65 protein-coding genes, 3 tRNA genes and 1 pseudogene (2 of these 69 cut by a window edge) are annotated in these 55385 nt (G+C 50.7%); 49 read left to right on the top strand and 20 right to left on the bottom strand.

Annotated features, from left to right (window positions below):
• A protein-coding gene (fusA, locus tag ACEW81_RS10460; protein WP_373532932.1) for an elongation factor G crosses the window boundary here: on the top strand, positions 1-716 show its 3' end. Its footprint begins 1381 nt before the window's first position; 716 of the gene's 2097 nt are visible here — the last part of the coding sequence; the start codon falls outside the window, past its left edge; it ends in the stop codon at positions 714-716.
• A gap of 93 nt (positions 717-809) precedes the next feature.
• Here fusA and ACEW81_RS10465 read toward each other — a convergent pair whose 3' ends face one another.
• Positions 810-1910 carry a hypothetical protein gene (locus ACEW81_RS10465; RefSeq protein ID WP_373532933.1) on the bottom strand — a complete coding sequence of 367 codons (1101 nt, stop codon included), beginning with the start codon at positions 1908-1910 and terminating at the stop codon, positions 810-812.
• Positions 1911-2178: 268 nt separating this feature from the next.
• Here ACEW81_RS10465 and ACEW81_RS10470 point away from each other — a divergent pair, with 268 nt between their 5' ends.
• Both ACEW81_RS10470 and serA read left to right on the top strand, forming a co-directional pair.
• On the top strand, positions 2179-3378 hold the full coding sequence (locus tag ACEW81_RS10470) for a pyridoxal-phosphate-dependent aminotransferase family protein (protein ID WP_373532934.1): 1200 nt from the start codon (positions 2179-2181) through the stop codon (positions 3376-3378).
• Entirely contained in the window at positions 3371-4972 is a 1602-nt protein-coding gene (gene serA, locus ACEW81_RS10475; protein WP_373532935.1) for a phosphoglycerate dehydrogenase, read from the top strand. Before ACEW81_RS10470 ends, serA begins: the two co-directional genes overlap by 8 nt.
• 441 nt (positions 4973-5413) lie before the next feature.
• Here the strand turns inward: serA and ACEW81_RS10480 are convergent, their stop codons facing one another.
• Entirely contained in the window at positions 5414-6619 is a 1206-nt protein-coding gene (locus ACEW81_RS10480) for a TonB family protein (RefSeq protein WP_373532936.1), read from the bottom strand.
• A 172-nt stretch (positions 6620-6791) separates the two neighbouring features.
• Between ACEW81_RS10480 and ACEW81_RS10485 the strand changes: the two genes are divergently transcribed.
• From ACEW81_RS10485 to rplR, 24 genes and pseudogenes are all read left to right on the top strand, one after another.
• Positions 6792-7802 (top strand): asparaginase, encoded by a 1011-nt coding sequence (locus ACEW81_RS10485; RefSeq protein ID WP_373532937.1) that lies wholly within the window; start codon positions 6792-6794, stop codon positions 7800-7802.
• A 67-nt stretch (positions 7803-7869) separates the two neighbouring features.
• The gene (locus ACEW81_RS10490; protein WP_373532938.1) at positions 7870-8367 is read left to right on the top strand and encodes a YkgJ family cysteine cluster protein; all 498 of its coding nucleotides are present in this window, start codon (positions 7870-7872) and stop codon (positions 8365-8367) included.
• Between the two features lie 128 nt (positions 8368-8495).
• Positions 8496-8568: transfer RNA gene (locus ACEW81_RS10495), tRNA-Thr, on the top strand.
• A 23-nt stretch (positions 8569-8591) separates the two neighbouring features.
• Positions 8592-8672, top strand: a tRNA-Tyr gene (locus tag ACEW81_RS10500).
• Positions 8673-8888: 216 nt separating this feature from the next.
• Positions 8889-8960, top strand: a tRNA-Thr gene (locus ACEW81_RS10505).
• 187 nt (positions 8961-9147) lie between these two features.
• Positions 9148-10332, top strand: a complete 1185-nt coding sequence (gene tuf, locus ACEW81_RS10510; RefSeq protein WP_373532939.1) for an elongation factor Tu — start codon at positions 9148-9150, stop codon at positions 10330-10332.
• A 34-nt stretch (positions 10333-10366) separates the two neighbouring features.
• The gene (rpsJ, locus tag ACEW81_RS10515) at positions 10367-10702 is read left to right on the top strand and encodes a 30S ribosomal protein S10 (protein WP_373532940.1); all 336 of its coding nucleotides are present in this window, start codon (positions 10367-10369) and stop codon (positions 10700-10702) included.
• A gap of 116 nt (positions 10703-10818) precedes the next feature.
• The gene (rplC, locus tag ACEW81_RS10520; RefSeq protein WP_373532941.1) at positions 10819-11490 is read left to right on the top strand and encodes a 50S ribosomal protein L3; all 672 of its coding nucleotides are present in this window, start codon (positions 10819-10821) and stop codon (positions 11488-11490) included.
• Between the two features lie 13 nt (positions 11491-11503).
• A complete protein-coding gene (gene rplD, locus ACEW81_RS10525; protein WP_373532942.1) occupies positions 11504-12157 on the top strand; it encodes a 50S ribosomal protein L4 in 654 nt (217 codons plus the stop codon).
• Positions 12150-12455 carry an uL23 family ribosomal protein gene (locus tag ACEW81_RS10530; protein WP_373532943.1) on the top strand — a complete coding sequence of 102 codons (306 nt, stop codon included), beginning with the start codon at positions 12150-12152 and terminating at the stop codon, positions 12453-12455. Before rplD ends, ACEW81_RS10530 begins: the two co-directional genes overlap by 8 nt.
• A gap of 5 nt (positions 12456-12460) precedes the next feature.
• On the top strand, positions 12461-13291 hold the full coding sequence (rplB, locus tag ACEW81_RS10535; protein ID WP_373532944.1) for a 50S ribosomal protein L2: 831 nt from the start codon (positions 12461-12463) through the stop codon (positions 13289-13291).
• Between the two features lie 14 nt (positions 13292-13305).
• On the top strand, positions 13306-13587 hold the full coding sequence (rpsS, locus tag ACEW81_RS10540) for a 30S ribosomal protein S19 (protein WP_373532945.1): 282 nt from the start codon (positions 13306-13308) through the stop codon (positions 13585-13587).
• Positions 13588-13598: 11 nt separating this feature from the next.
• Positions 13599-13958, top strand: coding sequence for a 50S ribosomal protein L22 (rplV, locus tag ACEW81_RS10545; protein WP_373532946.1), 360 nt, complete (start codon positions 13599-13601; stop codon positions 13956-13958).
• 12 nt (positions 13959-13970) lie between these two features.
• A pseudogene (gene rpsC / locus ACEW81_RS10550) lies at positions 13971-14642 on the top strand (30S ribosomal protein S3); the annotation flags it as partial.
• A 198-nt stretch (positions 14643-14840) separates the two neighbouring features.
• Positions 14841-15281: a 50S ribosomal protein L16 gene (gene rplP, locus ACEW81_RS10555; RefSeq protein WP_373532947.1), complete on the top strand. Its 441-nt coding sequence runs from the start codon at positions 14841-14843 to the stop codon at positions 15279-15281.
• The gene (rpmC, locus tag ACEW81_RS10560) at positions 15268-15462 is read left to right on the top strand and encodes a 50S ribosomal protein L29 (protein WP_373532948.1); all 195 of its coding nucleotides are present in this window, start codon (positions 15268-15270) and stop codon (positions 15460-15462) included. Before rplP ends, rpmC begins: the two co-directional genes overlap by 14 nt.
• 25 nt (positions 15463-15487) lie before the next feature.
• A complete protein-coding gene (rpsQ, locus tag ACEW81_RS10565; protein WP_373532949.1) occupies positions 15488-15739 on the top strand; it encodes a 30S ribosomal protein S17 in 252 nt (83 codons plus the stop codon).
• A gap of 6 nt (positions 15740-15745) precedes the next feature.
• The gene (rplN, locus tag ACEW81_RS10570) at positions 15746-16108 is read left to right on the top strand and encodes a 50S ribosomal protein L14 (protein ID WP_373532950.1); all 363 of its coding nucleotides are present in this window, start codon (positions 15746-15748) and stop codon (positions 16106-16108) included.
• 13 nt (positions 16109-16121) lie between these two features.
• Positions 16122-16484: a 50S ribosomal protein L24 gene (rplX, locus tag ACEW81_RS10575; RefSeq protein WP_373532951.1), complete on the top strand. Its 363-nt coding sequence runs from the start codon at positions 16122-16124 to the stop codon at positions 16482-16484.
• A gap of 19 nt (positions 16485-16503) precedes the next feature.
• A complete protein-coding gene (rplE, locus tag ACEW81_RS10580) occupies positions 16504-17079 on the top strand; it encodes a 50S ribosomal protein L5 (RefSeq protein WP_373532952.1) in 576 nt (191 codons plus the stop codon).
• A gap of 35 nt (positions 17080-17114) precedes the next feature.
• Entirely contained in the window at positions 17115-17321 is a 207-nt protein-coding gene (locus ACEW81_RS10585) for a type Z 30S ribosomal protein S14 (RefSeq protein WP_373532953.1), read from the top strand.
• 36 nt (positions 17322-17357) lie between these two features.
• Positions 17358-17753, top strand: coding sequence for a 30S ribosomal protein S8 (rpsH, locus tag ACEW81_RS10590; protein ID WP_373532954.1), 396 nt, complete (start codon positions 17358-17360; stop codon positions 17751-17753).
• A 61-nt stretch (positions 17754-17814) separates the two neighbouring features.
• Positions 17815-18366 (top strand): 50S ribosomal protein L6, encoded by a 552-nt coding sequence (rplF, locus tag ACEW81_RS10595; RefSeq protein ID WP_373532955.1) that lies wholly within the window; start codon positions 17815-17817, stop codon positions 18364-18366.
• Between the two features lie 24 nt (positions 18367-18390).
• Positions 18391-18753, top strand: a complete 363-nt coding sequence (rplR, locus tag ACEW81_RS10600) for a 50S ribosomal protein L18 (protein WP_373532956.1) — start codon at positions 18391-18393, stop codon at positions 18751-18753.
• 138 nt (positions 18754-18891) lie between these two features.
• Here rplR and minE read toward each other — a convergent pair whose 3' ends face one another.
• The 4 genes from minE to ACEW81_RS10620 form a co-directional block, all read right to left on the bottom strand.
• Positions 18892-19206 (bottom strand): cell division topological specificity factor MinE, encoded by a 315-nt coding sequence (gene minE, locus ACEW81_RS10605; RefSeq protein ID WP_373532957.1) that lies wholly within the window; start codon positions 19204-19206, stop codon positions 18892-18894.
• A gap of 44 nt (positions 19207-19250) precedes the next feature.
• On the bottom strand, positions 19251-20072 hold the full coding sequence (gene minD / locus ACEW81_RS10610) for a septum site-determining protein MinD (RefSeq protein WP_373532958.1): 822 nt from the start codon (positions 20070-20072) through the stop codon (positions 19251-19253).
• 61 nt (positions 20073-20133) lie between these two features.
• Positions 20134-21138: a septum site-determining protein MinC gene (locus tag ACEW81_RS10615; protein WP_373532959.1), complete on the bottom strand. Its 1005-nt coding sequence runs from the start codon at positions 21136-21138 to the stop codon at positions 20134-20136.
• A 224-nt stretch (positions 21139-21362) separates the two neighbouring features.
• Positions 21363-22616, bottom strand: a complete 1254-nt coding sequence (locus tag ACEW81_RS10620; protein WP_373532960.1) for a Glu/Leu/Phe/Val family dehydrogenase — start codon at positions 22614-22616, stop codon at positions 21363-21365.
• Positions 22617-22718: 102 nt separating this feature from the next.
• Here ACEW81_RS10620 and ACEW81_RS10625 point away from each other — a divergent pair, with 102 nt between their 5' ends.
• The 4 genes from ACEW81_RS10625 (at position 22719) to ACEW81_RS10640 (ending at position 25511) form a co-directional block, all read left to right on the top strand.
• Entirely contained in the window at positions 22719-22988 is a 270-nt protein-coding gene (locus ACEW81_RS10625; protein ID WP_373532961.1) for an RNA-binding S4 domain-containing protein, read from the top strand.
• Positions 22989-23074: 86 nt separating this feature from the next.
• Positions 23075-24391 carry a phosphopyruvate hydratase gene (eno, locus tag ACEW81_RS10630; RefSeq protein WP_373532962.1) on the top strand — a complete coding sequence of 439 codons (1317 nt, stop codon included), beginning with the start codon at positions 23075-23077 and terminating at the stop codon, positions 24389-24391.
• A 155-nt stretch (positions 24392-24546) separates the two neighbouring features.
• Complete coding sequence (gene hpf, locus ACEW81_RS10635; protein ID WP_373532963.1) at positions 24547-25005, top strand: ribosome hibernation-promoting factor, HPF/YfiA family; 459 nt, start codon at positions 24547-24549, stop codon at positions 25003-25005.
• Between the two features lie 137 nt (positions 25006-25142).
• Positions 25143-25511 (top strand): DUF4870 domain-containing protein, encoded by a 369-nt coding sequence (locus ACEW81_RS10640; RefSeq protein ID WP_373532964.1) that lies wholly within the window; start codon positions 25143-25145, stop codon positions 25509-25511.
• On the opposite strand, the gene ACEW81_RS10645 is transcribed toward ACEW81_RS10640, so the two are convergent.
• Together ACEW81_RS10645 and ACEW81_RS10650 are read right to left on the bottom strand one after the other, a co-directional pair.
• Positions 25508-26938, bottom strand: a complete 1431-nt coding sequence (locus ACEW81_RS10645) for a DUF58 domain-containing protein (RefSeq protein ID WP_373532965.1) — start codon at positions 26936-26938, stop codon at positions 25508-25510. The genes ACEW81_RS10640 and ACEW81_RS10645 overlap by 4 nt on opposite strands.
• Positions 26939-26994: 56 nt before the next feature.
• The gene (locus ACEW81_RS10650) at positions 26995-27753 is read right to left on the bottom strand and encodes a hypothetical protein (protein ID WP_373532966.1); all 759 of its coding nucleotides are present in this window, start codon (positions 27751-27753) and stop codon (positions 26995-26997) included.
• 69 nt (positions 27754-27822) lie between these two features.
• On the opposite strand from ACEW81_RS10650, the gene ychF reads away from it, so the two are divergent.
• From ychF to ACEW81_RS10700, 10 genes are all read left to right on the top strand, one after another.
• Positions 27823-28926 (top strand): redox-regulated ATPase YchF, encoded by a 1104-nt coding sequence (ychF, locus tag ACEW81_RS10655; protein WP_373533019.1) that lies wholly within the window; start codon positions 27823-27825, stop codon positions 28924-28926.
• A gap of 122 nt (positions 28927-29048) precedes the next feature.
• Positions 29049-29528 carry a hypothetical protein gene (locus ACEW81_RS10660; RefSeq protein WP_373532967.1) on the top strand — a complete coding sequence of 160 codons (480 nt, stop codon included), beginning with the start codon at positions 29049-29051 and terminating at the stop codon, positions 29526-29528.
• 48 nt (positions 29529-29576) lie between these two features.
• Entirely contained in the window at positions 29577-30635 is a 1059-nt protein-coding gene (gene tdh, locus ACEW81_RS10665) for an L-threonine 3-dehydrogenase (protein WP_373532968.1), read from the top strand.
• A 66-nt stretch (positions 30636-30701) separates the two neighbouring features.
• A complete protein-coding gene (locus ACEW81_RS10670; protein WP_373532969.1) occupies positions 30702-31907 on the top strand; it encodes a glycine C-acetyltransferase in 1206 nt (401 codons plus the stop codon).
• 104 nt (positions 31908-32011) lie between these two features.
• A complete protein-coding gene (locus ACEW81_RS10675; protein ID WP_373532970.1) occupies positions 32012-34012 on the top strand; it encodes a sensor domain-containing diguanylate cyclase/phosphohydrolase in 2001 nt (666 codons plus the stop codon).
• A gap of 129 nt (positions 34013-34141) precedes the next feature.
• Positions 34142-34369 carry a hypothetical protein gene (locus ACEW81_RS10680; protein WP_373532971.1) on the top strand — a complete coding sequence of 76 codons (228 nt, stop codon included), beginning with the start codon at positions 34142-34144 and terminating at the stop codon, positions 34367-34369.
• Between the two features lie 422 nt (positions 34370-34791).
• On the top strand, positions 34792-34995 hold the full coding sequence (locus ACEW81_RS10685; protein WP_373532972.1) for a hypothetical protein: 204 nt from the start codon (positions 34792-34794) through the stop codon (positions 34993-34995).
• Positions 34996-35081: 86 nt separating this feature from the next.
• Complete coding sequence (locus tag ACEW81_RS10690) at positions 35082-36980, top strand: tetratricopeptide repeat protein (RefSeq protein ID WP_373532973.1); 1899 nt, start codon at positions 35082-35084, stop codon at positions 36978-36980.
• Positions 36981-37038: 58 nt separating this feature from the next.
• Positions 37039-37794 carry a DUF561 domain-containing protein gene (locus ACEW81_RS10695; protein ID WP_373532974.1) on the top strand — a complete coding sequence of 252 codons (756 nt, stop codon included), beginning with the start codon at positions 37039-37041 and terminating at the stop codon, positions 37792-37794.
• Positions 37795-38191: 397 nt separating this feature from the next.
• Entirely contained in the window at positions 38192-38932 is a 741-nt protein-coding gene (locus tag ACEW81_RS10700) for an isoprenyl transferase (RefSeq protein ID WP_373532975.1), read from the top strand.
• Positions 38933-38944: 12 nt separating this feature from the next.
• On the opposite strand, the gene ACEW81_RS10705 is transcribed toward ACEW81_RS10700, so the two are convergent.
• From ACEW81_RS10705 to ACEW81_RS10720, 4 genes are all read right to left on the bottom strand, one after another.
• Complete coding sequence (locus tag ACEW81_RS10705) at positions 38945-40783, bottom strand: cation:proton antiporter (protein WP_373532976.1); 1839 nt, start codon at positions 40781-40783, stop codon at positions 38945-38947.
• A 95-nt stretch (positions 40784-40878) separates the two neighbouring features.
• Positions 40879-41355: a RidA family protein gene (locus tag ACEW81_RS10710; protein ID WP_373532977.1), complete on the bottom strand. Its 477-nt coding sequence runs from the start codon at positions 41353-41355 to the stop codon at positions 40879-40881.
• 44 nt (positions 41356-41399) lie between these two features.
• Positions 41400-41645: a hypothetical protein gene (locus ACEW81_RS10715; protein ID WP_373532978.1), complete on the bottom strand. Its 246-nt coding sequence runs from the start codon at positions 41643-41645 to the stop codon at positions 41400-41402.
• A 150-nt stretch (positions 41646-41795) separates the two neighbouring features.
• Positions 41796-42023 carry a helix-turn-helix transcriptional regulator gene (locus tag ACEW81_RS10720; RefSeq protein ID WP_373532979.1) on the bottom strand — a complete coding sequence of 76 codons (228 nt, stop codon included), beginning with the start codon at positions 42021-42023 and terminating at the stop codon, positions 41796-41798.
• A 239-nt stretch (positions 42024-42262) separates the two neighbouring features.
• On the opposite strand from ACEW81_RS10720, the gene ACEW81_RS10725 reads away from it, so the two are divergent.
• Positions 42263-42679 (top strand): helix-turn-helix domain-containing protein, encoded by a 417-nt coding sequence (locus tag ACEW81_RS10725; protein ID WP_373532980.1) that lies wholly within the window; start codon positions 42263-42265, stop codon positions 42677-42679.
• A gap of 271 nt (positions 42680-42950) precedes the next feature.
• Here the strand turns inward: ACEW81_RS10725 and ACEW81_RS10730 are convergent, their stop codons facing one another.
• Positions 42951-43163 (bottom strand): hypothetical protein, encoded by a 213-nt coding sequence (locus ACEW81_RS10730; RefSeq protein ID WP_373532981.1) that lies wholly within the window; start codon positions 43161-43163, stop codon positions 42951-42953.
• 59 nt (positions 43164-43222) lie between these two features.
• Positions 43223-44038 (bottom strand): TrmB family transcriptional regulator, encoded by an 816-nt coding sequence (locus tag ACEW81_RS10735; protein ID WP_373532982.1) that lies wholly within the window; start codon positions 44036-44038, stop codon positions 43223-43225.
• A gap of 263 nt (positions 44039-44301) precedes the next feature.
• Here ACEW81_RS10735 and rplI point away from each other — a divergent pair, with 263 nt between their 5' ends.
• Positions 44302-44802 carry a 50S ribosomal protein L9 gene (gene rplI / locus ACEW81_RS10740; RefSeq protein ID WP_373532983.1) on the top strand — a complete coding sequence of 167 codons (501 nt, stop codon included), beginning with the start codon at positions 44302-44304 and terminating at the stop codon, positions 44800-44802.
• Between the two features lie 64 nt (positions 44803-44866).
• Here the strand turns inward: rplI and ACEW81_RS10745 are convergent, their stop codons facing one another.
• Positions 44867-45469: a DNA-3-methyladenine glycosylase gene (locus ACEW81_RS10745; protein WP_373532984.1), complete on the bottom strand. Its 603-nt coding sequence runs from the start codon at positions 45467-45469 to the stop codon at positions 44867-44869.
• 98 nt (positions 45470-45567) lie between these two features.
• On the opposite strand from ACEW81_RS10745, the gene murA reads away from it, so the two are divergent.
• The 3 genes from murA (at position 45568) to ACEW81_RS10760 (ending at position 47748) form a co-directional block, all read left to right on the top strand.
• Complete coding sequence (gene murA, locus ACEW81_RS10750; RefSeq protein WP_373532985.1) at positions 45568-46869, top strand: UDP-N-acetylglucosamine 1-carboxyvinyltransferase; 1302 nt, start codon at positions 45568-45570, stop codon at positions 46867-46869.
• A gap of 69 nt (positions 46870-46938) precedes the next feature.
• Positions 46939-47301, top strand: a complete 363-nt coding sequence (locus tag ACEW81_RS10755; RefSeq protein ID WP_373532986.1) for a hypothetical protein — start codon at positions 46939-46941, stop codon at positions 47299-47301.
• Between the two features lie 72 nt (positions 47302-47373).
• Positions 47374-47748, top strand: coding sequence for a DUF309 domain-containing protein (locus ACEW81_RS10760; RefSeq protein ID WP_373532987.1), 375 nt, complete (start codon positions 47374-47376; stop codon positions 47746-47748).
• 120 nt (positions 47749-47868) lie between these two features.
• On the opposite strand, the gene ACEW81_RS10765 is transcribed toward ACEW81_RS10760, so the two are convergent.
• The 3 genes from ACEW81_RS10765 to ACEW81_RS10775 all read right to left on the bottom strand — a co-directional run bounded on the left by ACEW81_RS10765 (position 47869) and on the right by ACEW81_RS10775 (position 50969).
• Positions 47869-48465 carry a superoxide dismutase gene (locus tag ACEW81_RS10765; protein WP_373532988.1) on the bottom strand — a complete coding sequence of 199 codons (597 nt, stop codon included), beginning with the start codon at positions 48463-48465 and terminating at the stop codon, positions 47869-47871.
• A gap of 140 nt (positions 48466-48605) precedes the next feature.
• The gene (gene folD, locus ACEW81_RS10770; RefSeq protein WP_373532989.1) at positions 48606-49478 is read right to left on the bottom strand and encodes a bifunctional methylenetetrahydrofolate dehydrogenase/methenyltetrahydrofolate cyclohydrolase FolD; all 873 of its coding nucleotides are present in this window, start codon (positions 49476-49478) and stop codon (positions 48606-48608) included.
• A 171-nt stretch (positions 49479-49649) separates the two neighbouring features.
• Positions 49650-50969 carry a dicarboxylate/amino acid:cation symporter gene (locus ACEW81_RS10775; RefSeq protein WP_373533020.1) on the bottom strand — a complete coding sequence of 440 codons (1320 nt, stop codon included), beginning with the start codon at positions 50967-50969 and terminating at the stop codon, positions 49650-49652.
• Positions 50970-51333: 364 nt separating this feature from the next.
• Between ACEW81_RS10775 and ACEW81_RS10780 the strand changes: the two genes are divergently transcribed.
• The 3 genes from ACEW81_RS10780 to ACEW81_RS10790 all read left to right on the top strand — a co-directional run bounded on the left by ACEW81_RS10780 (position 51334) and on the right by ACEW81_RS10790 (position 54193).
• Positions 51334-53046 carry a hypothetical protein gene (locus ACEW81_RS10780; protein ID WP_373532990.1) on the top strand — a complete coding sequence of 571 codons (1713 nt, stop codon included), beginning with the start codon at positions 51334-51336 and terminating at the stop codon, positions 53044-53046.
• 122 nt (positions 53047-53168) lie between these two features.
• Positions 53169-53540, top strand: a complete 372-nt coding sequence (queF, locus tag ACEW81_RS10785) for a preQ(1) synthase (protein WP_373533021.1) — start codon at positions 53169-53171, stop codon at positions 53538-53540.
• Entirely contained in the window at positions 53537-54193 is a 657-nt protein-coding gene (locus ACEW81_RS10790; RefSeq protein WP_373532991.1) for a hypothetical protein, read from the top strand. The genes queF and ACEW81_RS10790 overlap by 4 nt, the downstream gene beginning before the upstream one ends.
• A gap of 15 nt (positions 54194-54208) precedes the next feature.
• Here the strand turns inward: ACEW81_RS10790 and ACEW81_RS10795 are convergent, their stop codons facing one another.
• Positions 54209-55093, bottom strand: coding sequence for a dimethylarginine dimethylaminohydrolase family protein (locus tag ACEW81_RS10795; protein WP_373532992.1), 885 nt, complete (start codon positions 55091-55093; stop codon positions 54209-54211).
• Positions 55094-55104: 11 nt separating this feature from the next.
• Positions 55105-55385: the 3' portion of a hypothetical protein gene (locus tag ACEW81_RS10800; protein WP_373532993.1), read on the bottom strand. The gene runs 199 nt beyond the window's last position; only the last 281 of its 480 coding nucleotides appear in the window; its start codon lies off the right edge, out of view; it ends in the stop codon at positions 55105-55107.

A 55385-nucleotide genomic window follows, 5' to 3' on the forward strand; every position in this document is an offset into this window, starting at 1 on the left:
ACCGCTTGTTGCGTGAGTTCAAGGTAGAGGCCAACGTGGGCAAACCACAGGTTGCCTACCGTGAAACCATTACCAAGACCGTGGAAGTGGAAGGCAAATACGTCCGTCAGTCCGGTGGTCGTGGTCAATACGGTCACGTTTGGATCCGTTTGGAACCCCAAGAGCGTGGCACCGGTTTTGTGTTTGAAAACAAGATCGTGGGCGGTACCGTTCCCAGAGAATACGTTGGCCCTGCCTCCAAAGGGATTGAAGAAGCCCTGCAAGGTGGCGTAATCGCTGGTTTCCAGGTTATCGACGTTAAAGCGACCCTGTTTGATGGCAGCTACCACGATGTTGACTCCAACGAGATGGCGTTTAAAATCGCTGGCTCCATGGCGGCCAAAGCAGGCGTTCCCAAAGCGGGCCCGCAACTGCTGGAGCCGGTTATGAAGGTTGACGTTGAAGTACCAGAAGACTTCATGGGCGATGTTATTGGCGACCTTTCCAGCCGTCGTGGCCGGATTGAAGGAATGGAGCCCATTCCTGGCGCCGGTATCCAGAAAATTCGCTCCATGGTTCCGTTGGCTGAAATGTTCGGTTACGCAACCGACATCCGCAGCAAAACCCAGGGCCGTGGTACCTTCGCAATGGAATTTGCCCATTACGAGCCAATGCCAAACAACATTGCCGAGCCGCTGATCGCAAAGTTCAGAGGCCAGGCAACCGCCGCCAATTAATTGGCAAACGGTTAGTTAAAACACTTGAAAGAGCCGGTGGATTCATTCCCCCGGCTCTTTTAGTATGAAAACAGGCTATTAGCCAAGCGCTTCCTAGGCCCTGTATAATTCGGGGATAAAATCTTTCACGGTTCTTACCTGAATTTGCGATTGCTCTACGGTGATAACCAACGTTTGAGCCGAACCCCGCTTCCGGGCCATTCGCCCTAAACTGGTAATGGGTGGCAAACCAGAATCATTACCATAATAAGCCACCGCTTGAATGGATTGGGAAGCCTCGCTTTCAGGGGGAAGCTGACGACGCCCCCCCGAAAACCACTGCCGCCACGATGGTTTAGCAGTCTCAGGCAAACCATTGCAGCGGGCTAAGCCAATCGCTGCGGCTGTCAAGTCTGCGGGTTGCTGCCAACGCGTGGACCAGTCCACCCGTCCAGCTTCAGTGATCAGCCCAGAAGGATGCAGCAACACAGAAGCCCCCGCAGCCAGACCAGAATCTTTGGCCAGTGACTGATTTTGCTGAAAGGCTTGCTGGGCCTTCAAAACCAATGTTTTTACCTGTTTATCAGAAAGCGCTGTTTCTGAGCGAGCAACCACGTTCTGGGCCAGTGGGCTGTAAGAAACGGGCAGCGTTTTTAAGGGGCGGGTGGTCGTCAACACCGGAGGCTCGCGATCTTTGTATAACGGTAGCATCTGCCGAACGGTTCGGGTGCGAATGATGGGATCCGTGGCACCCGCACCCCGCTCCAGACTAATCACCCGTGTATCGGGCGGACAAAGCGGACTCGCCAGCCATTCCTGACAATCGGCGCAAGGAATGGGCTGATCTCCATCCAGATTGGCATTGACCAGATAAATGGTTTGCACCTCAGGCACTTGAAGCGAGCCTGATGGTGAGCCCACCTTGCTTTCAATCCATCGATTGCGGGCAGCACCCAAAGCCAGACGCAAATCGCACAGAGAAACCTGCCGACTGGCCTCCAGATTGGTGCTCATGCCTTCGGTGCCATCTGCAAGTACCACCAAAGCCCCGTAATGCCGCCCCGAATAATTGGGCGTAAGTTTGGCGGCCATTTCGGCGTGGGTTTGCAACTTTCGCAACTGCAACCCATGATTGGCCAGAAGCTTTGAATCAGGTGCAGTCCGAATGAATCGATCGGTTTGCTCCAAACCAGCAGGCGACCCATCAAATCGCAAAGCGGGTAATGGCTTTGTAAAAAAACCGGGTTTTTTATTCAAATAAAGCGAATTTGCTGAAGGTTGAGTTGAAAAGAGACTGAATTGCATCCAATTCATGGTAAATCCCACTTGATAGACCCTGAAATTGTTTGATTTAGAATGAGAGTAGCACAAGTAAGGCAGAGTCCCCAACGCACTCGCCCGATGCACTTAGGATGGATGAGCCGGTGATTGTCATTCCGCTCGAAAAGCTCTGTTGCCGCAACTATTTTTTGGAAGGGAAACCATGAAAAAAGCTGACTTATTAATGATCCCCGGCCCCACGCCGTTGCCGGAACCTGTTCGTGAAGTAATGGGCCGTCCAGCCATTGGTCATCGAAGCGCTGAATTCAAAGAAGTGCTTAAGCGAGTTTTCCCCAAACTGCAATGGATTTTCGGTAGCAAGAATCAGGTGTTTCTCTACACCGCAAGCGGCACCGGGGCCATGGAAGCCTCAATGTCCAACACCCTGAATCCGGGAGACCGGGTATTGGCGCTGGTCAACGGGGTGTTTAGCCACCGATGGGCGGAAATCGCCAAAACATTGGGCTTACAAGTGGAAACGCTGGATGTGCCTCACGGGGAAGCCCACACCCCCGCCATGCTGCAGGAATATTTAGAAGCCCGCAAAGAAACCGATTACAAAGCCGTTCTGCTCAATCACAGTGAAACCTACACCGGGGTGCTCAGCCCCATTCGCCAGCTGGTGAGTGTCATTCGTCAAACGCACCCCCAAACCCTCATTATTCTGGATGCCATCACCAGCCTGGGGGCCACTGAGTTCTCACTGGATGAATGGGATATCGATGTGGCGGTTTCCGGTAGTCAAAAAGGATTTATGCTGCCTCCCGGATTATCCTTTCTGGCTTTAAGCGAACGGGCATGGCAAGCGCACCAACATTGTCAGCAACCGGGCTATTACTTTAACTTTACCCGCTATCAAAAAGCCCAGCTGGAAAACACCACCCCCTATACCCCCGCCACCCCTCAAATTTTGGGATTGGATGTGGCCTTGACCCTGATGCAGGAAGAAGGGCTGGAAGCCATCATCCGGCGCCATCAAACCCTCAGCCGCATGACCCGTGCCGGTGTAAAGGCCATGGGACTGGAACCTTTTGTGCGAGAAGACGCGCTGGCCAGCCCCTCGGTGACCTCCTTTCTGCCTCCGGCAGGTATTTCAGTGGATGCCGTGCGCAGTGGTTTAAAAAAGCGCTTTGGCATTGTGATTGCCGATGGCCAAAAAGAGCTGAAGGGCAAAATCATGCGAATCGGGCATCTGGGCCATGTTTCGGAACGGGAAGTACTGACCACCTTATCCGCACTGGAAGCGGTATTAACAGAGCTGGGCCATGCCGTACCCACAGGGGCTGGCGTGGCAGCGGCCATTGAGGCCAGCCAGAACACTCACACCCAAACGCCTGCCCAGAAAGCGGTGAGCCATGCGTAAGCCTGTTGTTCTAATCACCGACAGCATCAACCCCAAAGCGGCGGAGATTCTGGAAGAATCCTGTGAAGTCATTTTTGAGCCCAAACTGTCCCATCAGGAATTGCTGGATCGCATCGCCGATGTAGATGCCTTGATGATTCGAAGCGCCTCTACCGTATCCGCCGATATTCTGGAAAAGGCAAAGCGTTTACGCATTGTGGGCCGAGCCGGGGTAGGAACCGACAACGTGGATGTGGTTACCGCTACCAAACAAGGCGTGATTGTGATCAACTCCCCGGAAGGCAATACCGTGGCGGCTTCCGAGCATACCATTGGCCTGCTGATGGCCTTGGCCCGCCACATCCCGGAAGGCGACGCCACCTTAAAAAGCGGTCAATGGATTCGTAGCAAGCTGGTGGGCGTTGAAGTGTACGGGAAAACGCTGGGGGTTGTGGGCCTGGGTAAAATTGGCCGCCGGGTGGCCAAGGCCTGCCTGGCAATGGGAATGAAGGTGAACGTGTTTGATCCCTTCCTCTCCAAGGCAATGGCCGAAGAGCTGGGCGTGAACGTGGTTAGCATTGATGACATTATCGAAAAATCGGACTTCATTACCATTCACGCGCCCAAAACCAAGGAAACCCAAAATCTGTTCAACCGGGATACCTTTGCCCGCTGCAAGCCCGGCGTTCGCCTGATTAACTGCGCCCGTGGCGGTATTATTCATGAGGCGGATCTGGCAGATGCCATTCGTTCCGGCATGGTGGCCGGTGCGGCTCTGGATGTGTTTGAACAAGAGCCCCCGGATATGAACGGCCCCTTGTTTCAGTTGGGCGAGCATGCCAACAAACTGGTCCTCACCCCGCATTTGGGGGCCAGCACCGAAGAGGCCCAGGTCAACGTGGCTCTGGATGTGGCCGAGCAAATCAAGGACTTTTTCCAGCATGGGTTTGCCAGAAGCGCGGTGAATATTCCCTTGTTACGGCAAGATTTACTGGACCCCATCAAGCACTTTATGCCCATGGCGGAAGTTTTAGGGAACTTTATTCGACAAAGAGCGCAAAGCCCCGCACAAGCCATTGAAATTATCGCCAAGGGCGACTTGAGCAAACACCGCATCGAACCCTTAACCCTTGCCGTGCTAAAAGGGCTGCTTTCCAACGCCAAAGAAGGCGTGAACTATGTGAATGCCCCTTCCATCGCCGAAGAAAGCGGCATTCAGGTTAAAACTACCACCACCAAAGCCGCTGGCAACTATCGCAATCTTCTGGAAATCAAACTGATCACCGAAGAGAAAACCTACATGGTTGCGGGCACCCTGATTTCCGATGAAATCTTCAGGATTGTGGATATGGACGGTTATCAAATGGCCCTGAAAGCAACGCCCTATGTATTGATTACCCCCCACCACGATCGACCGGGGATGATTGCACAGGTGGCCACCGTGCTAGGAGAAGCAGGCGTGAATATCAGCGCGCTTCAGGTCGCCCGTAGCGGCCCCCAGGCGGGTGGGGAATCCATCATGGTATTCAACCTGGACAATGCCCCTTCCGATAGCCTACTTTCCAAAATTCGCGAGCTGGAAGGGATTTACGGCAGTTCCTATATCAACCTTTAACAAGGTTTTTATATAAAAAATATCCAATCCATCCACAATAGGGCAATTACGGATATGCTTTTGTTTTTATTAATACAGAAACACTCACTCCCATCCCTATTGTGTCTAACAAGACTTATGTCACCTCGATTTTATTGAGGTGACTTCTTTTTTTCTGATGAGACATAAAAAATCCGGCAAAATACCAAGGCAAAATCCCCTCCCCCTTCCCTATCCGAAAAATATCTACCAGCGCTCACCCGGATTTATGAACCATATAACACATACCCGCAATTATCACTCAGATATTGTTTTTATTTAAATATAAACACTCCCACTCCTATCCCTATATAACTTCAAGTGTCCTTAAAACGCTGGCTAATTTAAGCCAGCATTTTTTTTGCCCTGAAATCAGCATGACGCCAGGAGCAGAACCCACCCCACCCTAAAAAAACCTGCTTGTTATCGACGCTGTGCGCTTCCGTGACCGTAAATTTCATAGTCAAAGATGAACTGCACGTCAATATCATTACCCGGATAATTCGGCGGCAACTGTTTAAATGGGGCAGAAGCCCGAACCGCAGCCATCGCAGCCTGATCGGCAGCTGGAGAGCCAGAAGACTGCTGGATTCGCAGACTCAACAAACGGCCATCTCTGGACACTTTAAACAAGGCCACCACCCGTTTGCTTCTATCTTCCACCGGAGGCGCCCAGTTACGCCGAATACGACGTTGCAATTCAGCGATATAAGGCCCGAAATCCGGTTCAGCCATAGCATCCACACCATCACGGCCACCGCCGCCGCCCGGAGAGCCGCTTTGATTATAAGATCCACGACCGCCACCGCCGCTGCTTCCGCCTCGGCTGCCAGCACTGCCGGGATTGCCGCCACCTCTGGAAGGGCTTCCGCCAATAAAACTGGAGCTTGGGCTACCACTGGCACTACCGCCACCGGGCCTGCCAGAAGGACTGGCGCTGGCGGTTTTGGCTACAGGGCCACCACCCGCGCTTGCCGAAGGATTTTTAGGGGCAGGGGTTGGAATAGTAGGCGCAATGGGATTAGAAGGCAAACTGGGTGCAGCACTTGCAATTTTAGTAGGCCGGGGGGCCTTAGGCCTTGGAGGGGCTGGGGCCGGTGTTGGGCTTGGCGCTTGAGCTTGCTTGGGTGCTGGCGTGGGTGCCGGGGATTGAGCCTGCCGGGTAGGACGCGGCTGCGGTCTGGCTTGCGGCCTTGGCTGAGGCGCTGGGTTAGATTTAGGCTGAGGGGCGACATTGGGCCTTGCAGCCGCTTGTTTAGAAGCAGCGCCCGCCGCTTGCTGGGCTACTTGAACCGGTCGATTGGCAATTTTCTTACCCCCGGAACGGGTATTGCGTTCCGCCCGCAGATTGGTTGGCTTGCGAGGGGCTTGCTCAGGCTCATTGTCCACCAGCACAAACTCGACGTCCGGCTGTTTCATTTGAGAAGAGAACAAGGGGATTTTAAACCCGAAAAAACTTAAAATCAGGACCGTTAAAATAACCAGTCCCACCACCGCAATGTGGACTAAAGCAGCCAGCCCAACCCACATAAATAACTTGGACTCATACTGCTTGTTAGAATAAAGCCCCAGCCCGGTGGGCATTGGCGCTTGATTAGCGGATACAGGTTGTGAATATGGCGTTCTCACAGGTGGCACTTGTGTCTATCAACCATTAACAATTGACTTAGCCCCATTCCTAACTATTTCTTGCTAGACGTGTACTATAGAATGGTGTTTCTATTCTAAAATAAATTTTTACAATGCGCTCTGTCGGAAAATAATGATTATGCACGCTCAACCGCTCCAAGACTCTGTTTTAGTGACCGCTCACCGATTTATCGGCGAAAAAAGCACTGACAAACTGCCACTGGGCGAAAGCATCGTTGAAAATCGGCATACAGGCTGGTTCATTATTAGCCACCGACAGCGAGGCATATTGTATTCTACACCGGGAGCGACAGAAATCGCTACTTTTTTTCGTTCCTCAGCCAAACCCTTTCAGGCGTTCCCTATTGTGGAAAAAGGCCTGCATCCCTTGCTCACTGAAGCCGAACTGGCCCTGACCTGCGCCTCCCATACCGGCTCAAACCAGCACATTCAAGGGGTGCAAAACATTTTAAACAAAGCCACCTTATCCAAAAACAGTTTAAAATGTGGCCCTCACCCTCCCACCGATGGCCCCATGTTGGAAACACTGGCCAAATCAGGCGCCCCCCCCAATCCCATGCATAATAATTGTTCGGGAAAACATGCGGGCATGCTTTTTTACTGCAAGCAACAAAACCTCAATGCGGAAACCTACCTGAACTTTGAGCATCCGCTACAGCAAAGCATTTTAAATACCTTGCGCCAATACACAGGCATTCAGGACATTCCTACGGCAGTTGACGGCTGCGGCGCTCCGGTTTTTTATCTGCCGCTTGAAAAAATCGCCGCGCTTTACGCCGTTTTGGTCAGTGATGAAGCGTTCAGGCCCTTAAAATCAGCCATGATCAACCATCCTCAACTGGTTGGCGGGGAAGGCCGGATTGATACCGTTCTGATGCAAGCCAGCCAAGGCAAGCTGCTAGCCAAAGTGGGCGCCGACGGAGTACTTTGCGTGGGCCACACAGAGGCCAAAGAAGGACTGGCCCTAAAAATCGCCGACGGCAGCGAGCTGATTCGCAATTTGACTATTGTAGAAATCCTGCAACGAATCGGTTGGCTGGATTCAACCGCCCTAGAGGACATCCGACTGAAACCTTTTCAAAATCAAAAACGCCTCAACACTCAAGGCAAAGTGGTAGGAGAATATCAATTCCACTTCACCTCAGCAGGCTATAATCTTTAATAAAGAAAAACTAAAAAGAAAAACTTCATATTCAAACGCACTAAACAGAAAAAACAGGTACGGCGGGATGATGGAATGGGAAAAACTGCTGGGCGTTCAATGGCCCAAAAATCAATGCGACCAATCGGGAGAATGCTGCCGGGGCGCAGCGCAAATTAAGCCATGGCAAAATTTAATGGCGCAGGCCGCAAACGGCAACCCCATTTCCCGTGCCTTTTTGAATCAATACCAGCCCTATCCCAATCAGGAAGCCGCTTTAAATACAGCGCCTGATGCGGTACAAGCCTCCACGGAAATTGCGCTAAGCCGGGGCGAAAATCCGGAAAATCTGGTGTTCTACCATTGCATTTACCTTAAAAACCGAAACCAGTGCCAGATTTATGAAGATCGCCCCACCCTGTGCCGAGACTTCCCGGAATCGCCATTTGGAGCCATTCCCAAATGTTGTGGATATACGCAGGCCAAAGAAAATTGCCTGGAAAAAGCGAGCCAGCTGAGGCAGCAACTGGCTGGACTGAAGGCCTTAAAAGCTAAAATGGACAGTGAAATCTCCGCAGAAAGGTAAGCCGCAATTACGACTTAGCCCATCGCATTGGAACCCCTGCAATCAAAACGGATATTGACAGGCATTTTTTAACCCTTATTATGAATGGACTGTCATATCCCCGCTTTGTCCAACCTGGATAAAAATGGGCCGGTGTAGCTCAATTGGCAGAGCAACGGTTTTGTAAACCGTAGGTTGCGGGTTCGAGTCCCATCACCGGCTAATGACAGTATCCCCACGAACCTGGGTAGGTGCCCGAGTGGTTAAAGGGGGCGGGCTGTAAACCCGTTGCGCAAGCTACGTTGGTTCAAATCCAACCCTACCCATACCAAAACCGTCCTCCTCAAAAAGGGCGGTTTTGTTTTATAAAAATGGCCATCATGCCAAGCCCCGCTAAAGGCGACTGTCAGGATCATTGAGAAATTTAAATCACTCCCGCAATTAACCACTAGACAGAATAATTCCCTTTGTGATTTCCTATAGTTCCAAGTTCTCCCCAGTATTCTGATAGCCTCATAAGCAACATCACGATACAGACACATGCCCATGTGGCGCAGGGGTAGCGCATCCCCTTGGTAAGGGGAAGGCCACGAGTTCGAATCTCGTCATGGGCTATTTATTTTTCTTTGTTTGTGGTTAGCTAACTTCGCGTGTCCTTATTCACTGCCATTTGACCCCCTCTCAAAAAAGAATCAGGCGCGTAAAACTCGGAGAGTCCCGCCACAGGGCATTCATCCAGGTAGGTACAGGTTATCCAAACTTGTTTTGAAATAATCAGCACGTAAAGGAGACAACAGAAACATGGCTCGCGAGAAGTTCCAACGGAATAAGCCGCACGTCAACATTGGTACCATTGGTCACGTTGACCACGGTAAAACCACGTTGACTGCAGCCATCACCACAGTTTTGGCGAAAGAAGGCAAAGCCACCGCTAAAAAGTTTGATGAAATTGATGCCGCACCCGAAGAAAAAGCCCGTGGTATTACGATTTCTACCGCACACGTAGAATACGAAACCGATCAGCGCCACTACGCCCACGTAGATTGCCCAGGTCACGCCGACTACGTAAAAAACATGATTACCGGTGCCGCTCAAATGGATGGCGGTATTTTGGTTATCGCAGCAACCGATGGCCCTATGCCACAAACTCGTGAGCACATTCTGTTGGCCCGCCAGGTTGGCGTTCCTCAGCTGGTTGTGTTCCTGAACAAATGCGACATGGTTGACGATCCTGAATTGCTCGACCTGGTTGAAATGGAAGCCCGTGAATTGCTGAGCAAGTACGAATTTGATGGCGATAACATCTCCATTATTCGTGGTTCCGCTTTGAAAGCCCTGGAAGGCGATGAGACTTGGGTTAAATCCATCCAGGAACTGATGACCGCTGTAGACACCACCATCCCCACCCCAGAGCGTCCAGTGGATCAGCCTTTCCTGATGCCCATCGAGGACGTTTTCACCATCACCGGTCGCGGTACAGTTGTAACCGGCCGTATCGAGCGTGGTAAAGTCAACGTAGGCGATGAAGTTGAAATCATCGGCTTGGGCGACACCCGCAAAACCATCGTTACCGGGATCGAAATGTTCCGCAAGTTGCTGGATGAAGGTCTGGCCGGCGATAACGTAGGCGCCCTGTTGCGTGGTATTGATAAAACCGCTGTTGAGCGCGGCATGGTACTGGCGAAACCCGGCTCCATCAAACCTCACACCAAATTCAAGGCAAACGTGTACGTTCTGAGCAAGGATGAAGGCGGCCGCCACACTCCTTTCTTCAGCAACTACCGTCCTCAGTTCTATGTTCGTACCACCGATGTAACCGGAACCATCAAATTGCCAGAAGGCGTTGAAATGGTTATGCCCGGCGACAACATCGTTATGGAAGTAGAATTGATTGCTCCCATCGCTATCGAACAAGGTATGCGCTTCTCCATCCGTGAAGGTGGCCGTACCGTTGGCGCTGGCGTTGTTGACACCATCATCAGCTAGTTAATGAATTGACGAAAGAGTAGGAAGAAGGAACATGGCTACAACGGCAAAAAAGAAAGCCCCCAAGCAAAACCGGGTACGTATTCGTCTCAAATCTTATGACAGCCGACTTATTGACGCATCGGCACAAAAGATCATTGACGTTGCCAAAGGCGCTCAGGGGAAGGTCGTTGGCCCAATTCCACTTCCTACTCATCGTCAAATCTTCTGCGTGTTGCGTTCTCCTCACGTTAATAAAAAATCCAGAGAGCACTTTGAGATTCGTACCCACAAGCGCTTAATCGACATTATTGATCCGGGCCAAGAGTTCGCCAGCCAATTGAGCCGGTTAGATCTCCCAGCCGGGGTTGATATCGAAGTACGCTTGTAATACATTAAATTCTCCTCCTCAGGTTAGACAACTCCTCCATCAGTCCACCAGTGGAAAAAAGACAACTGAATAAGTTGAGACTCATACCACTTACTAATTAAGGAAAGGTAAACAAGGTGAGTTTTCCAAAACACCTCATTGGAAGAAAACGTGGCATGACCCAGGTCTTTATAGAAGACGGGTCCGCTGTCCCCGTAACGGTTGTTGAGCTTTTGCCGTTAACGGTCACCCAGGTTAAAACCAAAACGGATGCTGGTTATTCAGCCATTCAAGTTGGTTTTGTCCCGGCAAAGGGAAAACATTTGACGAAAGCTCAACAACAGCATTTGCTGAAAAATAACTTGCCTTTACTGCGCAAGTTAAAAGAGTTCCGTATGACCGCTGAACAGGTCGAAGGCTTTAAAGTCGGCGACGTGATTTTGCCAGCGAGCGACGGTTCTTTTTTACTTGAAGGCGTAATGGTTCACGTTACCGGCAAGTCGATCGGTAAAGGTTTCCAGGGAAACACCAAACGTTGGAATCACCACCGCGGCCCAATGAGCCACGGTTCCAAATCCCACCGTTTGCCAGGTTCTATTGGCGCCGGTACGACACCAGGTCGTGTTTTCAAAGGTTTAAAAATGGCTGGCAATATGGGTAACGAGCAAGTAACCGTTCGTAACCTAAAAGTCATCCGAGTGATTCCGGAAAAAAATGTGGTTCTGATTAAAGGCGCTGTTCCCGGTGTGGAAGGCGGTCTTTTAACCATTCAGGCCAAACCGGAACGCTGGAACGAGCCGAGAAAGTAAGGAGTAGGACATCATGGCTGAAGATAAAATAACACTTAATAAATTTTCCAAAGACGGAAAAGAAGCTGGCCAGGTGGAAGTCTCCTCCGATGTGTTCGGCATTGAGCCTAATGTGCATGTATTGCACTTGGCAGTTCGTCGGGAACTGGCAAATGGTCGTGCTGGTACAGCTTGCACTAAAACTCGGTCCGAAGTACGTGGCGGCGGCAAAAAGCCCTGGAAACAAAAAGGAACAGGTCGGGCCCGTGCCGGTAGTATTCGTTCTCCGCTGTGGGTTGGCGGTGGTGTAACTTTTGGCCCTAAGCCACGCGATTACTCCTTCAACCTCCCTCGCAAAGTTAGAGTTTTGGCGATGCGCTCTTCTCTTTCTGCGGCACAAGGCAAATTCAAGGTTTTAGAAGACTTTAGTTTTTTAACGGGTCCTAAAACCAAAGAAGTGGCAGACCTGCTTTCTTCTTTTGGTCTGATTGAAAAGAAGGTACTTATTCTGACTGACTACAAGGCTACAGAAAACCAGCATATTTATCTGGCTTCCCGTAACTTGCCAGGCATCAAATTGTGCCTCCCGCACAACCTCAGCGCTAAGGACCTGCTAGATGCAGACGCTGTCATTGCCAGCAACAGTGCGGTCCAGGAAATCAATGAAAGGTATGCATCCTATGTCTAAGACAGCTCAGCGTTCTGAACTTTACAATCTTCTCAAACGTCCGATTGTGACCGAAAAGACAACGAGTCTGGCAGAACTAGGCCAGTATGTCTTTGAAGTTGAACGGGCTGCAAACAAAATTGAACTGACCCAGGCCTTTGAATTGGCTTTCCCAGGTCGGAAGGTACGTGCGGTTCGTTTAATTACGGTGCCGGCTCGCACCAAACGTTACGGTAAAAAAATTGGTCAAACTCAAGAGAAACGCAAGGCTGTTTTCTCCATTGAGGGCGAGCCGATTGAACTCTTTACAGGAGTATAAGCGCAATGGCTGTCAAGCAATATAAACCAACCTCCGCTGGTGTTCGCGGGATGTCTAAGCTGGAAACAGCCGACATCACTACTAATGATCCGCATAAGCCCTTGCTACGCAAGCTTAAAAAACACGCTGGCCGTAACAACTATGGACGTATCACCACTCGGCACCAAGGTGGTGGGAACAAAAAACACTACCGTCTCATTGATTTCCGCAGAGACAAGCGTGATATTCCAGGTGTGGTGAGTACCGTTGAGTACGATCCAAACCGGAACGTTCGTATTTCGTTAGTAACCTATGCAGACGGTGAAAAACGATACATTCTGAAACCCGAAGGTCTAAAAGTTGGCGACAAAATTATGGCTGGGGCCAATTCAGAAATTAAACCAGGAAACGCACTGCCTTTAAGAAATATTCCTTTGGGTTCTGTGGTGCATAACATTGAGATGACACCGGGACATGGCGGGCAAATGGTTCGCTCTGCAGGTGGCTCAGCCCAGCTGGTAGCGAAGGAAGGCGATTTCGCCACATTACGCTTGCCTAGCTCAGAAATGCGTATGGTTCGCATTGATTGCTATGCAACCATTGGCAGTTTAAGCAACGCAGAGTACAAAAACTTAAGCTTGGGCAAAGCGGGCCGCAAGCGCCACTTGGGAATTCGTCCTACTGTCCGTGGTTCTGTAATGAACCCTGTGGATCACCCGCACGGTGGTGGCGAAGGTAGAGCGCCCATTGGACGTCCTACACCTGTGACGCCTTGGGGCAAGCCTACCTTGGGTTACAAAACCCGCAGTCGCCGCAAGGCATCCAATAAATACATCGTCAGACGACGTACGAAATAGGAGTTCTACGCAGTATGCCTCGCTCTTTAAAAAAAGGCCCCTTTGTGGACGACCACCTGGAAGAAAAGGTGGAAGCACTTAATAAAGTGGGTGACAAAAAGGTTATTAAGACCTGGTCCCGTCGCTCCATGATTATCCCTGATATGATTGGCCATACCATTGCTGTCCACAACGGCTCTAAGCATGTGCCAGTTTACGTCACTGAACAAATGATTGGTCACAAACTTGGCGAATTTGCGCCCACCCGCTTCTTTCGCGGCCATGCTGGCAGCGACAAAAAAGCTGGCAAGAGATAGGACAGACGATAATGGCAACAAATCTACAAGAAGCACAGGCAAAACAAAAATACATTATTATGTCCCCTCGCAAATTGCGTCGTGTTGTAGATACAATTCGTGGCAAGCGTGTTCCTGAAGCTTATAACATGTTGCGGTTAATGCCTTATGAGGCAGCGCGAGTGGTGCTTAAAAAATTAATCGAAGCAACCAGCAACGCACAAGTTAAGTTTGGAGTTGAAGACCCTGCGCAATTGGTTATTAGTCGGGCATTTGCAGATGAAGGTCCTTCATACCGACGTTTTAAACCGCGGGCTCAAGGACGTATTTACAAGCGGGAAAAACCAACCTCGCATCTGACCGTCGCCGTGCAAGTTAAAGAAACGAAATAGAAGGAAGATACCGTGGGACAGAAGGTTCACCCCAAAAGCGTCAGACTCGGCATCATCCAGCCTCATGAAGTGACCTGGATTGCTGGCAACAAGAAAATGTATGCCATTAACGTTGCGGAAGACGAAAAAATTCGCAAGTTCGTAAAAAAGAAACTGGAAGCAGCTTCTATCAGTCGTGTAGAAATTGACCGTAAAGCACAGAGACTCATTATTCGCATCATTACTGGACGTCCTGGTATGGTAGTGGGTCGTGGTGGTCAAGGTCTGGATACGCTGCGCAAAGAACTGCAAACATTGACAAGTCGTAAGGACATTCAGATCGATGTTTTGGAAGTGAACCGCATTGAAGCGGATGCGACTTTAGTTGCGCAATCAATTGCCCAGCAACTGGTAAAACGTATCGCTTTTCGGCGCGCAATGAAGCAAGCCATTCAGCGTTCCATGCGTTCAGGCATCAAGGGCATCAAGATTATGATCGCCGGTCGATTAGGTGGGGCTGAGATTGCTCGTACCGAGTGGACCAAAGAAGGTCGTATTCCCCTACATACGTTCCGAGCAGACATTGATTATGGTGTTGCTGAAGCGTTAACGATGTTTGGCATCATCGGCATCAAGGTATGGATTTTCAAAGGTGAAGTCATGCCTGGTGAAAGCGCTGTTTCCAATGTAAAGCAAAAGTCTGCTAGACCTGAAGAAGGCCAAACCAGAGACCAAGGCATCCAAGGCGCTGGTCGTCGTGGTCCAGCCAGTGGTCGTGGCGGTGAAGCGGGTCGTGGTCCTCGCGGCGGCGGTAGTCGTAGTGGTGGTCCCGGTCCCAAAAACGACAGTCAAGGTGCAGCAGCTCCTGCTGACACAACAACCCCATCTGAGGAGTAATTACACATGTTAATGCCAAAGCGAACCAAATATCGCAAACAGATGCGGGGCAATATGAAAGGCACTGAGACTCGAGGCACCAGCTTCGAATTCGGCAGCTTCGCCCTGCAGACGCTGGATCCAGGCTGGCTCACCAGCCGTCAGATTGAAGCTGCACGTCGGGCTATGACGCGTAGTATCAAACGGGGCGGCAAAATCTGGATTCGTATTTTTCCAGACAAGCCTGTTACCAAGAAACCTGCTGAAACTCGGATGGGTTCAGGAAAAGGCAACCAGGAATACTGGGTAGCGGTTGTCAAGCCTGGCAAGCTGCTGTTTGAAATGGATGGCGTCAACCGGGAACTGGCAACCAAAGCGCTTGCTTTAGCCGCCCAAAAACTGCCAGTTCGAACAAAAATCCTGTGCAAAGAAGACATTCTGGGAGGTTCTAATCATGAAAATAACTGAAATGCGTGAACTGAATCAGGACGAACTGAACGCACAGATCGAAGCAGCCCGCAAAGGCTTATTCGAAGCCCGGTTCAAGCACTCTATGAATCAGCTTGAAAGTACAGCAGAACTGCGTCAGTTGCGTCACCGGATTGCTCAATTGCAAACCGTATTGACTCAAAAAGCAAAGCAAGCCTGAACCCAAATAAGGACTAAATGTAGCCATGCCCAAAAAGGAAAAAGTCGGAACAGTTGTCTCCAACAAGATGGAAAAAACCATTGTGGTTTCTGTGGCCGAAAAGCACCCTCACCCCAAGTACGGAAAAATTCAAAACAGAACTGTAAAGTTCAAAGCACACGATGAGAAAAACGAGTGCCATGAAGGTGACTTGGTTCGCATTGTGGAAAGTAGCCCTTACAGCAAAGACAAGACCTGGTGCCTCTCTGCTGTTCTGGAACGGAGCCAGGAGGTATAGGACGTCATGATTCAACAGGAAAGCAGATTACAGGTTGCTGACAACTCTGGTGCATTAGAATTATTGTGTATTCGGGTTTTAGGTGGCAAGCAGTATGCAGGCATCGGTGATGTCATCATTGCGGTTGTTAAAAAAGCCCAGCCCAACGGAACTGTTAAAAAGTCAGACATTGTACGAGCTGTTTTAGTGCGTACAAAGGCACGACGTAAACGCAGTGACGGTTCTACCATTGGTTTTGACGAAAATGCCGCTGTTATTGTAAACAAAGAAGGCAATCCTCGTGGAACTCGTGTTTTTGGACCAGTAGCACGTGAGCTTCGTGATAAAAACTACATGAAAATCGTATCCCTCGCCCCGGAAGTTCTGTAGGAGAAAAGTCACCATGTTAAGAGCTAAATCATCAAAAAAACGCATTGTGCTTCCCCTGCATTACAGTGTAAAAAAGGGTGATACCGTGATGGTTATCGCCGGTAAAGACAAAGGCAAAACCGGAACCATCAAGCGTGTTTTCCGAAACAAGGGTAAAGTTCTGGTAGAAGGTCTCAACATTATTAAGAAGGCCGTTAAGCCAAACCCTATGCTGGGACAGCGCGGTGGCATCGTAGAAATGGAAGCACCACTGTATGTTTCCAAGGTAATGTTGTACGATACCAAGAACAATCAAGCCAGCCGTGCCAAAGTTGAAGTGCTGGATGGCAAACGGGTCCGTATTGCCAAAAAAACCGGCGAACAATTTGACGCATAACTAGTAGGAAAATGAAGCGATGACATTAAAAGAGCGTTATGAACAGGAAATGGTGCCAGCCTTGCAAAAGGATCTGGAGCTGACCAACAAGTATCAGGTTCCCCGGATTCTAAAAGTTGTTGTCAATGTAGGTTTGGGCGATGGCGCTCAAAATGCCAAATTGTTTGACAATGGCGTAGAAGAGCTGCAGATGATCACAGGCCAAAAGCCTTTGATTACCCGTGCCAAACAATCGATTGCCGGTTTTAAAATCCGTGAAGGAATGCCCATCGGTGCCAAAGTGACACTGCGTGGGGATCGGATGTACGATTTTATGGCAAAGCTGACTGGTATTGTGTTGCCTAGAATCCGTGATTTCCGTGGATTGAAGCCCAACGGTTTTGATGGTCTGGGTAACTATAACCTGGGCTTAAAAGATCAGTTGGTTTTTCCAGAGATTAATTATGATAAAGTGCAGCGGATGCGTGGTTTAAACATCACCATTGTAACTTCCGCCCGGACTGATATGGAAGCGCGAGCCCTGTTGGAGCAGTTTGGATTGCCTTTCCAGAAAAAAACCCCCAAAGCAGAAGCCCCCAAAGCCCAAGCATCATAAGGCGCAAGCATTAAAACGGAACAGGAGATTCCATTTTGGCTAAAACATCCATGATTGTTAAAGAGGAAAAGCGCATTGCGAAAGCTGCCAAAGGTAAGTTGCCCAAGGTGAAGCTTCACAACCGTTGCAGCCTGTGTGGGCGTCCTCGCAGTTACTATCGCTTATTTGGTACTTGCAGACTTTGTCTTCGTAAGTTGGCGAGTGAAGGCAAGCTGCCTGGCGTCACCAAATCAAGCTGGTAACAAGCAAATAGAAGTAAGAACAAGGGTAAACTGACCATGTACAATGATCCGATCGCTGATATGCTGACCCGCATTCGGAACGCTTCGAATGTAGGCCATCCAATGGTGGAAGTACCCGCCTCCAAACTGAAATTAGAGCTTGCGAAAGTTCTTCAGAAGGAAGGCTATATCAGAAGTTTTGAAATTCGTGAAGCGGGCAACCATAAAACATTGCGCGTCCTGCTTAAATATGACAGCGAAGGGTATCCGCTGATTCGTAAACTGGTTCGGGTAAGCCGACCTGGTTTGCGTAAATATTACAAGGTAGACAATTTGCCTCGCATTTTGGGTGGTGGTGGTACCGCCATTGTCAGCACGCCACAAGGTTTGCTTTCCGACCGGGAAGCTCGCAGGGCGCGGGTTGGCGGCGAAGTGCTTTGCTACGTTTATTAAGCACTTGGCTCTACTGAAGCAGAAAAATTAAAGCCAAAAAAAATTAAGAAGGTTAAGACCCATGTCACGAATTGGTAAATCCCCCGTCCGTATACCGGACAAGGTCGAAGTCAAAATCGAGACCAGCGCCAAGGGCGCGCAAGTTACTGTTAAAGGTCCATTGGGCAGTTTAACGCGTTTGTTCCGTCCTGAAATCCTCGTTACACAGGAAGGCAACGAAATCATCGTTTCTCGTCGGGATGAGAGCCGTATGGCTCGTAGTCTGCACGGGTTAAGTCGTACCTTGCTCAACAATATGGTTTTGGGTGTCAGCACCGGCTTTTCCAGACGTTTGGAAATCATTGGTGTTGGCTACCGTGCGCAAGTTCAGGGCAAGAAATTGGTTCTTTCCCTTGGCTTTAGCCACCCTGTAGAAATTGAAGCCCCGGAAGGCATTGACTTCAAGGTAGAGGGTAACACCAAACTTGAAGTCAGCGGCCGATGCAAAGAAACGGTTGGCCATTTTTCTGCTTTGATTCGCAGTAAGCGTCCGCCAGAGCCTTACAAGGGCAAGGGTGTGAAGTACGCTGAAGAGCGCATCCGCCGCAAAGCAGGTAAAGCAGGCAAGAAGTAAGCAATAAGCACAGGTATTAGGATTATGCTCAGCAAAATCAATCGTAAGGAAGTTACCCGCAAACGGCATTACCGGCTGCGTCGCAGACTGACAGGCAGCAGCGAGCGTCCGAGACTAGCCGTTTACCGGAGTGGCAAACATATTTACGCCCAACTCATTGATGATCTCAAGGCAATCACCATTGCTTCCGCCAGTTCTTTAGACAAAGAGCTTCGCAGTGAATCTGGTGCTAACATTGAAGCCGCCCGCAAGGTTGGTGAAATGGTTGCCAAGCGTGCTCAGGCTGCTGGTATCACCAGTGTGGTATTTGACCGTGGTGGAAACCTTTATCACGGACGAATTGCCGCTTTGGCTGAAGCTGCTCGTGAAGCGGGTCTTGAATTCTAGATTCAAGATCTACATAACTTTAAAAAAGACTCGATTGTATCGGGTCTTTTTTTTGGACTTACTAGCGAAAACGAACAACAAAAAACCTGAACAAACGTCAGGTTTTTTGTTAGAAATAAGGGGGATATGGCGCTTATTTTAATTAATAACGCCAGCCCGAGTTCTTAAAACTTGAATATTGGCCACCAGGGCAATGGTGTTTGATTCGCTCTCCAGATTCACTTCCAGCGCTTCTTTGTCAATTTCAACGTATTTGGAAATGACATCCACCATATCGTCCCGCATTTGGGCCAGCACTAAGGGAGAAAGTTGGGTCCGATCATGCATGAGAACGAGTCTTAACCGATTTTTGGCATCACCCCGTGCGGAGTGCATATCATAAAGGGAGTCGTGCTCGATTTTCTGCGCTTGAGGGTCTACCCAGTCAACGAATTTTCGTAACCAACCCATCATCCTATCTCCTATCAATTTGTTTTCAAATGCTTGCAAACCTGGCTCTAGGCGCTTTTAGAAAAAAGGCCTTTTAATTTATCAAACCAGGATGTGGGTACGTCCAGATTAAGAAAAGGGACATCCTCGCCAGCAACGCGTCGGGCAATATTTCGATATGCCTGACCGGCCAGGGAGTTTTCCGTGTTCACAATCGGCTCGCCCTTATTGGTGCTTACAATAATTTCCTGATCTTCCGGGATGACGCCCAGCAACTTGATGGACAAAATTTCCAAAACATCATCCACATCCATCATATCGTTATTTTTGATCATGCCAGGGCGAACCCGGTTAATAACCAACTTGTAGTTAATAATTTCTTCTTTGGATTCCAGAAGGCCGATAATACGGTCCGCATCACGCACCGAAGACATTTCGGGGGTGCAGACCACAATGGCCTCAGTAGCGCCAGCTGTGGCGTTCAGGAAGCCTTGTTCAATGCCTGCGGGGCTGTCTACCAGAATGAAATCAAAGTCATCGCCCAAATTACTGGTAACCGAGCGCATTTGCTCTTCGTTCAAGGCGGATTTATCACGGGTTTGAGCGGCAGGAAGCAGGCTCAGGTTTGGCATGCGCTTGTCTTTCACCAAGGCCTGGCTTAATTTGCAGCGATCTTCAACCACATCAACAATGTTATAGACAATGCGATTTTCAAGGCCCATCAACAAGTCCAGATTACGCAGGCCAATGTCGGTATCCACCAACACAACCTTGTACCCCATTCTGGCCAAACCCGCGCCAATGTTAGCGGTGGTGGTGGTTTTACCAACGCCGCCCTTGCCGGAAGTCACTACAACGACCCGTCCTTTTTCTTTTTTTGATTTCGTCATGGGGTACGTTACCTCACCTTTGCTGTTCTCAGTGCTAAATTATAGTAATTATGATGACCTGCTAGCCCTTGGGCAGCATGGTCTTGAAAATTTTAATCTCGGCATCGGCCACCCGAGCCACTTCTGGCGATAGGTCATGGGATTCAACGCCATCCTTGTGGTAATAGATACGATCCGGGCGGCGGGCGATATAATCGGCAATGCGCAATTGCAGGGCCTCAATTTTCATGGCCCGAATTTCAGATTTGTAATTCCCCTGAGCGCCTGCGTGAGCAATACCCCTGAGTTCGCCCCAAACCACGATATCGCCGCCAGCAGTGATTTCACTGCCCGCGTGGACATCACCAATAATGACGATATTTCCGTTAAAGCGCACCGTTTTACCGGAACGCAGGGTTTGGTGCAGATAAAGCGTATTTAAAGCCGTATCGGAATACAGAATTTCTTGCGAAATCAGGGTTTCAGAGACTTCAAAAATACCTTCGGCCAAAGCCACTTGCTCGGTTTCCAGAACCAAATCCAGACGTTCTTCCAGTTGAGATTCCGCCAGTTCCGGCATATCCAGAGACTGTGGCGCTACGGCTTCAAAATCAAAAGTAGACGAGCCAGCCTTGGTAGGGCTGGAAAAATCGGGCAGTACAGCTCCGCTGCTTTGAATTGCGCTTTGAGGAACCGTACTTTGAACGCTGGGGATATCGGGGCGGGTGGCGCCGGGTGCTTTTTTCAAGGGCAAGGATTGCCGAATGGGCGTCCAGCCGGTGGTGAACTTCTCTTTAACAAACAGGCCTTCATCCAGGGCTGCCTGCTGGGTTTGAGGCACCGTGGCATACACAATGCCGATGGCCGCACTGGCCCGATGAATTTGCTGTTTGATTTTAGTTAGCACCCCACGGGTCAGCAGTAAATCGCCGGCATTAATATCAACAATGGCGCCCACTGGCCCCTCATTGATGCGGGCCACGAAATCATCGGCAAATTGGCAAGCCTGGGCGGAATTTCCCGCCTTGGAGAGATCCAGCAGCAAAGCCACTTCGTTACTATGGTTGCTGTCCTGTATTTCTACCACCCAAGGGCCTCGCTTCCATTACCGCACTTAAAGGCGGCATTTGGTCTACTCTCTGACAAAAATCCCGGCAATTTGTTCCTATCGTTGACGGCTGCGCATAACCAAAGCGCCTACGATTCAGATTGAGGATTTGGCAGTATCATAGCAAGGCAGCAAGCAAGCGAGCCACAACTGTTACGCTTTTTGAATGTAAACTCTTATGAAGAGAGCGGGCTGAACTGGATTTAAGGATAAAGACCCCGCAGTAACTTAGCGGAAGCAACGCGACCTACGCCGATCATCATGGCAGCAGTTCGGTTATCCACTTTTTTGGCGGTGGAGGTTTGATAAACCTCCTCAAAGGCACGGCCCATCAAATAAATCAGTTTCTCATTCACTTGCTCTTCACTCCAGAATAGGTGTTGAATGTCTTGCACCCACTCAAAGTAAGAAACCACAACCCCGCCAGCGTTAGCCAGAATGCCCGGAATAATAAACACGCCTTTATCCTGCAAGATTTTATCCGCTTCAGGGGTCACAGGGCCGTTAGCGCCTTCTGCCAGTATTTTGCACTTGATACGGCTGGCGTTATGCTCGGTAATCACGTTGGCCAAAGCGGCAGGCACCAGAATATCGACCTCCAGCTCCAGAATTTCCCTGTTTTCAATGGCGTCCAAATCATCAAAGCCAACCACAGTCCCCCGATCGGCCACATAAGACAGCAAACGGGGTATATCCAGACCTTTGGGGCTATACAAACCACCCTGCACATCTGAAACGGCAACCACCTTTACCCCATGCTGGTGCAGATACTTGGCGGTAATACTGCCCACGTTGCCAAAGCCTTGAATGGCGGCGGTAGGCTCATCGGTACCCAGCTGCAGTTTTTCCAGCGCCAGTTTAACGGTGTGCGCCACTCCTCGGCCCGTGGCCTCTTTACGACCTAGGGAACCACCCACGGAAACGGGCTTACCCGTTACCACGCCCGGAACCGCATAGCCAATAAAGTTACTGTAAGTATCCATAATCCAGGCCATGGTGTTTTCATTGGTATACATATCGGGGGCGGGAATGTCTTTTTCTGGCCCAATCATAGATAAAATTTCGGTGGTGTAACGCCGAGCAAGTCGCTCCATCTCGTTCACGCTCATTTCTTCCGGGAAGCAGCACACCCCGCCCTTGGCACCGCCATAAGGCAGGTTCAACAACGCACACTTCCAGGTCATCCACATGGATAGCGCCGCCACTTCCCCCAGATTGACCTCGTGGTGAAAGCGAATGCCACCCTTGGTAGGCCCCAGGGTTTGATCATGCTGGACCCGATAGCCGCTAAACACCTTGGTTTGGCCGTTATCCAGCTTAATAGGCACCGAAACAATCAGCGCTTTTCGAGGGTAGCGCAGCCGCTCGTGGACACCCGCATCCAGATTCATCAACTGGGCCACATGATCCAATTGTTTTTGGGCGTTCAAAAATGTTTCGTTATAAAATTCCTGCATGGGTCCCTCTCAAACGCGAATATCGTCTCTCGCACAGATCATTCGATGTTTGGAAATTATGAAGCGGATGGGCTCTTTTTGCAATTTTTGGAAATGATATTGATGCGACTTGATAAGTACTTGAAAATCTCCCGGTTGGTGAAACGGCGCACCGTGGCCGCTGAATTATGCCAGGGTGGCCACGTTAAAATTAATGGGCAAAGTGCAAAACCCTCTAGCGAGGTAAAGCCCGATCAAACCCTGCAAATACGATTCGGAAACCGCCTGATGACTGTAAAAGTGCTACAGGTACCCGAAAAAGCGGTACCCGCCCAATTGGCGGATACCTTGTACCAAACCATCGCCGAAACCGCCACAGAGAGCGCCCCATAGGCCGTTACTCCCGCCTGACTGGAATTTCAGCCGCCTTCTGGCTATAATGAGGCATTATCGATTCTGTCTAGCTGGAGAATAACCCAATGGTTTCATTTATTGAGCATGTAGAAGCCCGCGAGATCCTGGATTCCCGTGGCAACCCCACCGTTGAAGTGGAAGTTACCCTGTCTGGCGACGCGGTTGGTTTAGCCGCCGTCCCATCCGGCGCTAGCACTGGCTCTCGGGAAGCCCTGGAGCTTCGTGACGGCGATAAAACCCGTTACAACGGAAAAGGCGTTCTGCAAGCCGTAGAAAACGTCAATGAAATCATTAACCGGGAATTGGTGGACCGTAACGCGCTCCATCAGGCAGAAATCGATCAATTACTGATTGACCTGGACGGCACCCCCAACAACAGCAAGCTGGGCGCCAACGCCATGCTGGGCGTTAGCATGGCCGTGGCCCGTGCCGCCGCCGATACGGTAAAACAACCCTTATACCGCTACTTGGGCGGTGTAAACGCCACCATTTTGCCAGTGCCTATGATGAATATTATCAACGGTGGGGCACATGCCGATAACAACATTGATATTCAGGAATTCATGATTATCCCGGTGGGGGCCTACTCTTTCTCCGAAGCACTGCGTTGGGGCTCCGAGATTTTCCACACCTTGCGCACCGTGTTGGCTGAGCGCAATTTGGCCACCGGCGTAGGCGATGAAGGTGGGTTCGCGCCCAACCTGAAGAGCGCCGCTGAAGCCCTGGATTTAATCATTCACGCCATTGAACGGGCCGGATACAACACCAAAGACCAAGTGAAACTGGCTCTGGATGTGGCGGCTTCTGAATTTTACAAAAACGGCCACTATGAAATGACCGGCGAAGGCAAAAAGCTGAACCGGGAACAGATGGTGGATTATCTGGCTGATTTGGTGGCCAAATACCCCATTATTTCGGTGGAAGACGGAATGGCCGAAGGCGATTGGGACGGCTGGAAACTGCTGACCGAAAAGCTGGGCCATCAAGTACAACTGGTGGGCGATGATTTGTTTGTGACCAACCCGGCCATTCTGAAAGAAGGCATTGAAAAGGGCATCACCAACAGCATTTTAATCAAGCTAAACCAGATTGGCACCCTGAGCGAAACCCTGTCCGCCATTAATATGGCCCATCAGGCGGGTTTCACAACCGTTATCAGCCACCGTTCCGGGGAAACCGAGGATAGCTTTATTGCAGACTTGGCCGTGGCGGTGAACGCCGGACAAATTAAAACCGGCTCTCTGTGCCGCTCCGAGCGGATTGCCAAATACAACCAGTTGCTGCGCATTGAGCAGGAGTTGGGACCCATTGCCAAGTACGCTGGCCCTAACGCCTTTAAATGCCTGCGAGAAGCGGCCAGCCGCCTGGAGTTGGCCAAATAGCCAACTCGGTATCGCACAGCCTAACCACAAACACCAAGCGCTTTCAGGGCTTGGTGTTTGTTTTTTCAGGCGGTTGGCTTTCTCCTCCGATGGGACTACTTGAAAACAGCGGAGCGAGTTATAATGGAAGGGTCGAGAGAGAGGAGCGGATGACTATGAAATTAATCATCAATGGTCGCAATATAGAGCTAACCGACGCTATCAAGGCTTATGTAACCGAGAAGGTTGGGCGACTAGAGCACCACTACGACTTTATTCAGGAAATTCACGTGTTTTTGAGCGTGGAAAAAAACCCCCGCATCAGCGCCAGCCAGTTGGCCGAGGCTACCGTGGTAGTGAACCGGGCTGTACTGCGGGTCGAGGTTTCCTCTGATGACTTATATGGCAGCATTGACAAGCTGGTGGATAAGGTAGAGCGTGTTCTAAGCCGCCACAAAACCAAACTGCTGGGCAGGGCCAAATCGGCCAAAGGTGAATCTATTCGCAAGGCGGGAACCGAAGAAGACGCTGAAACCCTGTTGGGTGTCGATGAAGACGACTTGCTACAAGGCGTTTTCCTGACTTATGAAGATCAGGAAGAAGCGGAAGTGACCACCGAAGGCTACCGAAGCTAGCCCAAGCGCTGGCTTACTCAAACCCGTGTTTAAGGCTATGATGAAGGCACCTACCCCATTGGGACAGGTGCCTTTTTCAAGTGCCATACGGTTTTGTATCAACCACAATCAGGATAGGTAGTAGGAGGAATGTTCCCTTGGTTAACACACTATCAAATGAGCCCAATAGCGACGATAAACTGTGGGCAGGCCTGAGTTACGCCGGATTAATTTGTTGTATGATTCCCACCATCGTTATTTTCCTGCTGAAAAAAGGGGAATCGGATTATATTAAGTTTAATGGCCTGCAAGCCATGGGCTTTTGGCTGGCCCTGGTTATTGTACAGGTTGGCTTGGGCGTTACCACCAGTATTCCGGGCATTGGCATTATCACCGGCTTAATTTGGGTATTACTTGGCATTGCCAGTTTTGGCGTGTGGGTTTACCTGATAATTATGGCATTTACCGGCAAAACATTTAAAATTCCGGTATTGGCCGAATTCATTGAGAGCAACCTGATGCGCTAAAGCCGGTTCTGGCGTTTCAACTCCAGATAACGAGCAATCAGGGTCTCATCCAGCTTCTCGGGCGAGGCATCGATTACAATGGCGTTATTGTGGTTGCTAAGCGCCATCAGGGATTCTCGGCGCAATGCCAGCAAATCCAGAGCCACCCCTTTTTGATAGGCTTCATACGGGCTTTGGGGCATGGCTTCGGCGGTGGCAATGGTTTGACTATCGGCCAGCGTTACCACCATCAGCAAATGGTTTCTGGAAAAGCTGCGCAGGCTGGCCAGCAAACTGCGGGACGCCAAAGGGTCAATCAAATCGGTAAAAATCACCACCAAGGCCCGACGCTTGAGGCCACGGGCGAATTGCAGCATAACGGCCTCGTAATCAGGCTCCACAGGCTGCACTTCGGTTTCTCCCAGCATGTCCAGCAAGCGGTTCAAGTGCCGTCGCCCCGTTTTGAGCGGGACACTGGACAGAATGCGGTTGCTAAAGGTACCCGCCCCTACCGCATCGCCTCGATCAATGGCCACCCCCATGAAAGCCAGAGCGGTGTTCAAGGCCCAATCGTACTTTTGCAGTTGATTGACCCGCACCTCCATTTTTCGACCCGCATCCAGCAGCACCAGAATGGGCTGTTCCACTTCGTGGGTAAAGGTTCTGACCACCGGCAAATCCTGCTTGGCAGTGGCTTGCCAGGCAATTTTCCGAATATCATCGCCCGCAAAGTAATGCCGAAGGCCGCTAAACTGAGTGCCTTCCAGCCCCAAAGCCCGCTTTTGCAACTCTCCTGCGTTTTGAGCCCGAGAAGCCATTAACCGCATCTGGCGCACCCTGCGTAAATCCGGGGTGACTTTAATCTGGTCAGGTCGTCCGCCCTTCACTCCCAGCCAAAGCAATCCCAACTTGCTACGATAGCGACAATGAATTTGCGCCAAACTGTAAACCCCTCGATGGGTGGGAAACAACTCATAGCTTACAGTTTGAAAACTATAAGGCAACACGGAAACAGGCAAAGTCAGCGCCGCCGGGGTGGTTCCGCCATTGAGTAAGCCGGGCGGTAAACTGTCTCGAACCATGCCCTGAATCGATTGCCCGCTGTTGTTGATTACCGTCAAACTGACCTGATTTTTTTGCCCGATGGAAAATTTATCCCCCAAGGAACGGCTTAAACTGATATAACGAGCCGGTACGCTCAGCACAAACCCGTCAATCAATAACAATAGCATCAGCAACGGGGTGTAAAATAGCGCCAGCGTGGCCAAAAAAGGCCACCAAACGCTAAGCCCCAGCAACGGCACAGGCAATAGAATTAACCCCAGCGTATAGGCGGAAGGCTGGGCCTTGGCAAAGCGCCCCAACAAAAGGGCGGTCCCCAACACAAAGGCCAGCTGCACCATGCTGTCCTTCAGCTGATCCAGCAGCGCGACTTCACTTGCTCCCAAAACAATGCCCTTTATCTTGCCGCCATCTTGATCTCAATCCGCAAAAAGCGAAAAAATCAGTCTGGCCGGTGGAAGGAATAACGTCCTCGCACCGGACGAACAAACCGCTTCAGCGGATCAATGTACAAACGCTGTTCATCATCCCGGTACAGTTTAAAATTATCGCCTTCCCGGCCTTTATAAAGCATCCAGGCCGTATAAGCGCCAATCATGGCGTCCAGAACCGAGCTGGGCATAAGGTTGGACGGGACATCTTTAATGCCCAGCTTCTGGCGCATGGCCGCCTGCAACGTGCGGCACCCCTGAGGGCTGCGGTGCCGGAAAGGAACGTTCAGGTCGTAACGCAGCTTGGCATGGGCGGCAAAGAAATTGACCATCAGAATGCCACGCTCATCCACCGCCTGATAAAAGGCTTTGGCCCGTTCGGCAAACCGATCGGAAGGCACCAACTCCTGGGTGGTATCTGGAATGCCCGAGCGCAAGCGCAACGGGTGCATTTTAATTTGCTGTTGTCGCCACTTGCTGGAAATACTGAGGCTTTTGGGAATATCCAGGGCCACAATAATGTTTTCAGGCGAACCCAGATTATCCAGAAACAGGAGCAAGTCCTCGTTTTCACTCAGTTTTTCCATCCGCATAATGTAGCGATCCCGGTCCAGAATGGCCACGCCGGTTTCCAAACTATCAATGGGGGCCATATCAATGCCCACAAATAACCATTTGTTGCCCAGGCTGGCACGTTGGACTGAGCCGGTCAAATCCGGCAGATCCTTGATCGTGATTTCGTGTTTCAGGTAGATTGATGATGCGGACATGGCATTATCATACCTCAGACCCCGCCCGTTCAGCACGCCCCTTGTTACACAAACCACACGGAGAACTCCATTTTGCAAAAGGCCGGTATCGTAGGACTTCCCAACGTCGGTAAATCCACGCTTTTCAACGCCCTTACTTCCTCTTATCAGGCAGAAAGCGCCAATTACCCGTTTTGTACCATTGAACCCAACGTGGGCATCGTGAAGGTACCCGATCCCCGCCTGTGGGTATTGAAAGATCTGGCCAAAACCCAGGTGGTGATTCCCGCCGTGTTTGAATTTGTGGACATTGCCGGACTGGTGCGTGGGGCCAGCAAAGGAGAAGGGCTGGGCAACCAGTTTTTGGCCAACATTCGGGAAGTGGATGCCATTGTACACGTGGTACGCTGCTTTGAGGATACCGATGTGGTTCACGTAGAAGGCAGTGTGGACCCCTTAAGAGATTTGGAAACCATTCACATTGAACTGTGTCTGGCCGATTCCGGCTCCATGGGCAAGCAAATGGAGCGGCTGCGCAAGCAGGTCAAGCACAAGGACAAAGAATCGGAAGAGAAGCTGGCCCTGTTTGAGAAAGTAAAACCCATTATTGACGGGGCCGGGGTGGTTGATCCAAAAGTGCTAAGCGCCGAGGAGCAGGTTTTGCTGAAGCAATCCCAGTTATTGAGCATTAAGCCCGTGATTTACGCCGGAAACGTAGCGGAAAGCGACTTGGCCGATCCGCTCAGCAATCCTCACTTCAAAAAGCTGTTTGATCGGGCCGCTGAAGAAGGGCGCATTGCCGTTCCCATTTCCGCCCAGATTGAAGCGGAACTGACTCAATTGGATGAAGCGGAGAAGTCCGGCTATCTGGAAAGTCTGGGGGTGAAATCCTCCGGCATTGACGCATTGATTCAAGCCGCCTTTAAAACCCTGAGCCTGGAAACCTACTTTACCGCCGGTGAAAAAGAAGTGCGGGCCTGGCCTTATGACAAAGGCATGACCGCTCCCCAGTGCGCGGGCGTGATCCACACCGATTTTGAAAAAGGCTTTATCCGGGCCGAAGTAACCGGCTATGCCGATTATGTCTCCTCCGGCGGAGAAAAAGGGGCCAAGGAAAAAGGCCAGATGCGACTGGAAGGCAAAGATTACCTAATGAAAGACGGTGACGTGGTTCACTTCCGGTTTAACGTATAGTCCAGGCTACCGGCTCAAGAAGTAAATTAACGCTATTAATTTTCTATCTTGAGGAACGTTTAACTGAAATAATAGCTTTCCAAGAGCTACAGTATTTTCACGCCCTTTGAAGGGGAGCAACCATGTCAGCGCAGCCGCCTTCGTATCAAACTTCCTATACCTACCCACAACAACCCAATTATCTTTTGCCGACACCGGCGCAAAATCCGGTTTGGAGTACCTCAAAGCCTGTTTACACTATTTTTAATAAAGACCCGCTTCAAACCATTCCCCTGAAAGAAGCCTTCATTTTAGCACTTCCTATTGGGGCTTTGTTTGGCGTATTTAAAGCTCAATCCGTTTTAACCACTGGCAAAGACCGAATAAGCCATGCGAAAGCACTTTTGCATAGCCCAATTTCAGCATTTGCCGGAATGATTTTTATTTCCGGGTCAATCCTACAATGCGTCACACTCTGGAATTTCTTGATTGAGCGAAAAAAACGCAAAGCACTAGGCCTTCCCACTCCATGGTGGCCAACGCTCTCTGACTTAAAGCAGAGTTCCCAAGCCTCCTGGGCTGGGATCAAAAGTCTCGTTTCCTCCAGTGCGACTTCGCAGTAGGATATTGATACTTTAAGAACAAAAGCCCATTAAACAGTAAGGATCGCCATGTCAGCCCCCACCATTGAAACCCAGACCATGCAAGCCATTCAGAAAGCCACCGCCGACAGTGGTTTTAAAGTCGCTACGGTAGAAAAGCCGGTAGCGGGGCCCAAAGAGGTTTTAATCAAGGTCAGTCTGGCATCCGTGTGCGGCACCGATTTTCACATTACCGAGTGGGACGAATGGAGCGCCAACCGGATTCAAACCCCATTGGTGTACGGCCATGAGTTTTGCGGGGTGATTGAAAGCGTGGGCGATAAGGTTCAGGGCCTAAAGGCGGGCGATTACGTTTCCGCCGAAATGCACCTGCCTTGCGGTCACTGTTTGCAATGCCAGCAAGGCCACAAGCATATTTGCGAAAACGTGAAAATTTTTGGCATCGATTTACCCGGTTGCTTTGCCGAATACATCGCCATTCCCGCCAAGCAGGTGGTCAAACTGCCCGCCTCCATCAAGCCGGAATACGGCGCTTTGCTGGATTCTCTGGGCAATTCGGTGCATGCCGTTTCCAAGGCGGATGTCTCTGGAAAAACAGTACATGTGGTGGGCTGCGGACCATTGGGACTGTTTGCCATTGTGGTAGCCAAAGCCATGGGTGCTTTAAAGGTGTTTGCCTCCGATGTTTCCCCTTTCCGGCTGGAGCTGGCCGAAAAAGCGGGAGCGGATGCCGTATGGGCCGCCGATAAAGTCAAAGTGTCTGATGAGATTAAGAAACTGACCCACCAAAGCGGGGTGGATGTGGTGCTGGAAATGTCCGGCAGCCCCATGGCCATTAACGATTCCCTGACCAGTTTGCGACTGGGCGGCACGGTGGTGCTGATGGGCATTCCCAAAGGCAAAGTAGAGCTGAACATCAGTCAGGATATTATTTTTAAGGAAGCCAAGGTCATTGGGGTAAACGGTCGCCAGATTTTCCAAACCTGGCTTTTAATGCTAGACCTGATGGAAGCGGGCAAGCTGGATTTAGATTTTATTATCACCCACCACTTGCCCATGGCCGAATTCGGGCAAGCCATGGAACTCATTCGCCAAGGCGTCAGCGGCAAAATCTTGCTGAAGCCTTAATATAATAAAAGAAATTTTTAAAAGTTCGCTTCGCGTTTTCGCCCGTTTTACAAAGGACTTGAACCCATGACTGCCACCACCCATCCCGCTTCCAATCGGCTTGATTTCCTGAAAGAGGAGATTCAGCATCTGAAGGATGAGCATTTGTACCAAACGCTGAAGGTGTTTGAGGGCCAGCAGGATGCCGAAATTACCATGGATGGACGGCAGATTCTGAATTTTTCCTCCAACAATTACCTGGGGCTGGCCAATCACCCCAAATTGATTGAGGCCTCTATCAAGGCCACTCAGGAACTGGGCGTAGGGGCGGGCGCTGTGCGCACCATTATTGGCACCATGCGCATTCACGAAGCGCTGGAAGAAAAGCTGGCCCAGTTCAAGCAGTGCGAGGCCACGCTGGTTTTACAATCTGGCTTTACAGCCAATATGGCCGCCATTCCGCCCATTATGGGCGAGGGCGATGTGGTGATCAGCGACCAGTTGAACCATGCCAGCATTATCGATGCCGTTCGGCTGACCCGAGGCACTACCAAGGATATTTTTCCGCACAGCGATATGAATGCGCTGGAAAGCGTGTTGAAAAAACATAAAAACGCCCGTCGCAAGCTGATTGTGACCGATGGCGTGTTTTCCATGGACGGTGATATCGCCAAACTGCCCGACATTGTAAGCTTAGCCGAAAAACACAACGCCATTGTGATGGTGGATGACGCCCACGGCAGCGGTGTTTTGGGCAGCCATGGCCGAGGCACGGTGGATCACTTCGGCCTGCACGGCCAGGTGGATATTGTGGTGGGCACCATGTCCAAAGCATTGGGTTCTATGGGGGGCTATGTGGCCAGCACCCACGCCATGCGAGAGATTATGATTAACAAGGCCCGCCCCCTGCTGTTCAGCACACCGCATCCGCCCGCCGTGGTGGCAGCCTGTATGGCGGCCATTGACCTGATGGCTCAAGATGACGCCCTGATTCAGAAATTGTGGTACAACACCCGGTATTTCAAGGCTGGAATGAAGTCCATTGGCCTGCCCATTGATAGCGAAACCCCGCTTTGCCCGGTGATTGTAGGCACCAGCGAAAAAGCCCAAAAACTGAGCCAGCGATTGTTGGAAGAGGGTATTTACGGCCGGGCCATTGTATTTCCCACCGTGGCTGCCGATAAAGCCCGTGTGCGGGTCATTATCAACGCCTGCCACACCCAGTCCCAACTGGATCGCTGCATTGAAGCCTTTGAAAAAATTGGCAAAGAACTGAACCTGCTGAACGGGTAATTCTCCCGTTTGGTTGCTTCATGCAATCTTTACAATGTGTTAGAATTGCTGAACCAAAAGCGTGTATCACCGCTTCATTCAGGGAGACAGCGGGGAGTTTTAGCGTGGAAAGACCCGAACATAAAAACACCGGCAAGGGCTTGGCCCATCGCTGGAATCAATTTTGTAACCACTTGTCCCAGCGGGTAGATCAATACGCCACTGGCCTGCTGCATGCCGAAAAAATTCAGATGGGCAAGAATCCCCATGCCGCCAAGCTGGCCAAAACCAAGCTAAGCACCCCGGAAGAGGAAGTCCGCAAGCTGGTCAGCACCGCCGCTTCGCTGGAAGACGTGTGGCATTTCTTTTTAAAGCGCCTTAAAAGCAGCAGCAACATTGATTTTCTGTGCTTTTCAGTCAAAGACGAACGGGGCGACTTTATTCAGGCCCGCTTTATCCATACGGGTTCTCCCTCAGGCCCTTCCCCTGCGGTTAGCATGGAAATCCCCCATATTTCCATGGCCGATACCCATAATCATCTGGTACAGGCCTACAACCTGAAAGACACCACTTTTTCCCCCTACCTCAAATCGCTGGGGCCCGATATTCTGGCCTGTATTCCATGGGCGCAGCAGAACGATGGCACCACGGAACCAACCAACCCGTTTAACCTGTTCAGCGTTCCCCTGATTGCCGGGGGAGAGGCCATTGCCATGCTCACCCTGGGCTTTAAGGAAATGGATGCCTTTTCTCAAGCCAAGCTGTCTTATGTCTATACGTTGCGGGATCAAATCGCCCAGTTAATCTGGAACCTGATTTTGCAGGATCGTATGAAAAATCAGGCCCAGGTGGATAATTTAACCGGACTGCTCAGCTACACTTATTTTCAGGGCGTGCTGGAGCGGGAAATGTCTAAAGCCGACAGCAACAACGGCTCGGTGTCGGTCATGATTCTGGATGTGAATAACATTGAGGAAATCAACCAAACGCTGGGCCATCAGGCGGGAGATGACGCCATTTGCCACTTGGCCTCCACCGTGCGCCGCCTCAGCAGAGGGCTGGATACCATTGCCCGTTATGGCGGGGATGAAGTGGTGGTGGTATTGCCGGAAAGTGACCGAAAAGCCGCTGACGAAATCGCCCAGCGCTTTCTGGAAGGATTAAAAGTTCGGCTGCCTGAGCATTTACGCCGTTTATCCATCAGCATTGGCCATGCCACCTACCCGGATGACACCAAAACTCAGGAAAAACTACTGAAACTATCAGAGCAAGCCCTGCATCTCGCCAAGTTTAAAGGCGGAAAAACCGGAGAGTCATCCTGTATCGCCTGTGGAGAAATCGATCAACTCAACGATAAAACCGTGATCGAGGTATTCGCCTCTCAAGTGGCCCGTAAGTACGATAATATCCACGTTCCCAGCGTTTATCAGGAACTGGTGAACCACATTGAAAAGAAAACCTCCACCAGCACCCCCAAAACCGATGACTTAATGCTGGAAACCATCACCTCACTGGCCGGAGCCCTGGAGGCCAAGGATCGCTACACCCGAGGACATTCCCAAGCGGTGGCCAACTATGCCGTGGCGCTGGCCCACGCCCTGAAAATGACACCCGCCGAGGTGGAAGAGATTCGGGCCGCCGCCTTCCTGCACGATATTGGCAAAATCGGCATTCCCGAGGATATTTTGTGCAAAGACGGCCCACTGAACGAAAAAGAGTGGGAAATTATGAAACAACACGCCGTGATTGGCGCGCAACAAATTTTATACCCGGTGGCCTCTTTGCGGCCTATTATTCCGGCGGTTGAATGTCACCATGAAAACTGGGACGGCAGCGGTCACCCCCACGGATACAGAGGGGAAAAGATTCCAGTCGGGGCCAGAATTGTTTCCATTGTGGACGCCTTTCATGCCCTAACCTCTGATCGGCCTTACCGCAAGGCCATGCCGGTGGCCAATGCCAGAAACCTTCTGGAGGCAGGCTCCGGCTCCAAGTGGGATCCGCATTTGCTGAACGCTTTTTTCAATATTTTAACCATTGCCACCCCCAAAACCCCGGAAGAACCGGCCTCGGTCAGCCCCATTATTCCGGTGCGGTTAACGCTGGGAAGCACTGCCGCAAATTGACTTTCCCTTCCCGTTTTCCTTACAATAAGTAGGCTGCCAAAAATTTCGCCGGTATCCTTTTTCCGGTAACTTTTCTCCGATATCCGTGCGAGGCCAGCGACCATCAATAAATAGGGAGCGCTTAACCGCATGACCACCATCACCCAGATTGCTTGTGACCTGAACGAAAAAGTGGAAAACCGCTATGCCCTGGTGCTAGAAATTGCCGAACTTGGCAAGCGCCTGCTAGAAGACAATCGGGACAAAATGGGCCACGACCCTTTTTCCAAAGTGTCCACCTCCTCAGAAAAAGTGATCTACCAAGCCTTGATTATGAAGTCCAGCGAAATTGATATCGGTGACGGCTTAATCGGTTAATCAACAGAATTTTAAAATGCTTTAAAAGACAGCTTCCCCAAGCTGTCTTTTTTACGGCGGGCCCATCCAAAAAGTTTGCCCCTGCCAAAAGGCGACTGTCCACGAACGGCAACCCCTTGAATTTTCCTCGTTCAATCCAGATTAAAGGCTACTCAGATAGAGCAACAATTGCTATAATAAACTTGAAAAATGGGAGTCGAAAATAAACCTGTTGAGGGGTTTTTTCAAAAAGAAAGAAGGATACGATGCCAGTAATCGAACGGCTTAAGTGTGCTTTTATTCAGAAACGATATGGGTCATCCACCGGGGTATAGCCTGCATTTAGTAAAACGACTTCAAACACGGTTATTAAGTAAGAAGAACCACCTGAAAACCACGATCCAATTTGGTCAATCCAGAAACTGAGAGGAGAAACTGTGGCGATGAATCGGCCCTTAAAAAAGTATGTTGAAAAATTTGAAGCCTTAGACGTTGCGGCGGGCATCTATCAATCTCGAACCCTTAAACGGGAGCGCTATAACCAGAATGATTTTTTGGAATACCTGAGCGCTTATGAACTACTGGGAGCCGAGCCCGACTTTCGCCTGGAGCCTGATTCGGAGATGGAATTTAAAACCCTGGAATAATACCCTTTCGTTATTGTTGGTCAAAGAGAGCTTGTGAACAGGCTCTCTTTGTTTTTTGATAGGCATCATTAACCAATCGAGAAACAATGAACAAAAAAATTCGCGGCCTTCTTGACAAAATTGGGCAATACAACCGAGTCGTCAACGAGTACCTGCGGGCCACGGAATCCTCGCCCGATCACGCCATGGCCCACGTTAACTGGGGCATCGATTTGGCCCAAAGCGACAAACTGGAAGAATCTCTGGAAAAGTTCAAGCTGGCCAGCGAAATCGCGCCGCACCGATTTGAGCCTTTCCTGAACTGGGGCGTGGCGCTGGCCAAAATGAACCGGCTGGATGAAGCCATTGAAAAGTTCCAGCTGTGCATTGAAAGAAACGACAAACTGGCCAACCCCTACATGCTTTGGGGGGCAGTGCTGATGTCTCAGGGGAAACCTGAGGAAGCGCGAATACAGTATGAAATGGCCATTTCTCTGGGGCCAGAGAACCCGGAACCTTATATCAACTGGGGCATTGCGCTAGCTCGCATGGGCTTTTACAAAGAGGCCATTCAAAATTTTAAACAGGGACTGGCCATTCATGGCTACCAGCCTCATCTGTATTTTTTATGGGGCGCTATTCTGGCCGAATTACAGGATTATGAAAGCGCCATTGAAAAGTTCAAAATCACCCTGCGCTTTTTGCCCAAGCATGCCGAAGCCTATTACTTCTGGAGTGTGGCCTTAAACCGGCTGGGGCGCTATGAGCAAGCGCTGGAGAAATCCAGAAAAGCCATTGCCTTGGGCTGGGAAAAGCCAGAGGCCTATCTCAATCAGGGGGATATTCTGGCCAACCTGAAGCGGCTGGATGTGGCCATCCACAACTACAAGCAAGCCACCACTCTGGCCCCGGAAATGCCGGAACCCTATTTAAGCTGGGGCATTGCCTTGTGCCAACAGGGCAATATTGAAGAAGGACTGGCCCAGTTTAAACGCTGTCAAGCCTTACAACCAGAGATGCCCAGCCTCTACAGCCACTGGGGACGCTACCTGCTGGAACAGGGACAAGCCTCCCAAGCGCTGGATCACTTGCAAAAAGCGGTGGCTCAGGAACCTGACAATCTGGAAGCGCTCATGAACCTGTCCATGGCCCTCATCAAAACAGGCCAGCAAAACGAAGCCATTGAACTGCTGCAAAGCATTGAAGAAAAAGACAAATGGAATCCTCAGGTGCATTACTTGCTAGGCACCCACTTTATGGGCGCAGAAAACTGGATCAAGGCCAAAACCCATCTGGAAAAAACACTGGCAGAACAACCGGACTTTGAAGACGCTTCGGTGAATTTGGCCCTGGTGCTTTGTGAACTGGGAGAAACCCTGGAAGCGGTGCGTCAAATGCGCCCGGTCATTCGTCGCCTACCTCAATCGGCGTCCATGAACTTTTTCTATGGGCTGATCCTGTACCGCCACGGGGATTGGAAAGATGCCCTGCTCAAGTATCGCAAGGCGCTGGAGATTGATCCGGCCCACCTGAGCGCCAAAGTGGCCATGGGGGAGGTACTGATTCGCCTCAATGACCTGCCAGAAGCGGAACGCACTTTGAGGCAAGCCCTTCAGGAGGCTCCTCACAGTTTGCCCAGCCTGTATTTGATGGGGCTGTGCCAGATGCGGCAGGCCGAAACCGAAACCAGCCACCCGCAGCAGGTGAGCTTGTGGGAACAAGCGCAGCAGCATTTTGAAACCATACTCACCCTAGAGCCTCGCCATTTGGAAGCGGAAATCAATCTCTCTTTGTTGGCCGGTCTGCTGGGGTCGACTGATACCCTGAACACCCGCTTTGAGCTACTGCTTCAGCAGTTTGGAGAAACAGAACAGGCTGCTATTTTGTACTACTGGGCAGAAGCCCTCACCAAAATTGGTCAGCCCGCCTTAGCTCAAGAAAAATTGACGGAGGCCCAAACCCTCAACCCGGATATTAAAGCCCAAATGGAAAGCATGGCCTTGTAGCCTCAACGCTTCGGGTATAATGACATTCATATTACCGTTGTTTGGAGAAATAAAGCCCATGAACGCAAGCCTCAATACCTTGAAAACCGCTTTGAACGAGCGCAAAGCCGTTAAAATCATTGCCGGAATCGCCAATCTGGATTTGGAAAACGTGCTGCAAGTGGTTCGCGCCGCTGAAGCCGCTGGCGCCACCGCCGTGGATGTAGCCGCCCATCCCGACATTGTGAAAGCCGCCAAAGCCGCTACGAAGGCCGCCGTATTCGCATCCAGCGTAGAGCCAGCCGCCTTGGCCCAAGCGGTCGCCGCCGGGGCTGATGTGGCCGAACTGGGCAACTTTGACGCCTTGTACGATCAAGGTCTGTTTTTAAGCGCTGAAGAAGTGCTGGCGTTGGCCACCCAAACCGTTGCGTTAGTGCAAGGTCAGGCGCTGATTTCCATTACCGTACCGGGACACCTGACCCTGGAAAGCCAAGTTCGCCTGGCCGCCCAATTGGAAGCCCTGGGCGTTGACATGATTCAAACCGAAGGCGCAAGCCGGGTACTGGCCGCAGAACCCACCGCAAAATCCTTAACTGCGGCAGAAAAAGAAACCATTACCCTGATGAACACCCGTGCATTGGTGCAAGCCACCCGTTTGCCGGTAATGACCGCCAGCGGCATGACCGAAAACAATGTAAATCAGGCGTTCGCCGCCGGGGCCTCCGCCGTTGGGGTTGGCAGCTTTGTGAACAAAGCCCGCACCGAAGCCGAAATGACCGAGCGCTGCCACGGTGTCATGGCCGCCAGCCGTCACTCGGTAAGCGTAGCCTGCTAATTCATACTATCTATCTCGTAATTTTCAAAGAGACTGCCTCCATATCGTGGGCAGTCTCTTTGGTTTATAGCCAGTTGGGAGCAATCCCCCAACCGGCTATAAAAAATTAAAAAGGTCTATTACACCATTGGTGATTTGATTTGGTATAATAAACCCGCGAAAGTTAAATAAAAACGAACTACTCAATTCTCCAGCTTTACCGATGAACACATCGACTACACATATGTCATCTCCTCTAATCAGGTAAAGCTGTTTTTCTTTAGGGGCAAGCTTCTCCACCCTCCGCTTTTAAAGAAAGACAATTCAGAACACTGACTATTTCAGCGCTTTCGTGACATCGGTTTCTGATGGGAGACTGGATCTTGAACTGTGGCTTGCTTTGCCTACAATAAAGATCATGACTACGACTCATATTTCTCCTGAATTCACCGCCCTGTTACAGTCCTGCGGGCTGAAACATGTGGCCATTATTATGGATGGCAACCGGCGCTGGGCCAAACAAAAACTGCTGCCCGGTTTAGTCGGTCATAAAAAAGGGGTAGACGCCTTACGCACTCTGGTTCGATTCGGATCAGACCATGGCTTACAGGCGCTGACCGTGTTTGCTTTTTCTACCGAAAACTGGCAACGCAGCACCGAGGAAGTGGGCTATTTAATGCGCCTGTTTGTGGAGGCGCTTTCGCTGGAACTGGCCGAATTGCACCGCAATAATGTGCAAATTCGGTTTATCGGGGAGCTTTCAGGTCTTCCTGAAGATTTACGCAAGCTCATTCAGTCGGCGCACACCACCACCGCCACCAATACCGGGTTAAACCTCCAAATTGCCACCAACTACGGGGGCCGTCAGGAAATCACCCAGGCCATGCAAGCGCTGGGAAACGACATTGCCGCAGGCAAGCTCAAGCCCGAGGACATTACCGAAGCCTTAATTCAAAGCAAGCTATACACCCAGGATTTACCGGATTTGGATTTGCTGATCCGCACCGGCGGAGAATCCCGGCTTAGCAACTACTTGCTATGGCAAAGCGCTTACGCTGAATTTTATGTAACCGAAACCCTGTGGCCAGACTTTAGCCCAGCCGCGTTTGAAAAAGCGGTACAAAGCTTTGCCCAGCGGGAACGCCGCTACGGGCAATAAACCAGCGCTTGCTTACGCCAATGCCGTTTCTGAGGGAATGGGGGCAATAAAAATCAGTTTTTGTCCGGCTTTGGGGGTTAGGCTGTTTTTATCGGTGGCAAACTGTAACTCTCCGGCCTCGGTTACCAAGGCCAGCGGTACCACGTTATTTTTATAATTTTTCCGCAAGGCGTCCATATCAAACTCCGGGGTAATGCCCGTGGTTTTAATTTGATATTGAGTTTCCAGCATTTTATCCAAGGCTTCATAGGTGTATTGTTTTCCAAACAGCACCTTGCCCTGTAGATATTCGGGCAACTCGTGCTTGCTGGATAATGCGTTGGAATCTTTATGCTCTGAATACAGTTGATAGACCCCTTCGGGGCCCAGAATTTTTTGAAACCGCAGGGTAGCCAGAGAATTGGTTTCCGCAGAGGGCAGCAAGGCCAGCAACTGGCCAAAATCGGTTAAATCCAGATCCTCCAGGGTTCGCTCCGACAGGATATTGCCCATATACCCCGGCAGCCCCTTTAATTTGGCGGTGGAAATTTTATGGGCGTTTCTGTCCACCAGAATGACCGGAATATCCAAATTGGTGAGCACCTCGGCCAGCTGTTGCGCCCAGGTGTGCGCCCCCAAAATTAAAACCCCCTTGGCTTTGCCAGCCAGCTTCAGGTACCTGGCAATGGGCAAGGCCGTGAGAGAGTGAAAAACAACGGTTCCCATAATGGCCAGAAAAACCACTTGGGCTACGATACGTCCATTTTGAAACCCGGCTTCATCCAGACGCAGCGCAAATACCGAGGAAATAGCGGCGGCCACAATGCCTCGAGGGGCCATAAAAGCCAAAAACAGCTTTTCATTCAGCTTCAACTTGGTGTTCCAGGTGGATAAAAACACGGTGGCGGGCCGAATAATCACAATCAGAACCACCAGAAACACAACGCCTTGCCAGCCCAGCACCAGCAAATCGTTAAACTGCAAACGAGCGGCCAGCAAAATAAACAGGCTGGATAACAAAATCAGCCCCAGATTCTCTTTGAACTCAATAATATGATCCAGACTGAGCCGCTTTTGATTGGCGAAGATAATCCCCATCAAGGTTACCGTCAGCAGGCCGGAATCTTTCTGAAAAAAATTGGACAGTACAAACGTGGCCAACAACACCATTAAGGTAATGGGGCTTTGCAAATAAACCGGAATCCAGTCTCGGCGCAGAATAAAGATAAACAACTGACTAACGATAAACCCAAGCAGGCCGCCCACCACAAAGGTTTTCACAAGGTTTATGGTAACCAGCCAAAAGGTGGCCTGAATGCCCGAGGATTGCAGGGTCAACACCGCCTCAAACACCAGCAGGGCCAGCACACTGCCAATGGGGTCATTCACAATGCCTTCCCATTTCAAAATTTTAGCGGCATCGCCAGAAGGCCGAATAAAGCGCAACATGGGCATAATAACGGTTGGCCCGGTGACGGTTAAAATGGCCGAAATCAGTAAGGACTTGGACAAGCCGATGTCCAAAATAAAACGGCAGGCCAGGGTGGTTAAAGCCCAGGTGACCAGCACCCCAATGCTCATCAGGTTACGGATGGCGGGGCCTGAAGTGGCCAAATCCTTGAACTTCAGGGACAAACTGCCTTCAAACAAAATAATGGCCACCGAAAAAGAGACCATGGGCCGGAGCAAGTCCCCAAACAGGCGATCGGGATCCAAAAAGCCCACCTGACCGGCCAGCATGCCCAAAACCAGCAGCAACAAAATGGATGGCAACCGAAACCGCCAAGCCAACCACTGAGACATAATGCCCAGAACCAGTACACCGGCCAAACCAGTATAAGGAGAGCTTAAAAACAACGCACTCTCTGACACACGCCATCCCTTCACTCACATAATGCCTTTCATTCTAACATAGGGCATACATGAAGGTATTAGGGCTAAGCGTTTGAGCCAATTACCAGAGGTAATTAGGCGATCTCAACCACCAGTTCGACTTCCACAGAAGCATTTCGGGGCAGGCTACTGACGCCCACGGCGGAACGCACATGCTTTCCGGCTTCTCCAAAGTATTCTACCAACAAATCGGAAGCGGCATTCATGACCTGGGGTTGATCGTAGAACGTGGGGGCGCTGCTGACAAAGCCGGTCATTTTTACCACGCGCTTTACCCGCTCCAGGCCGCCTAAAGCGTGACTAATCAAACTCAGGGCGTTCAACACGCAAAGTTTGGCGGCCTCCTGCCCCTCAGGAATTTTGACGTCCCAACCGCCCAAAGCGCCGGTAAAAGCCACCTGTCCGTCCTTCATGGGCAAAACGCCCGAGGTATAAACCAGATTACCCACCTGTGTGGTGGCCACATAACTGCCAATGGGCAAGGGCGGCACAGGCAAAAGCTGGCTCAAAGCGGCGCGATCGATTGCTGGGGTGGCGGTATCCTGGGTCATGGATGGGCATCCTTCACAACTTGCAAGTGATAGCAGGGTCATCGCTAAATTAGAGCCATGCGAGGGTGCAATGGAAAATCCAACGCATGTTTAAAAGGATTATGCTCAGCGTTCCCCTGTAATTGGAGAGTATAGGCCAAAAACGACTGGATGTCCTCCGGCTGAAACGGCATGGACAACCCCATGGTTTGCGTCCACTCGTAAAACGATTCCTCGCTCCAGAGTTCTGGAGAGCGGGGAGAAAGGGTATCAACCCTGACAACGCCATCCGCATTTGGGCAATTCGGCACAGCACCTCCTCATACAACCCGGAGAGCGTTCTATAGAAACATTCATTTATCAACACTCGCCCATAAAACGCTTACACACTATTAAAATAAAAACAAAAGTAGCTCACTTATTGTGGCCCTGAGTGAAAGGGGGAACAAAACGCCTCCGGCTTATTCTTTACAACCCGCACAATTGGCCTGAGCCGGATCATCGGCCAGCAAATCCTCAAAGGTGCATTCCAGCAACCGGCACAGTTTAACCAGGGTGGGAAACCGAGGATAAGAGCGGCCCTGATTCCAGTACATCACCGTTTGATGATCCACGGCCAGCCGATCCGCCACCTTTCGCATGTTCCAGCCTTTGTTTCTATAAGCCACTTCCGAAATCAATAATCGCATCCCGCACATCCCGCAAATCCCTCAAGCTTTCAAAAACGAATATAAACCAATCAGTAGCGCTTCATTTTGGATTAGAATGACAGAAAGCCACGCCAAGGAGACTGACAGAATCTCCTTTGCCAAACCCTTCAATGAAAACAAACCTCTGCCAGTAATCATATCATTTTTGAAAGAAAAACGATCATAAATGAAATTTACGATTTTTCACACGCTTTGCTTTTCAGGAGTTAACGCTGACTATGAAACCCTCTGAAAAAAAATTGGGGTTGGCAATACAACTTTTTTTAATGCGCAACGGTTTGCAAATTGAAGCCTTGGCCCAACAAATGGGCATTACCGGAGATGCGCTTTCCAACCTGATACACGGCAGACGTGGCTTTAAAAACGAGACGCTGGAAAAACTGGCCAATACGCCCGCCTTTCAGTCGGATGGGATATCCCTGCATCAATTAAGGGCGTTTAGAGCGGTGGATGAGTACAGTTTTGAGGAACTCATCCTGGCGTTGGTGGAGTATATTCGGCAAGGCGAAATTGAGCGACTGCCTAAAGATTTTTTTCAGAACCTTCAGGCCAGTATGGAGCGGGACGGGATTCCCCCAAGCCTTGCAAGTAAGCGGCATGCGCTGTTTTCATTAATTCAAGAAGACCCTTCATGAATTCTTGAGTATCCATAATCAACTTTAACTCCTCCATGCTGAGCAAACGGGTTAGCACCGTAAAAAGAACACTCTGTGTGACACCTCGTATCGTAACCCCTTGGAGATGCTCGCTCTGAGACATATCCCATTCGTGTCAGTCACGATCCCAAATCTCACTCTCCAGTTATAGCGGAAACCACTGCTTAACAAAGCAAGCATATCTTCGGTTTTTAAAACAAACCGAAATTTTTAACGCCAAATATTCGTTTTTAAAGGCAAAAAAACTGGCTTAAATGCAAAACTTGAACATGGCCCAAAAAACAGTGATGGAATAAATGGTCATGGCAATGCCTCTCACCGGGCTGCCTTCCGGGATAACCACCAGCAACAGAATGCCCAGCACAAAGAACAGCGTAAACATGGTCATGAGCCGTTCCTGAGAAAATTTCTTACGCTTGGCAACAGGCTTGGGGTCTTCCAGCTTGGGAGATTGCGAGGTCATAGGGGTTAATGATGCTCCGAATTGTGAGGAGGAACCCTATCACTTTATCATCAACCCACTTAAACGCCTATGCCCGCCGAACGCCCTAAAATTTGGCGCCGCAAGCGCAACATATCCTTGCCATACAGTTTTTCCAGCTCAGGCAGCAAGTTGCGCTCAATATCCAGTAGAAAAATATCGTGAACAATCAGTTCCTTAATCACCAGCACAATGCCGGGATTTCGGGTAACCACAGCCTGCGGGGGACGCTCCACCTGAGACACCGTACCCACCAGCCCTTCCAGATCATCCACCGCGATAATTAACCAGCGACCGCCCAGAGATTGCTCAATGCTGCAAGCCAACCCATGCTGATAGACTTCTAACCCCTCCAGGGCGCAATCATCGTAGCCCACCAGCTTTACATCCACCCCACGGGCCTTGGCCGCCAACAAGGCGGTATACAAGGTTGCGGCGTCATCCTTCCAGAACTCCATAAAAATAGAGTGCTTGGCGTGATTAATTAAATCCAGGGCGTGTTTAAAAATAGATTCCTGGCCCCGCATGTTAATAACCGGCTCTACGGTTTCATCGGCGATACTGGGCAACGCCTCCCGCAAATAGCCAATGGACCCCTGAAAGGACTTTTCCCAGCGATCCAGCAATTCATCCGGCTTGACCGGCATATAAGTAACGGGCTTTCCGCCAATCGCCACCACCGCGTTGGTGGACTCCAGAGCCTTCAAGGTATCATAAGCCCGAGCCTGAGGAACCCCTGACTCTTTACTCACCTCATAACCGGTGGCTGGGTGGTGCTTTAACAGCGCCAGATAGACTTTGGCCTCGTAGGTGTTGAACCCCAACTCCTTTAGCTTGTCTATCAAATTGTCAGACACAACTTAAAACCCTCAAGTACCTGCTAAATGGAAGAATCATGTGGACCCCATGGCCCTCAATTGAATTACTACAACGTGTAGCATATAAATCACGTAACCACAATGTCAATATTAGGATATAACGGAAGAAACAATTGATGAACCCCTTGTATCTATCTCGTCACAAAGGGTTTGCATGAAAGATCCATGCGCCTCCTTGCCACCTTTGCTTTTGTGCTATATTGATGAACCCCTAGACTCTGGAAAGGAATTGGAGACATACCATGCAGGTAATTTTAACCAAAGATGTGGATACGCTGGGTAGCAACGGCGATATCATCGAGGTTTCCGACGGTTATTACCGCAACTACCTCGGCCCACGCAACATGGCCGTTATCGCAACCAAAGGATCCCTGGCTGATTTACAGCGTCGCATCGATCGCATTCGTGCCAAAGCTGAGAAAAAGCATCAGGAAGATCAGGCCAAAGCTGAAAAAGTGAACGCGCTGCAAATGCTGACCCTGGAAGCCAACGCTGGCGACAGTGGCAAGCTATACGGCACTATCACCACCAAAGAACTGACCAAGGTTCTGCAGGAAAAAACCGGTTACGAAATCGAGCGTCGCAACGTAAACGTGGATCACCCCATCAACAAAGTGGGCGAATACACCGTTTATGTAAAATTCTCGGCCAAAGTTTCCGCCCAGGTCAAACTGCAAGTGAACGCCATCAAATCCAAGCACGAAGAATTCGTTCTGGAAGATGCTTTCGCTGGCGAAGAGTAAACCGCGGTTTTAAAACACACCAAAAATCAGGCAGCTCATACTGCCTGATTTTTTTGGTTGAAAACTATCCCGGTTCAGTAGCAAGCTTGAACGATTTTTCCCGAACCGATACCCACGGGCTGTCCTTCACATAAAAGCGCCAAGGATAGTCCACCGCTTTGCGAATACCGATGCGGGTGGTCTGCACCACCGCTTCATCGGGGTAAATAGTTCCTGCGGCTAAGCACAAACCACTGTCCCACTGGGTTAAAGCCCTTCCATTGAAAGCGGATTTGGTAATCCTTAAAGCCTTGGTTAAGCGCCCCGGCCCACTGGTTTTCAAACCGGAACCCAACGGCGGCATGACAGCCCGAAACAGAACCGCGCCCGCTGTACCCTGCTTTTCGGTGACAACATTCAAACAGTCATATATGCCGTAAATCAAATACACATAAGCCGTACCCGGATTTCCGTATAGCGCTGCCGCCCGCCCAGTGGTTCGGTTATAGGCATGACAGGCCGGATCTTCCTCCGTATACGCTTCTGTTTCCACAATGGGGCAGGCCAGCCAAGCATTTGAGCTTAATTCATATTTTAACAACTGACAGCCAAGAAGCGCTCGGGCTACGGTCAACGTATCCCGCTCAAAAAAAGCGGCGGGCAGGACCAAGCAATTTGGGGGGGCCATTGGTTTTAATTCATTCAAGGAGGCGGTGCCACCGTTTCTTAATATATGTTATATTAACCACTATATCCCCCTATGAAAACAGCGTGGAGAATTTAGGGTTGACAGAGAAATTAATCATTCATGGCGGCAAAGCCCTCCGCGGTGAAGTAGAAATTTCGGGCGCGAAAAATTCCGTCCTGAAACTGATGGCTGCGACTCTGTTGACTGGAGACAGCATAGAGCTTCGAAATGTTCCTCACCTGAGCGATGTTGGGGTGATGACTCAGGTTTTAAAATATCTGGGCTGCGATGTAGACCAGCAAGATGACGATCGCCTGTACATTCAGGCCAAAAACATTACCAGCTGCGAGGCTCCCTACGATTTGGTTCGCAAAATGCGGGCCAGCTTTGATGTACTGGGCAGCTTGCTGGGCCGGTTCGGCGAAGCCCGTGTGGCGCTGCCGGGTGGATGTTCCATCGGCAAGCGCAGCGTGGATCTGCATGTCAAAGGTTTGATTGCCCTGGGCGCTGAAGTGGAAATTAACCACGGCTATGTGGAAGCCAAAGCCTCCCGGCTGATTGGCGCTGAAATTTTGCTGGACACCCCCAGCGTGGGTGCCACCGAAAACATTATGCTGGCGGCCACCATGGCGGAAGGCGCTACCATTCTGTCCAATGCGGCACAGGAACCTGAAATTGTAGATCTGGCCAACTTTTTGAATGCCATGGGTGCTGATATCAGTGGCGCTGGCACCAATGAACTGGTGATTAACGGCGTTAAACCCGGCTCCTTGCACGGTACCACCTATAGCGTCATGCCCGATCGCATTGAAGCGGCCACCTACCTGATGGCAGGCGTGGGCACCATGGGCGATGTGACAGTGAACAACGTGCTGCCGGTGCATCTCAGCTCTTTAACCCACAAACTGATTGAAATGGGCGCAGAAATTGAAATGCCCAGCCCCAACAGTATTCGCATTCACAGCGAACGCCGCTTACAAGCGCAAAATATCGTTACCCAGCCTTACCCCGGCTTTCCCACCGACTTGCAAGCGCCTTTTATGACCTTGCTGAGTACGGCGGACGGCGTGAGCATTGTGAAAGAAACCATTTACGAAAATCGCTTCAAGCAAGTGGGCGAACTCAAGCGGATGGGCGCAGATATATCCGTAGAGCGAGATGTGGCCGTGATTACCGGTGTACCGCACTTAAGCGGCGCGGAAGTCAATGCCCATGATCTCCGTGCGGGTGCGGCCATGGTGATTGCAGGCGTAATGGCCGAAGGCTCTACTCAGGTTTTCGATCTACACCATCTGGATCGTGGATACGAAGATGTGGTGAGCAAAATGCGGAGCCTGGGTGCGGATATAGAGCGAGTGCCGGATACTTCCGGACGCCCGGTCACTGAAGAGTCCGCTTAAGCTCAACGCCACCAAAGCATTCGCCGGATAGAGCCGAATAGAGAGTGAATCAACGGACGGTATTTGTTTATGAGCGAAACATCCAATCCTTCGGGTAGCCCTCGGCGCTGGTACGATCAGGATCCCTTGCTAGGGGAAGTGCTTGAGCTGCTGAGATCCTATCCCAACGATGTTCGAGAACAGGCCCAGACCTTTTTGGGCAAAATTGAAGAGCAAATTGGCAAAGAAACGCTGGACAAGTTTTACGAGCTGGCCCGACCGGAAAAAACCGGGAATCGCTGGTATGATCACGATCCAGTGGTATCCAAAGCGGTTGAACTGCTTCGGGTGGTGCCACCTGCCATTCAGCGTCAGGCGGCTCATCGCTTTTTGGAATCCATGAAAAAGCAGGGCCTGTCCCCGGAGATGCTGAAAAGCGATTCCACCCCGTAACTCTAGCTGGCATAGTCTTTGGGGCTACACTTGGGGTAAGCTTGGGGGTGAGAACGCAGGAGCTCCATTGCCTTGACCACCCCAGAAGCCACCCTTGAAGCCGCCATTGCGCTGTTTAACCGTCAGCAATTTTTTGAATGCCACGAGGTGCTGGAAGATCTGTGGCGGCCCTTGCCAGCAGGCCCGGAAAAGACCTTTTTGCAAGGGTTATTACAATTGGGGGTGGGGTATTATCACTGGCAGCGGGGCAATCCGGTGGGGGCCAAAAGTAAATTGCAAGCGGGGCTTGAAAAACTGGAAGTCGTGGCCAGCCAGCAGCGCTATCAAGTTCCTATTCCGCTGGAACCACTGATTGCCCAAAGCCAATTGCTTTTGAACAGGCTGCTTGAACAACAAGGCCAAACCTTACCCATTCTTCTCCCGGAACAAATCCCTAAATTAGAATGATTCTAATTTAGGGATTGATCTAATTTAAAGATTGAACTTGTTCATCAAAATCAACCCCCATCAAAAAACATCCTGCCTCTCATTAGAAGCAGGATGTTTTGATTTAAAACGCGGTTGCGCTTACTTCAGGCGGGATTCCACCACAGTCCAGTTAATGTTGCGGAAGAATGCCTCGATGTACTTACCACGCTCGGTGGCTTTGTAATCGCCCACATAAGCGTGTTCCCAAACATCCATTACCAAAACAGGGGTAAATCCAGCGGGATGCCCGTTTTCATGGTCGGTAATCCAGAAGTTTTGCAAGCGGCTAGTCACCGGATCCTGGTACAACACGGCCCAGCCGATGCCACGCATGGCGCCAGTGGCTTTAAAGTCGGTTACCCAGGTTTCCACGCTGCCAAAGTACTCTTTCAAGGCTTCAGCCAGCTTGCCGCTGGTAGGAGCGGGGCCGCCGTTGCCGGTCATGTTCTCAAAATAGTACTCATGCAGGCGAATGCCATCGTATTCAAACGCCAAACGACGACGCATTTCGTTATACTCAGGGGTTCCCACTTTACCGGCTTCACGCAGTTCAGCCAGCTTATCGTTCAGGGTGTTGGTGTTGGTGACATACCCTTTGTACAATGCATAGTGTGTTTCCAACTGCTCGGCGGAAATGCCGTCCAGTTGCAGATTATAGGTTTGAGCCTCATAAGGCTTCACTTGGGTGGCGGGCATATTAAAGCCTCCTCTTTTTTCAGTTGAGATACAAGATAAACGAACCCAGACAATTTGGGTCACTATAGCACAAAGCCAAAGGGATGTCCCTGCGCTGCATCAGGCTTTTGGCGAACCCGCCATGGCCACTGCCCCAGCTGCTAGTGGCGTGATTGCGCTTGCCGGTATAGAAACAAGGTATTGGCCATAAGCGTGGCAATGGTCATTGGCCCCACCCCACCCGGCACCGGGGTAATAAACCCGGCTTTCTGAGCGGCGCTGGCAAAGTCAACATCGCCCACCAGCTTTCCCTCCAGCCGATTAATGCCCACGTCAATCACCGCCGCGCCGGGCTTGATGAAGTCGGCGGTAACGAGATTGGGAACCCCCACGGCGGCCACCAGAATATCGGCCTGACGGCAAACCGCGGGCAAATCGGCGGTTTTGCTATGGCAGTAAGTAACGGTGGCGTTTTCTTGCAATAACAGCAGGCCCATGGGCTTTCCGACAATATTGGAGCGGCCCAGTACAACGGCGTTTTTTCCGGCCAGCGGCACCTGATAGGCATTCAGCAGGGTCATCACCCCGGCGGGGGTGCAAGGCTTGCAGGCCGAAGGATCGCCGCTCATCAACAGGCCCATATTTAAAGGGTGCAGGCCGTCTACATCTTTTTTGGGATCGATGGCGGTAATCACATCCAGGGTGTTGATATGCTTGGGCAGCGGCAATTGTACCAAAATACCATGTACCGAGGCATCCTGATTCAACTGGGCAATCACGGCAAGCAGTTCCGCCTGAGAGGTGGCCTGAGGATAAGTAAGCAACTGGGAAAGCATGCCAATTTTTTGAGCGGTTTTGGCCTTTTTATTGACATAAACCTGACTGGCCGGGTCATCGCCCACCAAAACCACCACCAGCTTGGGAAGCGGAGCGCCCTGAGCGGTTAAAGCACCCAGCTCCACGCTGAGAGAATCCAGCAAATTTTGGGAAGTCAGCTTGCCGTCTAAAATAGTGGCCGTGGCAGATGGGGTCATGCGGGCGCTCCTGCTTGTGTATTGAGGGCTATAAAGAACTTAAAACTGAGCCTATTGTCCCCTGAAGCAACCCCGGAGGCAAGTTAGGCCAAACCGTCAAGCCGTGCTGAAAGCCAAAGGGACGGCTTTGGCACCGTCCCGCTGGTTTTACAGAGTGGAAATTGAATGAAGCTAAACCGGAAGTGGTATGGGCAGAGACTCCCGGCCCTCTTCTTCAAACACTTCATCGTCGGTGCCGAATACTTCCATTTTTTGGTCATCAAAAACGCCTTCCCAGCGAGCCACCACCGCGGAAGCCACGCAGTTGCCAACCAGATTGATGGAGGTGCGGCCCATATCCAGAAAGTGATCGACCCCTAAAATCACGGCCACCCCTTCCATGGGCAGGTTAAAAGCGCTGAGCGTGGCGGCCAGAACCACCAGAGAGGCCTTGGGAACCGCAGCCACCCCTTTGGTGGTTAAAATCAGGGTGAGCAGCATCAAGACCTGTTGCTGCAAGCTCATTTCAATATGGGCCATTTGGGCCACGAACAAGGCGGCCAAAGCCACATACAGGGTGCTACCATCCAGGTTAAAGCTATAACCGGTGGGAATTACAAAACTAACCACGCTTTTCGGCACCCCGAAGCGTTCCATAATTTCCATGGCTTTGGGCAGGGCCGATTCACTGCTAGCGGTTGAAAAAGCCAGCAAGAACGGCTCTTTAATGGCTTTCATCAAGCGCACAAAAGGAATGCGGGCAATGGTGCAAGCAGAACAAAGCACCAACAACACAAATATAGCCAGTGCCAGGTAAAGAGAGCCGACCAGCTTGGCGTAAACCAGCAGAATGCTCAGTCCATTCTCGCCCACCGTGGCGGCAATGGCGGCCATAACGCCCATAGGCGCAAAAGCCATTACCTTGTTAACGAACTCAAACATAATTTCCGATAGAGATTGCAAACCGTTCATCACCGGGCGGGCTTTTTCTCCGGCAGACAGAATGGCCAGCGCAAAGAACACCGAAAAAACCACCAGTTGCAGAATATCGCCTTTGGCCATGGCCTCTACCACGCTGGTAGGAACCATGTTCACCACCGTGTCCCACAGGGTATGATGCTGCACGGCGGCCATGTTGCCGGTAATACTGCCCAGTTGCTCTACCCCTTTGGCGCTCAGGGTTTTCATATCAATGCCATCGCCAGGGCGCAGCAAATTGGCAATCACCATACCGATAATCAAGGCTGGAATGGTAGCCAACTCAAAGTAAATCAGGGTTTTAGCGCCCAAACGCCCTAAATTTTTATGACTGCCAGTGCCTGCAATGCCAATCACCAGAGTGGCAAAGATTAACGGCGCTATCAGCATTTTGATCATGCGTAAAAACACATCGGAAAGCGGCTTGATTTGCACGCCAATTTCTGGCCAGAAATGCCCCAGGGCAATTCCCAAAATCATGCCCGCCAGCACCTGGACAACCAGACTGGGCTTTTTCAGCTGAGGCAAATACATTCCCACTAATTAAGCCCCCTTCCGCTTGATGATGGTGTTTTGCTTGCAAGTAAAAGAAAGCGCCATACTCATCCTTAGATTACATTCAATTCTATAAACACGCCCCCATCAGGAATCGTGCTAACCAACCCGAAAATTGCTCCGGCCTATTTTAAAACGAGCATACCGGAAACAAATCACCAAATCCCCTTTTATCTCAACCATAAAGCTATGTAAAGGGCCTGTTTGCAGGAAACGACTGTCTATTGGAGCCTCTATTCCATTTTGCCAACCATTACGGCTCAAAAACATTGAAGATCTCCTTGGCCTTGCCGAAACCCTTATTAATAACTACACAAATCTTTAAATGAGGAGAAGCCCGCTCGTGAATCTCTGGCCCTTTTCCAAAAAAAACGACACCGATCCCAGCCATCATTTTGGGAACCCCCACTCTGGCAAAATGGAGTTACCCCCCGGGGTTAAGCTGGCAGCGCCTGAAGAATTAGAGGCCCCTGCCTCACAGGCCGCATTGAATCAGCAGGCAGCCCCTGCCCCTTTAGCGCCTGCAACAGAAGCCGCTGCTGAGGCAATGGCCCCGCCAGAACATTCGTTTGAAGATTTAACCCATGTTCCCGCCACAAAAGAAAAAGATCCCAGCGCCGAAAAAACCGAAGTAGCCCACAGCCAAGTCGATTTAAACCATTTTTGCGAGCAAAATCAACTCAAAATGGTGGTTCAAAACCCTTTGCCCGAACTTAAAACTGTTGCTCCCCAAGCGCCCCAAAACGGAGAGACACGAGCAGCGATGCCCAATGCGATGGCGTCAGCATCTCCCGTAATACCAACACCGCAGTCCCTTCAGCGCGAAGCGGATTTGGCCGAATTTTTCTCAGCCAACCACCTGTCAACAGAAGTAGTAGATTCAGCCCCGCCACCCTTGGATTTTTTCTCGGATCTCGGCACTCAGTTCAACCAAACGCCTGCTGAACCGGTCAATAACCCGGCCAGTCAAGCCACAACACCCGAGGTCACCAGACTGGAATCCATATTTCCGGCTCCTGAAACACCCCCCGCCCTTGAAACCGAGGCCAACTTCGACAGTTTCTTTCTAGCGCCCATGGCGCCTGACAACGAGCCACTTCAGCCAACGGATTCCTTTTGGACGGAGTCCGAAATGCTAGCCGTTGAAAGCCTTCAGCCTGCCACCCCAGTGGAAGCGGAAGCGGCGGCAGTAGAATACGCCATTGAGGAAGCTTATCTGGAAGAAGAGACTCAAACCGAATTGCCCCAGCAATTAAATTTGCCAAACGAAGCCCTGGCCCCCAACGGCACCAATAATTTTCTGATGGAAGCAGAACTGCACCCACTGCCAGAAACGGTTTACCTAGGCGATGATCTGATGGGCACTGAGCTGAATGATGAGCCGTTCGATCTGGACAGCATTCTGCTGGGCAATATTCCGGCCCCGCAATTAGCCCCGGCGGCTTTGCCACAGCGTCCATCGCAAAGCATTGTTGAGGAATCAGATCACTATTTTGGCGATGAAGCCGAGGGACTAAAAAATAACGACAATCTGGAATCCTATGAGCTGGGGCATTACGAAGATCCCGATCAAGCTTTAGAAACATTTTCACTGGATGAAACACCCGGCCCTCTAGCCGAAAGCATTGCTTATGACAGCTATTACACCGACTCCGACAGTGATCTGAGCTTCGCAAGCTTGCAACTGGAAGAACTTCCGCTGGCGTTAGTAGAAGATGAAGAAGAGACAGAGGAGAAAGTAGAGGAAAAAGCGGAAGAGAAAAAAGAGGAGCCGGTAGAAGCCATAGAGCCACCGGCTTTTGGACCCGCTCCCCGCTTGCCTGAGCATAAAGTTGAAGCACTCCAGCCAAAGCCTTCCCCAACGCAAGCCCCCCCACCCAAGGCCCCGCCGATGAAAAAGACACCCGCGCTAAGGCCAACTTTCCCCGAAGCTCAAGCCCATCGTTCAGGCAGTTTTGAACAGGAGATTCTGCTGAAGAATAGCCAGTTTGTACATCAGAGCATCGATCATCTGGTCAACTCCTACTTCCGGCACCAGGATCAGGAAGCCTCCTGAGGAAGGCCTGAGAGACTGGCATTTCACGACAGAGTCTCGTATAATGTGCTTGTTGTAGCAGATAGATGGATACCAGCGCCATGACCGCCACCGGCAGTTTAACTGAACTTGAAAAACAAAAAATGTACAGCGAATCTCCTGTAATTGACGTATTTGACAACCCCAACCCCGCCAGAAACTACATGAATTCCATTGAGGTGGCCGAGTTTACCTCCGTTTGTCCTAAAACCGGCCTGCCGGACTTTGGCACCATTAGCATTGATTATGTGGCCGATCAGAAATGTATTGAATTAAAATCGCTGAAATACTACTTTCTCAGCTACCGGAACCGGGGCATTTATTATGAAGCGGTAACCAATCAAATTCTGGATGACCTGATTGCCACTTGTAATCCCCGCTTTATGGAAGTTACCGGTGAATTCAGCGCCCGTGGCGCCATTTCCAGCACCATTGTAGCCACCTACCGCAAAGAGGGTTTTGAATTTCAGCCATGAAAAGTCGTGGGTTGATTCTGTTCAGCATTTTGGCCGGGATGCTTGCTATCCTGCTCTACGCCAGTTTTCAGGAAAAACCCCAGGAGGCAGCCGCCCGGCAGCATTTAAACAATCTGCTCGGGCAGGCAAGTGCCAATGAAATGCTACCGGAACCTCAGGAATCCCTGAAGCTACCGGGCGTGGATCAATCTTTCTTCGGCTTCCCCATGCCCACCACCGATATTACGGTGGAGGAAACCTCCAGCAAGTATGTGCTTCGCATTCCGCTGGCGGCGGCCGAGGATTCCAGTTCCGTCAAGCTAAATGTGACCCCCCATCGCATCGAAGTTTCCGGGCAAACGGGCACGAAAACGGATGGGCAGAGTTTTTCTTCCAGCTTTATGCAGGCATTTAGCACCCATCAGGAAGTGTTACCAGATCAAGTGCATCGCATGACTGAACAAAACGGCGATCAAACAGAGCTGGTGATTACCATTCCCAAAAAAGGCGGTAGCAAAACCAGCGCAGAATCAGGCGACGGGGGTTTTGACCATTTTGACCATCAGGATGAGGCCGACGAACGCCTGATTCAGCCCAATGACAGCCCCGCCATTGAACCCCCACCCGTTCACGATGGGAATCCACTGGATACCTACAGCAACCGGTTTATCTAAAGAAGCTTGTAAGCCCTAGCCAATGCGTAAGGTTAGGCATTTGGAAGAGCCGCCGGCCTTCAGAAACTCGCTTAAATCAACAGAAAGTACCTGAAAACCACGGGCCTTCAAATCATCGGTCAATCGGGAAGATCCCTGGTTAAAAATGACGGTATCCCCAATATTCACCGCGTTACAGGCAAAGCGGGCCGCCTCTTCCGGGCTAACCGGAATCAGCTTGCTGGCGGGTACGTTGGCCTCAATCACCGCTCGGCCATACTCATCAAAGGCATCCGGGGAGTAAATCAAGTGCCCATCCTGCAAAGGGCAGAGACAAACGTCGATATGGTAATAACGATCGTTAATCAGCTCCATGGACAACACCGGCAAATCGGTGGCAGCGGTTAGCAAACTGTGAGACGCAATATCGGTGCGGGTTTTATACCCGGCAAATACCCGATCTTGCCAAATCAGAGCGTCTCCCGCCCCTTCAAAAAAAATGTGATCGGGCATTTGAACCACTTTAAAGCCTTTTTGCTCAAACCACTGGGCGCAAATAGGCTCTTCCGGTCGGCGCTCCGGGTGCTTGTAGTGGGCAATCACAGCGGTTTGATTATGCACAAAGGCGGCGTTGGCCGTAAACACCAAATCGGGGACACCCGGCTCCGGGGTCAGCAGCTCCACATGGGCGCCTGCCTTTTCGGTAATGGCTTGATACAAGGCATCCCACTGGCGTTTGGCCAGCACCTCATCGCAAGGGGGGGCTTCCTGCATCCACGGGTTAATGGCATAAGCCACCGTAAAGTAAGTGGGCGGACACATTAAAATAGTGGGCTTTCCCCGATCCGAAAAAGGCGTATGGCCCACCGGCAAGGGGTTGAATGATAAGCTCTCGGCAAGGGGATTGACTGGTAAACTCATACGATACGCCTCTACCAATCCAGTCCGTGAGTGCCACGAACCAGCAAATCACCCGGCAAAACCTGAGCGGCGCTGATCATGTGGGCTTGTCCATTTTTGATGGCCAATGCCCAATCCCCACCCTGACCCACCGAAAGGGTTTGCCCATTCCATCTGATTTTTTGGGGCAATCGAACCCGGTAGGCCTCTTCCGGCAAAGCGCCTGCCTGCTCACAGGCAATGGTTTCCGCATCAGTAGATTCTGCCACAGCGCCATAAGGGGCCACCGCTTCCATCAAAGCGTTCATGGTGT

The sequence above is a fragment of the Vampirovibrio sp. genome (assembly GCF_041737375.1).
Lineage (GTDB): Bacteria > Cyanobacteriota > Vampirovibrionia > Vampirovibrionales > Vampirovibrionaceae > Vampirovibrio.

Bases quoted from the DNA above. Each gene is read 5' to 3' on its own strand.
- rplN (WP_373532950.1), top strand. From the start codon at position 15,746: ATGATTCAACAGGAAAGCAGATTACAGGTTGCTGACAACTCTGGTGCA.
- queF (WP_373533021.1), top strand. From the start codon at position 53,169: ATGTACAGCGAATCTCCTGTAATTGACGTATTTGACAACCCCAACCCC.
- rpmC (WP_373532948.1), top strand. From the start codon at position 15,268: ATGAAAATAACTGAAATGCGTGAACTGAATCAGGACGAACTGAACGCA.
- ACEW81_RS10730 (WP_373532981.1), bottom strand. From the start codon at position 43,163: ATGACCTCGCAATCTCCCAAGCTGGAAGACCCCAAGCCTGTTGCCAAG.
- ACEW81_RS10725 (WP_373532980.1), top strand. From the start codon at position 42,263: ATGAAACCCTCTGAAAAAAAATTGGGGTTGGCAATACAACTTTTTTTA.
- rplF (WP_373532955.1), top strand. From the start codon at position 17,815: ATGTCACGAATTGGTAAATCCCCCGTCCGTATACCGGACAAGGTCGAA.
- rplP (WP_373532947.1), top strand. From the start codon at position 14,841: ATGTTAATGCCAAAGCGAACCAAATATCGCAAACAGATGCGGGGCAAT.
- rpsH (WP_373532954.1), top strand. From the start codon at position 17,358: ATGTACAATGATCCGATCGCTGATATGCTGACCCGCATTCGGAACGCT.
- minE (WP_373532957.1), bottom strand. From the start codon at position 19,206: ATGATGGGTTGGTTACGAAAATTCGTTGACTGGGTAGACCCTCAAGCG.
- ACEW81_RS10470 (WP_373532934.1), top strand. From the start codon at position 2,179: ATGAAAAAAGCTGACTTATTAATGATCCCCGGCCCCACGCCGTTGCCG.
- ACEW81_RS10650 (WP_373532966.1), bottom strand. From the start codon at position 27,753: ATGTCCGCATCATCAATCTACCTGAAACACGAAATCACGATCAAGGAT.
- rplB (WP_373532944.1), top strand. From the start codon at position 12,461: ATGGCTGTCAAGCAATATAAACCAACCTCCGCTGGTGTTCGCGGGATG.
- ACEW81_RS10775 (WP_373533020.1), bottom strand. From the start codon at position 50,969: ATGTATTTGCCTCAGCTGAAAAAGCCCAGTCTGGTTGTCCAGGTGCTG.
- ACEW81_RS10530 (WP_373532943.1), top strand. From the start codon at position 12,150: ATGTCTAAGACAGCTCAGCGTTCTGAACTTTACAATCTTCTCAAACGT.
- rpsJ (WP_373532940.1), top strand. From the start codon at position 10,367: ATGGCTACAACGGCAAAAAAGAAAGCCCCCAAGCAAAACCGGGTACGT.
- tdh (WP_373532968.1), top strand. From the start codon at position 29,577: ATGTCAGCCCCCACCATTGAAACCCAGACCATGCAAGCCATTCAGAAA.
- ACEW81_RS10720 (WP_373532979.1), bottom strand. From the start codon at position 42,023: ATGCGATTATTGATTTCGGAAGTGGCTTATAGAAACAAAGGCTGGAAC.
- ACEW81_RS10690 (WP_373532973.1), top strand. From the start codon at position 35,082: ATGAACAAAAAAATTCGCGGCCTTCTTGACAAAATTGGGCAATACAAC.
- ACEW81_RS10710 (WP_373532977.1), bottom strand. From the start codon at position 41,355: ATGACCCAGGATACCGCCACCCCAGCAATCGATCGCGCCGCTTTGAGC.
- rpsS (WP_373532945.1), top strand. From the start codon at position 13,306: ATGCCTCGCTCTTTAAAAAAAGGCCCCTTTGTGGACGACCACCTGGAA.
- rplI (WP_373532983.1), top strand. From the start codon at position 44,302: ATGCAGGTAATTTTAACCAAAGATGTGGATACGCTGGGTAGCAACGGC.
- rplR (WP_373532956.1), top strand. From the start codon at position 18,391: ATGCTCAGCAAAATCAATCGTAAGGAAGTTACCCGCAAACGGCATTAC.
- ACEW81_RS10790 (WP_373532991.1), top strand. From the start codon at position 53,537: ATGAAAAGTCGTGGGTTGATTCTGTTCAGCATTTTGGCCGGGATGCTT.
- ACEW81_RS10620 (WP_373532960.1), bottom strand. From the start codon at position 22,616: ATGCAGGAATTTTATAACGAAACATTTTTGAACGCCCAAAAACAATTG.
- ACEW81_RS10490 (WP_373532938.1), top strand. From the start codon at position 7,870: ATGATGGAATGGGAAAAACTGCTGGGCGTTCAATGGCCCAAAAATCAA.
- rpsQ (WP_373532949.1), top strand. From the start codon at position 15,488: ATGCCCAAAAAGGAAAAAGTCGGAACAGTTGTCTCCAACAAGATGGAA.
- rplD (WP_373532942.1), top strand. From the start codon at position 11,504: ATGGCTGAAGATAAAATAACACTTAATAAATTTTCCAAAGACGGAAAA.
- minD (WP_373532958.1), bottom strand. From the start codon at position 20,072: ATGACGAAATCAAAAAAAGAAAAAGGACGGGTCGTTGTAGTGACTTCC.
- rplE (WP_373532952.1), top strand. From the start codon at position 16,504: ATGACATTAAAAGAGCGTTATGAACAGGAAATGGTGCCAGCCTTGCAA.
- hpf (WP_373532963.1), top strand. From the start codon at position 24,547: ATGAAATTAATCATCAATGGTCGCAATATAGAGCTAACCGACGCTATC.
- eno (WP_373532962.1), top strand. From the start codon at position 23,075: ATGGTTTCATTTATTGAGCATGTAGAAGCCCGCGAGATCCTGGATTCC.
- ACEW81_RS10695 (WP_373532974.1), top strand. From the start codon at position 37,039: ATGAACGCAAGCCTCAATACCTTGAAAACCGCTTTGAACGAGCGCAAA.
- folD (WP_373532989.1), bottom strand. From the start codon at position 49,478: ATGACCCCATCTGCCACGGCCACTATTTTAGACGGCAAGCTGACTTCC.
- ACEW81_RS10700 (WP_373532975.1), top strand. From the start codon at position 38,192: ATGACTACGACTCATATTTCTCCTGAATTCACCGCCCTGTTACAGTCC.
- ACEW81_RS10625 (WP_373532961.1), top strand. From the start codon at position 22,719: ATGCGACTTGATAAGTACTTGAAAATCTCCCGGTTGGTGAAACGGCGC.
- ACEW81_RS10745 (WP_373532984.1), bottom strand. From the start codon at position 45,469: ATGGCCCCCCCAAATTGCTTGGTCCTGCCCGCCGCTTTTTTTGAGCGG.
- tuf (WP_373532939.1), top strand. From the start codon at position 9,148: ATGGCTCGCGAGAAGTTCCAACGGAATAAGCCGCACGTCAACATTGGT.
- rplX (WP_373532951.1), top strand. From the start codon at position 16,122: ATGTTAAGAGCTAAATCATCAAAAAAACGCATTGTGCTTCCCCTGCAT.
- ACEW81_RS10670 (WP_373532969.1), top strand. From the start codon at position 30,702: ATGACTGCCACCACCCATCCCGCTTCCAATCGGCTTGATTTCCTGAAA.
- rplV (WP_373532946.1), top strand. From the start codon at position 13,599: ATGGCAACAAATCTACAAGAAGCACAGGCAAAACAAAAATACATTATT.
- ACEW81_RS10755 (WP_373532986.1), top strand. From the start codon at position 46,939: ATGAGCGAAACATCCAATCCTTCGGGTAGCCCTCGGCGCTGGTACGAT.
- ACEW81_RS10685 (WP_373532972.1), top strand. From the start codon at position 34,792: ATGAATCGGCCCTTAAAAAAGTATGTTGAAAAATTTGAAGCCTTAGAC.
- ACEW81_RS10660 (WP_373532967.1), top strand. From the start codon at position 29,049: ATGTCAGCGCAGCCGCCTTCGTATCAAACTTCCTATACCTACCCACAA.
- ACEW81_RS10795 (WP_373532992.1), bottom strand. From the start codon at position 55,093: ATGAGTTTACCAGTCAATCCCCTTGCCGAGAGCTTATCATTCAACCCC.
- ACEW81_RS10680 (WP_373532971.1), top strand. From the start codon at position 34,142: ATGACCACCATCACCCAGATTGCTTGTGACCTGAACGAAAAAGTGGAA.
- ACEW81_RS10765 (WP_373532988.1), bottom strand. From the start codon at position 48,465: ATGCCCGCCACCCAAGTGAAGCCTTATGAGGCTCAAACCTATAATCTG.
- serA (WP_373532935.1), top strand. From the start codon at position 3,371: ATGCGTAAGCCTGTTGTTCTAATCACCGACAGCATCAACCCCAAAGCG.